A 54888-nucleotide genomic window follows, 5' to 3' on the forward strand; every position below is an offset into this window, starting at 1 on the left:
TCCTGAGGTGCCCGCGTCAGGGGGCCTCGAAGGAGGGCTCCAGAAGGCCCCGCGATCCCTGGAACCCTCCTTCGAGGCTGCTTCGCAGCACCTCAGGATGAGGGGGAGAAAGGGAAGGGAGGCCAGGGGCTGAGTCCCGCGGGGCGGGACGAGCAGTCATCCGCCCCTACCGCGTCGAATTCATCAGCAGGTCCGGAAGCCACAGGGCGATGCCCGGGACGAGGCACAGGATCAGGATCGCCACCGCCATCAGCAGCACGAAGGGCAGCGTCCCCCAGATGATGGCCGAGAGGGGGATGTCCGGGGCAATGTTCTTGATGACGAAGATGTTGAGCCCGACCGGCGGGTGGATCAGCCCCATTTCCATGGTGATCGTCATCACCACGCCGAACCAGACGAGGTCGAACCCGGCGGCCTTGAGGGGCGGCAGGATGATCGGCGCGGTCATCAGGATGATAGAGACCGGGGGCAGGAAGAAGCCCAGCACGATCACGAGGCCCAGGATCGTCACCAGCAGCAGCCAGGGCGAGAGCTGCATCGCCACGATCGCCGCCGCCGCCGACTGCGAAATGTGGAGGTAGCTCATCACGTAGGCGTAGAGGAGCGACATGCCGATGATCAGCATCAGCATGGTCGATTCCCGCAGGGTCGCGGTCAGGATCGGGTTCACGTCCCGGAACCGCCACACGCCGTAGATCGCCGCGATCAGCGCCAGCGCGAGAAGGCCGCCGAGGCCGGCGGTCTCGGAGGGCGTCGCGTAGCCGCCGTAGAGGGCGACCATCACGCCCGTCAGCAGCACGACGAAGGGCAGCACCCGGGGCAGCGTCGAGAAGCGCTGCGCCATGGTGTATTGGTCGTCGTGGAGGATCGGCGAGGCCGGCCCGCCCCGCTCCAGCACCGCCTTCGCGGTGGCGTATTCCGAGCGGAAGCGCACCATCGCCCACGCCGCGAACAGGCTGACGAGGAGCAGGCCCGGACCGATCCCGGCCAGGAACAGCCTGCCGAGGGATTGCTCGGCGGCGACGGCGTACAGGATCATGGTGATGGAGGGCGGCAGCAGGATGCCCAGCGTCCCGCCCGCGGCGATGATCCCCGCGGCGAAGCCCGGCGAGTAGCCGCGCTTGCGCATTTCCGGGATGCCCGCCGAACCGATGGCCGAGCAGGTCGCCGGGCTCGAGCCCGCCATCGCCGCGAACAGGGCGCAGGCGAAGACGTTGGCGATACCCAGGCCGCCGGGGATGCGGTGCATCCAGGCATGCATCGCCGAGTAGAGATCCTGCCCCGCCCGGGATCGGCCGATGGCGGCGCCCTTCAGGATGAAGAGCGGAATCGACAGCAAGGTGATGGAGGCCATCTCCTCGTAGACGTTCTGCGCCACCGTATCGAGGGAGGCGGCGGGCATGAACGCCACCATGAAGGCGAGCGCCACGAAGCCGAGGGCGAAGGCGATGGGGATGCCCGACAGCATCGCCCCCAGCGTCGCCCCCGCGTAGAGGAAGCCGATCGCCGCCGTGCTCATCGCTTCGCCCCTGCGCCGGCCGTCCGCCCCATCGGATCAGGCCCATCCGGTGTGATGTCCGGCGCCCGGCGCATGTCCCTGTTGAGGTCGGCGCCCAGGCCGACCTTCGGCTTGGCCCAGCCCGCCGCCCGGGGGCCATAGAGCAGGGCCTCGGCGATCTGCATGGCGAACTGCAGGCAGAGCAGGCTCATGCCCGCCGCCATCAGCGTGTAGGGAATCCAGAGGGGAGGCCCCCAGGTCGATTGCGAGACCTGCCCATCGGTCCAGGCCTCGTGGTCGAGGGACCAGCTTTTCCAGGCGAAGAACAGGCAGAAGGTGAGGCTGACGACATCCGCCAGCAGCAGCCGCACCCGGTTCACGGACGGCGGCAGCAGCCCGGTCAGGGCCTCGATGGCGACATGCCCACGCTTGGCTTGCACCGCCGCGGCCGAAAAGAAGGTGGCGCCGACGATGAGGAACACTGCCATCTCGTCCTGCCACTCGGTCGGCTCCTTCAACAGGTAGCGGACCACCACGCTGTGGCTGAGCACGAGGCAGGCTCCGACGAGGCTGAGCCCGCCGAGGCCGAGGATCACCCGGTTGAGCCGGGCCAGCGCCCGTTCGAGGACCCCGAGAGTCCCGGGGATGCGGGGCGCCGCCTCGGCATGGGCCTCCGGGGCGGCGGTGGCCGCATCGAAGCCGTGGCTCACGCCACCTGCTCCGCGAGCTTCAGAAGCTCCGCGCAGTTGGCGTTCTTGGCGCCGTAATCCTTCCAGGCCGTGGCGCGGGCGATGTCACGCCACTTGCCGAGTGTCTTTTCGTCGAGCTGATCGACCTTGGCGTTAGCCTTGGCGAACAACTCCTCGACGCGGGTGTCGTCGGCCTTGGCCCCGGCCTGCCCGAAGCTCTCCAACTCGGCGCCCGTGGCCATGATGGCGTCCTGCTGGTCCTTCGGCAGGCCGTCGAAGACGATCTTCGACATCATGATCGGCTCCAGCATGAACCAGTAGGAGTTCTGCCGGCCGGAAGTGAGCGCCTTGGAAAGCTCCTCCAGGCGGAAAGAGATCAGGCTGGTGGAGGAGGTGATCACCGCATCGCAGGCGCCGGTCTGCATGGCGGCGTAGGATTCGTTCGACGGGATGGAGAGGGTGGCCGCCCCGGCCTCCTTCATCATCATGTCCATCTCGCGGGAGCCGCCGCGGACCTTCATGCCCTTGGCATCCTCGGGCGCCACGAGGGCGCGCTCGCGGCTCGCGACGCCCCCCGCCTGCCAGACCCAGGACACGAGGATGATTCCCTTTGCGGCCAGGATCTCCGTGAGCTTGCGGCCGACGGGGGCGTTCTTCCAGGCGACCGCCTGCGGGTAGGAGGTCACCAGGGCCGGCATCAGCCCGATATTCATCTCCGGCACCTCGCCGCCGGCATAGGGTGCCGGGTAGAGGGACATGTCGAGGGCGCCCTTGCGCATGGCGCCGAACTGGGCATTCGTCTTCATCAGCGACGAACCGGGATAGACCTGGACGTCGAGGGCGCCCTTGGTCTTCTCGCCGACCTGCTTGGCGAACATCCGGCACATCCGGTCCCGGAAGTCGCCCTCGTCGATCGTTCCGCCCGGAAACTGGTGCGACAGCTTGATCGTCGTGGCGGCCTGGGCCGGCTGAAGGCCGAACCGCAAAAGGGCCGGCGCGGCAAGGGTAGCGGCGACGAAGTTGCGTCGTGTCGGCGTCATCTTACCTCCCGCGCCGCACAAATGGCGGCTTGTAGTGTTGCAGTGCGGTATTTCTTGCGACCGTTCTAGTATGCACAAAACGGTCTCTTGTATATTTTGTCAACGGCCCCGCATAATGCGCTGGCAAAGTCCCGGCGCCGATGAACCAGGACAGCGAAGACGGGGGTGGGGATGAGCCGCGCGCAGGATCTCCGGCAGACCATCGAGGACGAGATCGTCGAGGGACGGCTTGCCCTGGGTTCGCGGCTGGATGAGGTGCAGCTCGCTGCCCGGTTCGGCGTCTCCCGGACGCCGATCCGAGAGGCGCTGCTGCAACTGGCGGTGAGCGGCCTCGTGGAGACGAAGCCCCGGCGCGGCACCATCGTGAGCGCCCCCGAGCCCCATCATCTCATCGCCATGTTCGAGACCATGGCCGAGATCGAAGCCGCCTGCGGGCGGCTGGCGGCCCGGCGCCTGATGCCGGAGGACCGGGCGGCCCTGGAGGCGGCCCTGGATGCCTGCGCCGCAGCCTCTGACGACTGCGAGACCTATTACGCCGAGAACTACGTGTTCCACGGTGCCATCTACCGGGCGAGCCACAACCGCTTCCTGGCCGATCAGGCCCTGAGCCTCCATCGGCGCCTTGCACCCTATCGGCGGCTGCAGTTGCGGGTCCGGCAGAGGCTTCCGCAATCCCTCGCCGAGCACCGGGGGATTGTCGAAGCGATCATGGCGGGGGACGATGCGACGGCGGCGGAGCGCCTGCGCGGCCACATCCTCGTCCAGGGCGACCGCTTCGCCGACCTCGTGGCCGGGCTCAGGCCTCAGGACGCGGCGTGAGGGTGCTCGCGACAAGCGGGCGTTGAAGTCCGGCCGGAAAGGTCGTCTCCCTCAGCGTCATGGCGAGCAGAGCGAAGCAATCCGGGGACACGCCATGGTCGAACACGGCCCACTGCCCTGGATTGCTTCGCTGCGCTCGCAAGGACGGGGTGGAGTGGAGCGGAGGCCGCCTACGCCGCTCCCTGGTCCACGTAGTTGGCCGCGATGACCCGCTTCTTGTTGCGGATGTGCTCGCGCAGGAGGGCGCCGAGGGCGGCGCCGTCGCGGGCGCGCAGATGCACGATCATCTCCTCGTGCTCCGACATCGCCTTCTTCCACTGATCCTCGGTCTGGTGGGCGCGGTAGCGGGAGCGCTGCACCCGGCCCGACAGGCTCAGGTAGATGCCCGACAGGGTCGCGTTCCGGGCCGCGGCCATGATCGCCTCGTGGATCAGGCGGTTATGGGCGAAGTAGCCGACCTCGTCCCCCGCGTTGAACGCGGCGAGCATGGCGTCGTGATCCACTTGGATGGCGTCGATCTCGGCATCGGAGATGGTCCGGCAGGCGAGGTCTCCCGCGGTGGCTTCCAGGCCCGCGATCACCTCGATGACGTCCTCCAGCTCTTCCTCGGAGATGCTCGCGACGCGGGCACCCCGGTTGGGCAGGAGTTCGAGGAGACCTTCCGTTGCCAGGATCTTGATCGCCTCGCGCAACGGAGTCCGGGAAATGCCGAAACGCTCGGTCAACTCGCCTTCGTTGATCCGCTCCTTCGGCTCCATCTCGCCGGACCGGATCAGTTCACGCATGCGGTCGGCCACCTCGTCGTGGAGATAGCGGCGGCTGATGCCGAAGCCGGATTCAATTTTGTTCATGCGCACACACACACGCGTCCGGCCACAAGAGGCCGTCTCATTAGGTATTATGTGTAGGTGCACCTGAATTCAGTGTCGAGGTATCAAAGCCTGATCGACCACACGGATCACATGTTGCGCGTGCAAGCCCAATCCGTCGTGGATCTGATGCCGGCAACTTGTCCCGTCGGCGACGACGAGGTCGTCAGGTCCCGCCTGCCGCAGGGCCGGGAACAGGGACAGCTCCGCCATGGCGAAGGAGACGTCCACCGTCTCCGCACCGTAGCCGAAGGCCCCGGCCATGCCGCAGCAGCTCGACTCGATCGGGCGGACGTCGAGACCCGGCACGCTGCGCAGGACTGTCTCCACCGCCCCCATCACGCCGAAGGACTTCTGGTGGCAATGGCCGTGCAGGTGGGCCGTGCGGCCGCCCTGGTGGGCGAGGGGCAGGCTGATCCGGCCGGCGGCGAGGTCGCTCGCCAGCATATCCTCGATCAGCATCGATTGCTTGGCGAGGGTCGCGGCCTCTTCGCCCGGCAGGAGGGCCAGGAACTCGTCGCGGAAGGTCAGCAGGCAGGACGGTTCCAAGCCGACGACCCGCGCCCCGGCCCGGACGAAGGGCAGCAGCGTGTCGAGGGTGCGCCGGGCCTCCGCCCGGGCCCTGTCGGTCTGACCCGAGGCGAGCCATGTCCGGCCACAGCACAGGGGCCGGCGGCCCTTGGCCGGATACACCCGGTGGAGGCGGTAGCCGGCGGCGGCAAGCACCCGCTCGGCCGCCTCCAGGTTCTCCCGCTCGAAGGCCCGGTTGAACGTGTCGCCGAACAGGATCACGTCCCGGAAATCGCCGGTGACGTCCGACGGGTGGGCCGGCTCACCGGTCTCGGCCCAGGGCCTGCGCCAGCGGGGCAGGCTGCGCCGCGCCGACAGGCCCGCGATCCGCTCCGAGGCCGCCGCCAGGACCGGATGCCGGTCGCGCAGGTTGAGGAGGGGCGCAAGGCGCGCGGCGAGGCCGGCATAATGCGGCATCAGCCCGATCAGCCTGTCCTTGAGGGGCAGTCCGTGCCGGGCGTGATAGTGATGGAGGAACTCGACCTTCATCTTCGCCATGTCGACACCGGTCGGGCATTCCCGGCGGCAGGCCTTGCACGAGACGCAGAGATCCATCGTCCGCTTCATCTCGGGGGTGGTGAAGGCGTCGGCCCCGAGCTGGCCCGAGATGGCGAGCCGGAGGGAATTGGCCCGGCCGCGGGTGAGGTGCTGCTCCTCCTTCGTCACCCGGTAGGACGGGCACATGGCCCCGCCCGCGAGCTTCCGGCAGGTGCCGTTGTTGTTGCACATCTCCACGGCCGGGCCGAAGCCGCCCCAGTCGGCCCAGTCGAGGGCGGTCCTGGCCGGGGCGGTCACGGCGTAGTCCGGCTTGAAGCGGAACAGGCTGCGGTCGTCCATCTTCAGGGGGCGGACGATCTTGCCGGGGTTGAGGTGGTTGTAGGGGTCGAACCCGTCCTTCACCGCCTCGAAGGCCCGGGCCAGGGTCGCGCCGAAGAGCGGTTCGACGAATTCCGAGCGGGAGATGCCGTCACCGTGCTCGCCGGAATACGACCCCTTGTAGCGGCGGACGAGTTCGGAGGTCTCCTCGGCGATGGCGCGCATCCTGGCGACGTCGCCCCCGAGCTTCATGTCGAGGATCGGGCGCACGTGCAGGCAGCCCACCGACGCGTGGGCGTACCACGTGCCCCGCGTGCCGTGCTTCGAGAAGACGTCCGTGACCGCGTCGGTGTAGTCGGCGAGGTGTTCGAGGGGGACGGCGCAATCCTCGATGAACGAGACCGGCTTCGCATCGCCCTTCATCGACATCATGATGTTGAGGCAGGCTTCCCGCACCTCCCAGACCGATCTCTGCCGGGCGGGTTCGACCACCTCCACCACCGCGCCGGAAAAGCCATGATCGGCCATGCAGGCGTCGAGGCGCTTGAGGTCGCGCTTGAGGGCCGCGAGGTCGTCCCCGGCGAACTCGGCGAGGAGCAGGCAGTTCGGCGTCCCGCGGGTGATGTCGGCAAGGGTCGTGCGGAACAGGGGGATGTCGGCGCCGAGCACCAGGACGTTGTTATCGACCAGTTCCACCGCCACCGGATCGAGGGCGACGATGTGCCGGGTCGTCTCCATCGCCGCCCGGAACGACGGGAAGTGGCACACGCCCATCACCCGGTGGGCCGGCAGCCGCGAGAGCTTCAGCGTCACCGCCGTGGTGGCGGCCAGCGTCCCCTCCGAGCCGACCAGCAGATGGGCGAGGTTCGGCCGGTCCGTGACGAGGGCGTCGAGGTTGTAGCCGCCGACCCGGCGCTGGACCTTTGGATAGCGGGCCTCGATCTCGTCCCGGTGCCCGTGGGCCAGGGCCATCATCCGCGCCGCGATATCGTCCGCGCGCTTCGAGCCAGCAACGCCGGTGGCATCGTTGCCGGTCAGCGAGAAGGCGAAGGACTCGCCGTCGTGCAGCAGCGCGCGGATGGCCAGGACGTTGTCGCGCATGGTGCCGTAGCGGAGGGACCGGGCCCCGCAGGAATTGTTGCCGGCCATGCCGCCGATGGTGCAACGGGTCGCCGTCGAGGGCTCGACAGGGAAGAACCAGCCATCCGCCTTCACCCGGGCATTCAGGCGCTCCAGCACCACGCCCGGCTCGACCGTGACCGTGCCGGCCTCGGCATCGTAGTCGAGCACGTGGTTGAAGTGCCGCGAGCAATCCACCACCAGGCCTGAGCCGATCGGCTGGCCGTTCTGAGACGTCCCGCCCCCGCGCATGATGACCGGCACGCCATGCGCGGCGGCGACCTGAAGCGTCGCAGCGATGTCGTCGGCCGAGCGCGGCAGGACGACCCCGGCCGGGGTGATCTGGTAGATCGAGGCGTCGGTGGCATAGCGGCCACGGGTGAAGGCATCGAAGCGCGCCTCCCCCTGGAGCCGCTCGGCGAGGCGGCGGGCGAGGCCGGCATCGTTGCGCGATGCCGCCCGAGGCGTCTCAGCTGTGTCGGCGGTGCCTGCGGCCACGCGCGTCCTCCCGAACGAACTTTTGCGGGAGTGTATTCAAGATTCAGTCTGAGGGGAAAGATTCTCGCGCGGCATGGGGCAGCGGAGGCGGGACGGTCGACACGTCCCCGGGCGATACGACCGCGGGAACGCGCTGCCGGCGACAGCCTTTTCAAAGTCGTTCGAGAGCGGTGTCTGTCATCCTCGGATCACCTCCCCCACGGTCTTTGCGAGCGAAGCGAAGCAACCGAGGGATCCGCCACATCCTGAGAGGTCCGGCAGTCCTGGATTGCTTCGCTCCGCGCGCAAAGACGGAGAGGTTCTCGTCGATGGCGGAGAAACCTCGTTCCTCCGAAGGACCTTTGCAGCAGCCTGCTCACGATCCTCCCGCGTCGGCCTTGTGGCGACCGGAGACGCGATAGCTCGCGAGACGATCGGCACCATCAGTGCAGCGTGCCGCCGCCCTCCCCCTGCTCAGGTACCGGCACCGGCTCAGCGGTCAGCGCCTCAGTCAGGGGAAACTCGAGCACGAGATCCGCGGCATCGTCGGACACGAACAGCACGGCCTTCAGCAAGTCGGGATCGCTGTCGGCGCCCTGGAGCAGTTGCAGCGCCAAGACCTTGGCGGCCTCCCAGGCTTCATCCGCGTTCGCCAACTCGCGGCCATCGGGGTCCACGATGACGTCCTCGCCGATGTGGGTGTGAAAGAAGTAGCGCGGCATCAGCCCTCTGCCTTGTCGCCCTGGCCCTGCTCGACGCCGCCCTGAGCGCCCGTCTCGTCCTGCCCACCATCGGCGGTTCGGCCCTGCGGCGTCAGCCTTGGCCGGTCGATGCCCTCGGCATCGTCAAGAGTCTTGGGCGGGCTCGTGTTCGGCGTCTGGGCCATTGCGGTATCTCTCAGTTGTCGGTGAGCCGCCATTCGATGGGCGATGGGGTCACACGCGCGAAACGCCACCCGGGATAGGCGGTGGCGAGATGTCCCCCATAGCCCCCGGCGTCACGCTCCGTCCGCGACCTGTCAGCCGGGCTCAACCCTTCCGAGCCCGGCCTTCGGCAGCCTAGCGCCCGCTGCCTGCGGCACCCGGTGTCGAGCCGGAGCCTGCGTCCTTGGCGCCCGTGCTGTTCTGTGTGCCCGAACGACTCAGGCTGCCCGTTGACGGTCCGCTCCCAGAGGCCCCCGGCGACGAGCCCGAGCCGGCATCCTTGGCCCCGGTGCTGTTCATGGTGCCCGAGCGCGTCTCCCCGGAGCCCGTCGCGGTGGAGCCTTCAGCGGCGTAGGCGGCGGTGCCGAGGGCCAGCGTGGCGGCGATGGCGAGCGTGATGGTCTTCATGTCGTAACCTCCCTGTTAGAAGGCCAACCACCCGCAGGGTGCGACGTTCCGACCTCTCCGGGCGCAGCTCAATGCAGCACCCGAAACAGACCCTTCTCAGAGATAGGCACATGGTGCCGGCTGCCGATAGCGTCAGCGCTTCAGGCCGATCAAGGCCCTGAAGATGGATGGTGTCCCCGGCAGGGCTCGAACCTGCGACCCCAGGTTTCATACCACCTCGGCTTTCGCCGCCGCCCGGCCTGAGCCAGGGCGTTCGTGGTCTGGACTATCCCTTCACCCTGGGCCCTGCCTCGGCCGTTAGGTGCCGCCCGTCTAGTCTCTACACCTTCCCGCCTGGGCGGGCTTGGCTCGGGATCGGCAGGGCCGCCGATGCCGGGGCATCGTCGGCCGGGAGCTTTCCCCGACTTTGAGCGGATCCGCCGCGCGGTTTCCCATCGCGACGCCCAATTTGAACCTTTAGGAAACCTGTGCTCTGTCCAGCTGAGCTACGGAGACGACCGCGCGTCCTTAGCATCTCCGCCGGGCGCGGCCAACACCGCCGGGGACCAGGGAGGTTCGGTTCCGCGATGACGGTGCGGCGGCGACTGGCACTCTGTGCGCTCCTCGGCCTGCCCTGGCCCGCCGCCGGGGCGCCGGGCGCCGAGCCCGATTGCATCCCCGCCCCCACCCGCAGCGAAACCCTGGAGGGGATTGGCCCCCGCGGCGAGTTGCGATTCGTCTCGGGGGGCCGGGCCGTCCTCGATTCGCTGCAATGGCCGGAGGAGGACGAGGGGGCCCGCGCCCGCCTCGTCCTGCGGGTCGGGCAGGAAGTGGTCGTCGTGCCGCGGGGTTTGCCCGACCGCTGGGGCCGGGAGCGCGTCGACGCTTTGACGCCGGACGGGACTGACCTCGCCGGGGACCTCGTGGAGGCAGGCCTCGCCGCCGCCGATCCCGGCGAAGCGGACGCCCTGTGCCGCCCTTCCCTGCGCCTCGTGGAGGACACCGCCCGGCGCCGCCGCCTCGGCCTATGGCGCGACACACCGCCGGCCGCGGACGACGGCGCCGCGCTCCGCAGGCTCGCCGGACGCTACGCCGTGGTGGAAGGCCGCATCCGCCATGTCGGCGAGCGCAACGCCCGGACCTACCTGGATTTCGTCCCGCGGGGTGCCGACGGCCTAACCGTCACGGTAACGAAACGCACTTGGCGAAGGATGGCCGCCCGTGGTTTGAGTGCGGACTCGCTGCACGACAGGCGCGTGCGGGTCCGCGGATTCATCGAGATCCGGCGGGGGCCCGTCATCGCCGCCGCGACGCCAGAGGCGCTCGAGGTGCTGGACGAGGGGGCTCCGATGACGCACGACGCACGGGGCCCGGACGATTCGGGGGTGCGGCGCTGAGCGCGGTGGACGGGATGCGGGGGGGAGTGGGTATCCGGCGGGCGGCCAGTCTCGGCCTTGCCGCCCTGGCCCTGTCGGCCTGCGTGGCGGACCAGACTGGCTCCGTCGGCACGCCGAGGGCCGTGCGCGTGCCCGCGGAGGCGCCGCGGGTGACAGGCCGCGACCGGGCGACCGACGCCGATCATCTCAAGCTCGTCGCCTCCTTCGGGGGCGAGGCCAAGGCTCCCGCCGTCACCCGCCTCCTGAACGAGGTGACGGACCGCCTCGTGCGCGCGGGGGACCGGCCGGACCAGAGCTACGTGGTCACGCTGCTCGATTCGCCCGTTGTCAACGCCTTCGCCCTGCCCAACGGCCGCCTCTACGTCACCCGCGGCCTCGTCGCCCTGGCGAACGATACCTCCGAGGTGGCCGGGGTCCTGGCCCACGAGATCGCCCACGTCACCCTGAACCACGCCACCGCCCGCAGCGAGCTGGAGCTGCGCTCGGCCCTGGTGAGCAAGGTGGTGGCGGACGTGCTCAACGACCCCGATACCGGCGCTCAGCTGAAGAACCAGTCGCGCTTCGCCCTGGCGCGCTTCTCCCGAGAACAGGAACTGGAGGCGGATGCGGCCGGGGTGAAGACCCTCGCCGCGGCGGGGTACGACCCCTTTGCCGAAGCGCGCTTCCTCACGGCCCTGAACCGCACCATCCAGCTCAAGCAGGGCGGCGGCACGGCGAACGAGCCGGACATGCTCGCCACCCACCCGGGCACCGCCGAGCGCGTGGCGCTGGCCACCCGCGCCGCGCGCCGCATCGGCGCGCCGGGCATCGGCAGCGACGACCGCAGCCGTTTCCTCGCGGTGATCGACGGCCTCCCCTACGGCGACAGCCCCCGGGACGGCGTGGTGCGCAACGGCCGCTTTCTCCATTCCGGCCTCGGCATCGCCTTCACCGTGCCCGATGGCTTCAACCTGGAGAACACGCGTTCGGCGGTCCTGGGCACCACGGCGGACGGGAGCCGGCGCCTGCTGTTCGACCAGATCGAGGCGAAGGAGGGCCAGGGGCTCGACGCCATGCTGAAGGCCACCTGGAATGACAGCCTCGATCCCGCCGGGTCGGAGACGACCGAGGTCAACGGCCATCAGGCCGCCTTCGCCCTGTCCCGGGGCAAGGACTGGACGTTCCGCCTGGCCGCGCTTCGCCTCGATGGCGCGACCTACCGGATGATCATGGCGGCCAAGGGCAGCGCCGACCCGGAAGTCCCGTTCCGGCGGTGGGTCGCGAGCCTCGCGGAGGTACCCGCCGACGAGATGGCGTCCCTGCGCCCGACGCGGCTGCAGATCGTGCAGGCGACGGGTCCCGGTACCGAGGATCTCGCCCGGCGCATGGTCGTGCCCGACCGCGCCCTCGACCGCTTCCTCGTCCTCAACGGGCTGGAGCGCGGCGCCACCCTGGTGCCGGGCCGCAGCTATAAGATCGTGACCGAATAGGTGCCCACACGGGCGCCGGAACACGGAGACCGTGCCATGATCCGCTTCTACTACAACCTGTCACCGAACCCGATGAAGGTCGCCCTCTGCCTCGAGGAGCTGGGCCTGCCCTACGAGCCGGTGCCGGTGGATACCCGCAAGGGTGATCAGTTCGACGCCGCCTACGCCGCGGTCAACCCCAACGCCAAGGTGCCGGCCATCGTGGACGGCGGGACGACGGTGTTCGATTCGAACGCCATCCTCCTCTACCTCGCCGAGAAGGCCGGGCGCTTTCTGCCGGAGGGCGGCGATGCGGCCCGGGGCGAATTGCTGTCCTGGCTGATGTTCGTGGCGACGGGCATTGGCCCCTTCTCCGGCCAGTGCGTCCACTTCCGCCACTTCGCACCGAAGGATGCGGGGGCCTACGCCCTGGACCGCTACGTCTACGAGGCGCGCCGCCACTGGGACGTGCTGGAGAAGCACCTGGAAGGGCGGACCTTCACGGTGGGGGACACCTATTCCATCGTCGACATGGCCGTGTGGGGCTGGGCGCGGATGGTGCCCTTCGTCCTCGGCGAGGAGGCTTTCGCAGGCCTGCCCAACGTCAAGCGCCTGCTCGACACGGTCAACGAACGGCCCGCGGCCGGGCGTGCCGAGGCGCTGAAGGGCCGCCACGCCTTCAAGGCCGAGATGGACGAGGAGGCGAAGCGCAACATGTTCCGTTTCATCAAGCCGGCCGCCTGAAGCGACCCCACTCTCCACCTCATCCTGAGGCGCCCGCCTCGGCGGGCCTCGAAGACCTCATCCTGAGGTGCCCGCGTCAGCGGGCCTCGAAGGAGGGCTCCAGGGATCGGGGAGCTGTCTGGAGCCCTCCTTCGAGGCGGCTGACGCCGCACCTCAGGATGAGGGTCAGGCTTGGAGAACGAGGGGTAGACTTGGAGGGGGCGAGCCGAACCGACCCGTTTCAACACGGACCCAGGCCGCCCAAACGGCAGGGCACGTCGCCGTGTCCCGCCCGCGTGACTACTTGCCCTTGAGGCGCTCTCGCTCAGCCCTGAGTTCGCGTTCGGCGATCAGCCAGAACTCGATCTCGAGGCCCTCGGGCCGGTGATTGCGCTCCCACAATTCGTAGGCGCGCTCCCGGATCTGCTCGAAGGTGATGACGTCCCGCTCCTGGGGCGACTCACCCGTAGTGTATTCCGAACCCATCGCGACCTACCGAACCGGTGCCACGCGCAACCTCATCGTCGTTCCTCAGGATCCCGGCCGATGAAGGAAGGCCGCGACGCTGGTGACGCGGGTGCCGACCATGCTGACCGCCTTGCGCAGGCGCTCCTCGGTCACGTTGAAATGCTTCGCCCAGCCGAGCCGGCTGGTGCGCTCGACGATGTCGATATGGCTCTTGCCCTCGGTCCCCATGGCCATGATGCGTGTATCCGATCCGCCGTGGCGCCCGGCTGCGCCGGGGCTCTTGGCGGATCAACCGGAGGCCGCAGATTAGGTTTCACGTCCCCGTGGGGGAACCGGTTCTGCCGTCACTCCCGCCGGTCTTCGATCGCCTCGCAGACGAGGAGAGATCCCTCCGGCACGGGGGGCGCCTCCACCCCGCGCCACCGGCCGTAGGCCCAGGGCCGGTACCACGCCGCCCTGTCAGGCAACCGGGACGGGACGAGGTCGATGCCGTGGGTGCCGAGCGGGCCGCACCGGCAGATCCGGGCAAGCCCGATCCAGGCGCCGGGCCAGAGGCCGTGATTCGCGATGGCCTCGTCCGTGTAGGCGGAGCAGCTCGGCCAGTGCCGGCACTGGCGGCCGACGAGGGAGGACAGGCTGAGCTGGTAGGCGCGGATGGCGAGCCTTGCGGCCCGCCGGGGCAGGCTCACGCCGCAGCCCGGCGCTTGGCCTCGATCTGGTCGAGGGCATCGACGACCGCGTCGAAGGTCAGGAGGGTCGAGGCGTGGCGCGCCTTGAAGTCCCGTACGGGCTCCAGCACGGCGAAGTCGGCGAAGGCGCCGTCCGGCGGCGGCGCGCCGTCCTTCAGCATGGCCCGCATGGCCCCGCGCAGGCCGCGCAGGTCTTCGGCGGAGGTGCCGACCACGTGCCGGCCCATCAGGGACGAGGACGCCTGCCCGAGGGCACAGGCTTTGACATCCTGGGCGAAATCCGTCACCCGCCCGTCCTCGCCGAGGGTGAGATCGACGGTTACGGTCGAGCCGCAGAGGCGGGAATGGGCGGTGGCGCTCGCATCCGGCGCAGCGAGCCGGCCGAGTCGGGGGATGTCGGCAGCGAGTTCGAGGATGCGGCGGTTGTAGATGTCGTCGAGCATCGAAGCCTCGATTGAGCAACCATCATAGCGGTCAGGCCGTCCGTGCGGCCGGCGTCGGATTGCGCGATTGCCCGCAACGCACGATATAGGGAAGGTGCCGTCGCTTCGCGAGGAGGCGGCCGGTCGATCGCGGTCGCGCCCAAGGCCGGGATCGGGCTCATTCGCCCATTGTCATCCGGGGCACCGGCCCGCGCACCGTTTGCGGGCGCGGACCCCACACGAGAGCCCGAGCCTGTCCGACATGTACGCCAAGCCCGACAGTACCACGATGAAGACCCGTGTGGCGCGGGCCGGAGATGCCATGGATGCCGCACTCAAATCCCTGTCCTATCGCGTCGACGGCCACACATTGAACGGCATGCGCAACGATAATCTGCCATTCCGTGACGGCACCTCGGCCGTCGCCGAGATCGCCCCGGAGCCTACCTCCGCGACCCGCGTGCCCGATGGGCTGGCCACAGGCCGCCCCAGCCGGGAGGAGGCCGAGGCCGCCGTGCGCACCCTGCTGCGTTGGGCGGGGGACGACCCGACCCGGGAGGGCCTGATCGAAACCCCGGCCCGGGTGGCCAAGGCCTACGAGCAGCTCTTCGCCGGCTATCGCGTCGATGCGGATGCCCTGCTGGAGCGGGTGTTCGAGGAGGTCGAGGGCTACTCGGACATTGTCCTGGTCCGCGACATCCCCTTCCACTCCCATTGCGAGCACCACATGGTGCCGTTTATGGGTCTGGCGCATATCGCCTATTATCCGTCGAAGGGCGTCGTGGGCCTCTCGAAGCTCGCCCGTGTGGTCGATGCCTTCGCCAAGCGCCTCCAGACCCAGGAGACGATGACCGCCCAGATCGCCGACGTGATCGAGAGCATCCTCAAGCCCCGGGGCGTGGCCGTGATGCTGGAAGCCGAGCATCTGTGCATGGCCATGCGCGGCGTTCAGAAAGCCGGCGTCTCGACCATCACGAGTCAGTTCCGCGGCGTGTTCAAGGATGCGCCGGACGAGCAGGTCCGGTTCCTGACCCTCGTGCGCGGAGGAGCCAGATAGGCTCCCGCGACGTTTCCGGCCGCCATGTCCGATCCTGATCTGTCCTCGCGCCGGCCCAGCGGGCCGGCCATTGCCTTTGCCGAGCCCGGCACCCCTGCCGAGGTGGAGGAAGGCGCTGAGTTCATGCCCCGGTTCGACCGGGACGGGCTCATCACCTGCGTCGCCGTCGATGCGGGGGATGGGCGCGTGCTGATGCTCGCGCACATGAACGCGCAATCCCTGGCACGGACCATCGAGACCGGCGAGGCGTGGTACTGGTCGCGCTCCCGCAAGCAGCTGTGGCGCAAGGGGGCGACCAGCGGCCAGACCCAACGCGTCGTCGAGATGCGGGTCGATTGCGACCAGGACGCCCTGCTCATCACCGTGGAGGTCGGCGGCGATGGCGGCTGCTGCCACACCGGGCGGCGGGCCTGCTTCTATCGCGCCGTCACCCTCGACCGGGAGACCGGCCGGGTGCGGCTGCGGCCGGCTGGGGAATGAACCGGCTTCCGGAACGACGCGAGGTTTCCCTTCGCCCGGCCCCCTCGTCGCAGCGGGCCGAGGCCGCGCGGGGCCGCGCCGCGGAGGCGGTGCGCCGGGCCATGGTCCGGGGCGAACCCGATTTCCCACCCGGCACCGTCGAGCCCGTCCGCCCGGTCGGGGGCGGTCCGCGGCTCGGCCTCGCCCTCGGCGGCGGATCGGCCCGGGGCTGGGCGCATATCGGCGTGATCCGCGCCCTAGAAGAGGCGGGCTTCGCCCCCACGGTCGTGGCCGGCTGCTCCATCGGCGCCGTGGTCGGCGCCTGCTACGCCGCGGGGCGCCTCGACCGGCTCGAAGCCTTCGCCCGCTCCCTGACCCGCGGCCGGGTCGTGCGTCTCGTCGATCCGCGCCTGCCGGGCTCCGGTCTCATCGCCGGGAACCGGCTCCGGCGGCGTTTGATGACCGATCTCGGCGACGGACGAATCGAGAATCTGCGGATCGGGTTCGGCTGCGTCGCCACGGAATTCGGGACCGGCGCCGAAGTCGCCCTCACGGAGGGGCCCCTGGTCGAGGCTATCCGTGCCTCCTATGCCATCCCGGGCCTCTTCCCGCCCGTCGATGTGGCGGGACGGTTCCTGATGGACGGGACCTTGGTGAACCCCGTCCCCGTCGCCCTGGCCCGCTCCCTGGGGGCGGATGTGGTGGTCTGCGTCAACCTCAACGGCGACACGGGCGGCCCGGTCACCCGCGAGGTGACGGCGGCGCCGCGCCGGACTCTGCTCGATGCCATGCGCGGGCGTCTGCCCGGCCTCTCGCGCACGCCGCCTGAGGCGCCGCTGCCGGGCATCGCCCGCGTCGTGCTGGACGCGTTCAACATCACGCAGGATCGCATTTCCCGCTCCAGGCTGGAGCGCGAACCGCCGGACGTGGCCATCGGTCCTGACGTGGCGGGTTTCGGCCTGTTCGATTTTCATCGGGCCGCCGACGGGATCGCCCTCGGCTACCGCGCCGCCCGGTCGGCGATGCCACAGGTCCGCGCCGCCCTGGAGGGCGCAGCGGCCCGCGTGTGAGCGCTAGACGGCGGCGGGGAAGCGGCGGACGGCTGCCTCCGGGCGAAGCCGCCCATCCCTCCGGAAGCGTCGCGTCCGACCTAAGCCTGCCGCAAGAACTCAGGCGCAGAAACGACAAAGCCGCCCGAAGGCGGCTTGTGTCGTTTGGTCGTTCGGTTGGGAAAACTGGAGCGGGCGAAGGGATTCGAACCCTCGACCCCAACCTTGGCAAGGTTGTGCTCTACCCCTGAGCTACACCCGCTCACTACACCGTGGCCGCCCCGGAGAACCGTGCCGGCGGCCCCCGGCGGCGCTCTCTAAACACCATTCCGACGGAGGACGCAAGCCCGTTTTCCGGCTCACCAATGCGAAGCTTGCGAAAGGCCCTCGCGAAACTCCCGGAGGCGGGCCGCCGTGCCGCGGGTGGTCCCCTCCGGCAAGGCGTCGGCCGGGAAGAAGCCGCTCTCGGCGATCTCCCGGTCTGGCGCCTTCGGCCGCAGCAGCGTGAAGGCGGGGGCCGCGAAGAGGGCGACATGGTCGCGGGAGGCGCCCGCGACGTTGTGGAAGAGCCCCAGGAGGCGCAGCGGGCCGTCCGGGCGGATCTCCGCCTCCTCGCGGAACTCCCTCACCATCGCGTCGTGGGCGGTCTCGCCGCGCTCCACGCCCCCACCGGGCAGATGCCAGCCGGTGATGTAGGTGTGGCGGACGAGGCAGACCCGCCCCTCCCCGTCGAGGGCGATCCCGCGCACGCCGAGGGTCACGCCCCGGGTCGCCAGGGCGCCCAGGAGGAACATCCGCCGGAAAGCCGGCCGGTCGAGGATCATCGGGCCGGTCAGACGACGTCGAGGGCGATCTCGCCAAGACCCGCCACGGCCGCGACCATGCGCTGCCCGCGGGCCACGGGGCCGACGCCGGACGGTGTGCCGGTGAAGATGAGGTCGCCGGGCTGGAGGGCGAAGTAGCCGGAGAGGTAGGCGATCTGCTCGGCCACCGACCAGATCATGTCGGCAAGGTCGCCCTTCTGGCGCTCCGCGCCATCGACCGACAGGGTGATCGCCCCCTTGTCCGGATGCCCCACGAGGGAGACCGGATGGAGGGGGCCGATCGGGCCGGACGAATCGGCGCCCTTCCCCGTATCCCAGGGACGGGCCATCGTCTTGGCCTCCTCCTGAAGGTCCCGCCGGGTCATGTCGAGGCCGACGGCGTAGCCGTAGACCTGCTCAAGGGCGGCCTCGACCGGGATGTCGGTCCCGCCGCCGCTGAGGGCCACCACCATCTCCACCTCGAAATGATAGTTCGCGGTCTTCGGCGGATAGGGATGGGGCGTCGGCTCCGGGCCGACGACCTGCAGGGCATCGGCCGGCTTCATGAAGAAGAACGGCGGCTCCCGGTCCGGGTTCGCCCCCATCTCCCGGGCATGGGCGGCGTAGTTGCGCCCGACGCAATAGACCCGACGCACCGGGAAGAAATCCGGGCTGCCCACGATCGGCAGGGTGATCCGGGGCGGATTCTGGATGACGGACAGCATCGGGATCCTCGGTCTAGGGCGTCGTCTCCGGCAGGCGGGCTGCCGCGGGCCGGCCCTGTTGTAAGGCATCCTCCGCTTGCCGCCATCCGTCGGGCTTGCTGCGGAGGCCGCGCGGGGCAAAATTCATGCGATGTCCGATCCCGCTCCCGCCGACCTCCTGCGCTCGCTGCGCGACGCCCTGGGCGACCGCCATGTCCTGACCGATCCGGACCTCGTGGCCCCCTATCTCGTGGAGCAGCGCGGCCTCTACACGGGCAGGGCGCCCGCGATCCTGCGGCCGGGCTCGACACAGGAGGTGGCGTCAGTGGTCGCCCTCTGCGCCGCGGCCGGGATGCCGGTGGTGGCGCAGGGCGGGAATACCGGCCTGACGGGCGGCGGCGTCCCCGAGGGGGCGGTGGTCATCTCCCTGGAGCGGCTGGGGGCCGTGCGGGAGGTCGATCCCGTGGGCGCGACCATCACCGTCGGGGCCGGTGCGATCCTTGCGCAGGTGCAGGACGCGGCGGACCAAGCGGGAATGCTGTTTCCGTTGACCTATGCCTCCCGGGGATCCGCCCGGATCGGGGGCGGGATCGCCACCAATGCCGGGGGCCTCAACGTGCTGGCCTACGGTAACGCCCGCGACCTCGTGCTCGGGCTGGAAGTCGTGCTCCCGGACGGGCGCATCTGGGATGGGCTGAAGGCCCTCCGGAAAGACAATGCTGGCTACGACCTGAAGCAGCTCTTCATCGGCTCGGAGGGAACCCTCGGCATCGTGACGGCCGCCGTGCTGCGGTTGTTCCCGAAGCCGCGATCCTGGGGAGTGGCCTTCGTCGGCCTCCCCTCGGCGCGGGCTGCCCTCGACCTGTTCGTCCATCTCCGCGACAGGGCCGACCGGGACCTCACCGCCTTCGAATACATGCCCCCCTTCGCCCTCGACCTCGCCCTGAGGCACGGGAAGGGAGCCGTGCGCCCCCTGGCGGGGGAGCATGGGGCCTACGCCCTCGTGGAGCTGTCCTCCTGCCGTCCGGGATCGGATGCGCGCCTCGACCTGGAAACGGTCCTCGGGGAGGCCTTGGAGACGGGGCTGATCGAGGATGCGACGATCGCCGCGGGCGCAGGCCAGGCGGAGGCCCTGTGGGGACTGCGCGAGGCGGTGCCGGAGGCCCAGACCCGGGAGGGCGGATCGATCAAGCACGACGTCTCCGTGCCCCTCGCCAGCCTGCCGGACTTCCTCGAACGGGCGAACGCGGCCTGCCTCGCGGCGATGCCGGGCTTGCGCCCCTGCGGCTTCGGGCATTTCGGCGACGGCAACATCCACTTCAATCTCAGCCAGCCGCTGGGCATGGACCGGGCCGCGTTCCTCTCGCACTGGAGCCGCTTCAACCGGATCGTTCACGACATCGTGCACGAGTTCGGCGGCTCCATCGCGGCCGAGCACGGGGTGGGGCTCATCAAGCGCGACGAGCTGATTCGCTACACCTCCCCCGTTGCCTTGGACCTGATGCGGCGGATCAAGACGGCCCTGGATCCGCACGGGCTGTTGAATCCGGGGAAGGTGATCCGGCCGCCAGAGTGACCATCTCGACTTTTGTGCAGCGCGCCATAATTCGGCTCGCCTGGGGGCGGAAGAAGACCACGCGGCGGAAAGATCCGCCGCAGTCGAGCTTGGACATTAACTTACTGTTCAGGCTTCGATCCGACCTTCAGAGAGCGACGCGGCCGCCGTCGTCCCGATCAGGCCCGTCCCTTGCATCCCGCCGCGGGTGTCTCGCAGTTGCGAGACGATCCGTCGAGCGTCACCGATCCGGAGTCCCACCGCATGCCCTCCTCCCTGGCCCGCGTGCAGACAACCGAGGCGAGCCGCTACCTTCAGCAGCTCTGCCGCCACTGGAGCCACAAGTTTAACGTCGAGGCCACGGCCGACCACGGCACGGTGCCGTTCGGGGCGGACCGTGTCTGCACCCTCAACGCCGAACCCGACGCCCTCGTGATGCACATCGAGAGTGCGGATCCGGTGAACCTCACCCGCCTTGAGAACGTGGTGTCCGACCACCTCCTGCGCTTCGCCTTCCGCGAAGGTCTCGGCGACATCCGCTGGTCCCGCGCCGTCGCCTGACCGATCCGACCCCGCCGTCGCGAATCGGGGACGAAGCGCCTACCGGGCGGCCTCGTCCAGCGCCTCGATGACGAGGTTGCCGTTCGTGTAGACGCAGATCTCCGCGGCGATGCCCATCGCCTTGCGGACGATCTCTTCGGCCGCCATCGGACCGTCCTCCAGGGCACGGGCGGCGGCCAGGGCGTAGTTACCCCCCGAGCCGATGGCCATGACGCCGCTCTCCGGCTCCAGGACGTCGCCGGACCCCGACAGGAGGAGGCTGACGTCGCGGTCGGCCACCAGCATCATCGCTTCGAGGCGCCGGAGGTAGCGGTCTGTCCGCCAATCCTTCGTGAGTTCGACGCAGGCGCGGGTCAGCTGGCCGGGATACTGCTCCAGCTTGCCTTCCAGTCGTTCGAACAGGGTGAACGCATCCGCCGTCGCCCCCGCGAACCCTCCGATCACCGTCCCCTTGGCGAGGCGGCGGACCTTCCGGGCGTTGCCCTTCACGATGGTCTGGCCGAGGCTCACCTGCCCGTCGCCACCGATGACGACGCGGCCGCCCTTGCGGACCATCAGGATCGTGGTGGCGTGCATGCTGGGCGGCCCGCCCCGGTCGTCGTGGCTCACGTCTCGGCTCCGGTCATGTGATAGGGCGCAGATGGGGAGGATTTCCCGTCGCGTCCAGCGTTTCGGCCGCCTTCGGTCTTCGCTCCCAATCGCGATGACGGCGGAGGGCGTCAGGGGGCGTCACGCCGTTGCGAGGGCGGCGGCCCATTCCCCACGGACATGGGTGTCCGCCTCCGCGTTGCCGTAGCGGCGGTGCAGAGCGGCTAGGGCCTCCCCGTCCAGCAGCCGCCCACAGGCCCAGACCGCCATGCCGCGCACCAGCGGCGAGGCGTCCCGCAGACGGTCGACGGCGCTGGCCGCCAGGGTCGGCTCGCCGGAATTACCCACTGCGATCATCACGTTGCGCAAAAACCGGTCCCGCCCGGTGCGCTTCACGGGGGTGCCGGCGAACAGCCGGCGGAACCCGGCATCGTCGAGTTCGGCGAGGCTGCGCAGGTCCGGGGCGGCGAGGTCGTCCCGGGCGGCAAGCCGCGTCTCGGCCGCCTGCTGCGCGAACTTGTTCCAGGGGCAGACGGCGAGGCAGTCGTCGCAGCCGAAGATGCGGTTGCCCATGGCGACCCGGAACTCGGGCGGGATCGGACCCTGGTGCTCGATCGTCAGGTAGGAGATGCAGCGGCGGGCATCGAGGCGATAGGGGACCGGCAGGGCGTCCGTCGGGCAGATGTCTAAGCAGGCCCGGCATGAGCCGCACCGGTCCGTGCCGGGCGGGTCGGGCTCGAACTCGGCGCTGGTATAGATCGCCCCCAGCAGCAGCCAGTTGCCGGCCTCGCGGGAGATGAGCACCGTGTGCTTGCCCTGCCAGCCGAGGCCCGCGGCTTCCGCCAGCGCCTTCTCCATCACAGGCGCCGTATCGCAGAAGACCTTCACCCGGACATCGCCCCGGGCCGACAGGAAGCCCCCGAGTTCCTTCAGTTTGCCCTTCAAGACTTCGTGATAATCACGCCGTTGCGCGTAGGCCGCGATGGCGCCCCGATCGCGGCGGGTCAGGAGCGCGAGGGGATCATCCTCCGGCCGGTAGCTCATCGCGAGGACGAGGATGCTGCGCACCCCCGGCCAGAGGCCGGTCGGGCGGGCGCGCTGGTCCGACCGCTCCTCCATCCACGTCATGGTGCCGTGGGCCCCTTCCGCGAGCCAGCGCGCGAGGCGCTCGGGCAGGGCCGGAACCCGGTCGGGCCGGGTGATACGCAGGCCGCAGAAGCCGAGGTGCCGGGCCCGGTCCTCGACCAGCCGGCGCAGGTCTCCGCCGTGATAGATGCGGTGCCCGCTCAGAAATCGAGATCCGCGTAATGGGCCGCGGGCGGCATGCCGGCGACCCGGTCGGCCAGGAGGGTGCGGAAGGACGGACGGGACTTCACCCGCGCGTACCAGTTGCGGGCCATCTCATCCTCCTCCCACGGGACATCGCCGAGATAGTCGACGCAGGAGAGATGGGCGGCCGCCGCGAGATCGGCATAGGACAGGTCGTCACCGGCCAGCCAACGCCGGCGGGCGATGAGATAGCCTATGTATTTCAGGTGGTAACGCACATTGGTGCGGGCCGCGCGGATGGCGTTCATGTCCGGCGGGCCGCCCCCCTGGCTCGACGACATGAAGCGTTTGGCGATCTTCTCGGCGACGAGGTAGCCCGTCACCTCGCCCTCGAACTTCACCAGGAACCAGTCCATCAGCCGGCGCACCTCGACCCGCCCGGTGGGATCCTCGGGCAGGAGGCGCCGCCCGCTCAGGCCGAGGCCCCGGGTCTCGTCGAGGTACTCGGCGATGATGGCCGCACCGGGAATGACCGTGCCGGACTGCTCCAGCAGCACGGGCGTGGTCCCCGCCGGGTTGATCAGCAGGAACTCATCGCGCCGGTCCCAGCTGCGTTCCTCGACCAGAGTCGGCTCGAGACCCATCTCGGCCAGGACCAGCCGGACGAACCGGGAATTCGCGCAGAAGGGGAAGTGATAGAGGTTCGCCATCGAAGCCGCTGGAGGGACAGAACGGTCACCCGGCGCGGGGCTCCCTCACGCGCCGTCCGCCCTGTCGGGCAGGGCTTCGGTCCGAGCGTTATTGCCCGTTTCTTGCCGCCCCATTAACACGCGCCGCCCGATACGGTAACTGCCCGTCAACCTTGAGCGGCGATCGCTCCGGGCCGACGAACAGGGTGGGCGGCGCCGTCTGGCGTGCGCCGTAAGGCGCGAGGCCACGAATGGACCCGATCAGCATCGGCAAGGCGGTACTGCTCGGCCTGGTTGAAGGGGCGACGGAGTTCATTCCGGTCTCCTCCACGGGCCACCAGCTCCTCGTCGGACATTTCATCGGCTTCCATTCGCCGAACAACACCTTCGAGGTGCTGATCCAGCTCGGGGCGATCCTGGCGATCCTGGTGGTGTATTTCCGCCGCCTCGTCGGCATCGCCACGGCCCTGCCGCACAATCCCCAGGCCCGCCGCTTCGTGATCGGCATCCTCGTGGCCTTCCTCCCGGCGGCGGTGATCGGTGGAATCTTCTCGAAGATGATCAAAGCCTACCTGTTCAATCCCTGGATCGTCTGCGCGACCCTGGTGGCCGGTGGCCTCGTCCTGTTCGTGGTCGATGATTCGAACCTCAAGGTGAAGAAGACCGACGTCTACGATTTCAGCCTGCCGATGGACTTCAAGATCGGCATCTTCCAGTGCCTTGCGATGATTCCCGGCGTCTCGCGCTCGGGGGCGACGATCGTCGGGGCGATGCTGATGGGCGCCGACAAGCGCTCGGCCACCGAGTTCTCGTTTTACCTCGCGATGCCGACCATGGCGGGCGCCTTCGCCAAGGATCTGCTCGACAACTACAAGAACCTCACGGCCGACGATGCCGGGCTGATCGTGATCGGCTTCATCGTCTCCTTCATCTCGGCTTTGTTCGTCGTGCGCGTCCTCCTCGACTACGTGTCCCGGCACGGTTTCCGCCTGTTCGCGTGGTGGCGGATCATTGTCGGGGCGTTGGGCCTCGCCGGGCTCATCGTCTTCGGCTAGGGCGGGATCCGGACGTCCGGGGAATTGCATCGGGACGGGTGGCGTGCCACGCAGCGGGAGAACGACCGCGGGGGATAAACCGCGGCGGTATCACGATCTGCGACGCGCCCCGGCGGGCTGATCCCCCCGGCGCGGAGCGTCATGAGGGGGGCTCGGCCGAACCGATGGACAACAGACCGCTCGCCGAACTTTTCGAGCCGGCCGACCGCAAGCGTTGGCAGTCCCTGGTCGAGACGGCGCTGAAGGGTGCCGATTTCGAGAAGAAGCTCGTCTCCCGCACGGCGGACGGCCTGCGGATCGAGCCTCTCTACGAAGCGGCCGAGGCCACCGGGCAGCCGGTGCGGGCGCCGGGCCCGTGGCGGATCGCCCAGCGGGTCGATCACCCCGATCCCGCCGCCGCCGCGAAACAGGCCCTGACCGACCTGGAGGGCGGAGCGGACGCCCTGGTCCTGGCCTTCGCCGGGGCACCCGGCGCCCGGGGCTACGGCCTGACCGTGTCCGATGCGGCGGGCCTCGAAGCGGCCCTGTCCGGCATCATGCTCCCCCTCATCGGCCTGCGCCTCGACGCGGGCGGGCGGGGGCTCGAGGCGGCCACCTGGATCCGCGACCTCGCCGCCGCCCGGGGCGAGGACCTCTCCTCCTACGATCTCGATCTCGGCATCGATCCGGTGGGCGTGCTGGCGGCCAGCGGCAGCCTCGGCGCGGTCTGGCACGAGATCGCCCCCAGGCTCGCGGCCGCGGTGGCCGAACTGGACCGGGCCGGCTTCTCCGGCCGCGCGGTCCTCGCCGACGGGCGCCCGTACCATGAGGCCGGCGCCGGAGAGGCGGCCGAACTCGGGGCCGTACTCGCCACCGCCCTCGCCTACCTGCGCACCCTGGAGGCCGCCGGCATCGACCTCGACACGGCGCGCGACCGGATCGCGGTGCTCCTGGTCGCCGACGCGGACGAGTTCGTCACCCTGTCGAAGTTCCGCGCCATGCGGCGGCTCTGGGCACGGGTGGAGCAGGCCTGCGGCCTGGATCCGAAGCCCCTGCGCATCCATGCCGAGACGGCGTGGCGGATGATGACGAGGCGGGATCCCTACACGAACATCCTGCGCACCGGGATGGCCGCTGCGGCGGCGGGCATGGGCGGCGCCGACAGCGTCTGCGTGCTGCCCTACACCCAGGCGCTGGGCCTGCCGGACGCTTTCGCTAGGCGGGTCGGCCGCAATAGCCAGATCGTCCTGCTGGAGGAATCGCATCTCGGCCGGGTGAGCGACCCGGCCGCGGGTGCGGGGGGCCTGGAGGCCCTGACCAGTCAGATCGCCGAGGCCGGCTGGGATGCGTTCCAGGCCATCGAAGGCGAGGGCGGCATCGTCGCCTCCCTCAGCGTCGGCAAGATCCAGCGGCGGATCGAGGCGGTGCGGGAGGCCCGGGCGAAGGCCGTGGCGACCCGGCGGATGCCGCTCACCGGCGCCACCGAATTCCCCAACCTCGCCGAGAAGCCCGTGGCGGTGCTGGACATTCCCCCCATTCCACCCGCCCGGCCGGCGAATTTCGGCACCGCCGCGGCGGTGGCGTGCGATCCCCTGCCCTCCCAGCGCCTCGCCGAGCCGTTCGAGATCCTGCGCGACGTCTCCGATGCGGCGAATGCCAAGGCCGGGCGGCGGCCCTCCGTGTTCCTTGCCAATCTCGGCCCCCTCTCGGCCTTCAATGCCCGGGCGACGTTCGCCGCCAACGCCTTCGCCGCGGGTGGCATCGAGGCGATCACGAATGACGGGTTCGCCGACACGGACGCGCTGGTGGCCGCGTTCAAGGCCTCCGGCGCGCCCCTCGTATGCCTGTGTTCCTCGGACCCGATCTATGCCGAGCGCGCGGTCGAGGCGGCGACGGCCCTGGCTGCGGCGGGTGCCGGGACAGTCTACCTCGCCGGGCGCCCCGCCGATCTCGCGGAACCGCTGAAGGCCGCAGGCGTCCACGGGTTCCTGTACGCGGGATGCGACCTTCTGGCACTGCTCGATGACGCCATCCGGCGCGGTATTCGCTCATCTCCCCGATGAGCTCATCCGGCAGGTCTGATGTTCCGTTCCACCGCTCGTGCCCTTCGGCTTTCGGCTTGCGTCTGCCTCTGTGCGGGGACAGCCGGAGCCGCCGGTCGGGTTTCCGTACCCGAGCGCTTCGACGGAACCTGGAGCGTGGAAATCCTCACGGAATCCGGCACCTGCGACCGGGCCTACCGCTATCCGGTGCGCATCGAGAAGGGGCAGGCCCGCTTCATCGGCACCGCCTTCACGGTGAACGGGCATGTCGCCCGCAACGGATCGATCCGCGGCTCGATCTCCAACGGCTTCGGGACGGCGAACGTCGTCGGCCGGCTCGGCGCGAACGGGTTCGGCCAAGGCACATGGGTCGCGTCGGGCTCCCTGGAATGCCGGGGGCGCTGGAACGCCGAGCGCCGGGGCTGACCGGACGGCGCGGTCCTTGCGATTCGATGTCACGGCGGCACCGCGCCCCGGCCCTGTTCCCGACGCAATCCGAGGGAATTCTGACGACCGGTTCGGACCCCCGACGAGGCAACCCCGCATGAAGTCACCGATCCTCGCCTCCCTTGCCGTGCTCACCCTCGTGTCGGCCGCCGAGGCCCGGCCGCACCGGACGGTGGCGCCCGCGCCCGATCCGGCCGCGGCCGAGAAGGTGATCGCCCCCCTGCGGCAGGCCGCAACCGATTGCTTCGCGGACACGGTCATGTCCAACCCGAAGGCGGTCCGAGAGGCCCGCGCCGGCCATTGGTTCGAGGCGGCGAGCGTCACCGGTTTCCTCTGCCGGCCCGAGGTGGCGGCGATGATCCAGGCGCACGACCGGCTGTTCGGTCCCAAGACCGGCGAACGCTACTTCAAGGGCGCCTACGCCCACCACCTCGACAAGCAGCTTGCCGAGCGCCTTCAGCCGATGCTGGAGCGCAAGGCGGTGGCGAGCGCCGAGCCGCCGGCCGAGAAGGCCACGGCCGATGAGGCCTCCCCGGCCGAATAGCGATCGCGAGCCCTTACCGCCGCGATGATTCGGCGTCGGGGCTCTCCCGTCGCGCGGGACCACCCGCTCTCTCAGGCTCAGCCGGCCATGCCATCGCTTCGGCCGCGGTAGGATAGCGCCTCGGCCAGATGCAGGCGCCGCACCTGCGCCTCGCCGTCGAGATCGGCGAGGGTGCGGGCCACCCGCAGGATCCGGTGGAAACTCCGCGCCGAGAGCCGCATCGTCTCCGCCGCCTGCCGGATGAGAGCCGTCCCCTCCGGGTCGGGGCTGGCGACCGCCTCAATGACCTTGGCGGGGCAGGTCGCGTTGGTCGTGGCCGCGGGCAGGCCATGCTCCCCGTAGCGGATCGTCTGGAGCGCGCGGGCGGCGGCGACCCGGGCGGCGGCCGCTGCCGACCCCTCCGAAGGCGGCGGCAAGACCAAGTCTGCGGCCGAGACCGCCGGCACCTCGATGCGCAGATCGATCCGGTCCAGCAGCGGGCCCGAGAGCCGGGCCTGATACTGCGCCATGCAGCGTTCGTTCGGCCCCCGGCGGCAGGCATAGCCCGGATCCAGACCCTGGCCGCAGCGACACGGGTTCATCGCCGCCACCAATTGGAACCGGGCCGGGTAGGTGACCCGGTGGTTGGCCCGGGCGATCATCACCGTGCCCGTCTCCATGGGCTGGCGCAGGGAATCGAGCACCTGCGGGCTGAACTCCGGCAACTCGTCAAGGAACAGCACGCCGCCATGGGCCAGGGAGACCTCCCCCGGACGGGCGCCGAGGCCGCCCCCGACGAGGGCCGCCATGGAGGCGGAATGGTGCGGCTGCCGGAACGGCCGCCGGTTCGAGAGGGCGCCCCCCTTCAGCCCGCCCGCCACCGACTGCACCATCGCGATATCGAGCAGTTCCCTCGGGGCGAGGGGCGGCAGGATGGAGGGCAGGCGCGCGGCGAGCATCGACTTCCCCGCCCCCGGAGGCCCGTTGAACAGCATGTTGTGGCCACCGGCCGCCGCGATCTCCAGGACACGCTTGGCCCCCTCCTGCCCCTTGATGTCGGCGAGGTCCGGGAGGAGGTCGTCCGCCGCGGCGAGGGCGGGAGACGGCCGGGCCATCACCTGGCTGCCCTTGAAATGGTTGGCGAGCTGGATCAGCGAACGGGGCGCCAGCACGTCGAGGTCGCCCCCCGCCCAGGCCGCCTCCGGCCCGGTCGCGGCAGGGCAGACCGGCCCAAGCCCCCGTTCCGCCGCCGCGAGGGCCGCCGGCAACACGCCGTTGACCCGGGTCAGCGTGCCGTCGAGAGCGAGCTCCCCCAGCACGCAGTAGCCGGCCAGGGCGTCGGCGGGGATCGCGCCGATGGCGGCCATCACCCCCAGGGCGATGGGCAGGTCGTAATGCGATCCCTCCTTGGGCAGGTCGGCCGGGGCGAGGTTCACCGTGATCCGCTTGGCCGGCAGGGCGAGACCGGACGCGATTAAGGCGCCCCGGACCCGCTCGCGCGATTCCGCGACGGCCTTGTCCGGCAGGCCGACCACCGTGAAGGTCACGGAGCCGGGGAGGATCTGCACCTGGACATCGACGGCGCGCGCCTCGATTCCCTCGAAGGCGACGGTGGCGACGCGGGTGACCATTCTCGGCCGGACTCCGGAGTGAGCGTGACCGCGGCGCGGTGTCGCACCTGTGCGGGAAAACGCGTGCTCGCTCAAGCGGGTCGATGCGGTGGCATCGGGACAACGGCCGACCGTTCGCGGGCTAATGTGTGGGAGCCGCGGAGAGAACCGGGCGCCCCGCGCCACCCACACGGCCAAGTTGCTGCCATGTTGCCGGGATAGGTTCGGGTTTCGAACCGCACCGAATTCGTTTACAATGAGTTACGAATTCAGTTGGCTATTACCGGTTGAGGGGAACCGATCCTTCCCCGGTGAGCATGCACTCTTTAACGATCGAAACCGCTCGCCGAACCAGACGGTTACCGTGTCGACGTCTCATCCTGCTCAGCCTGTCCGTCCCTTCGCCAGCCGGTGGCTTCGCCGCGTCGCCCTCGCCGCGGGACTGCTCGTGATTCCGACGGCGGTGCTCGCCTATGCGGATCTCCTGCCCGACTCCCTCGACCTTCTCGGCATCGACATGAGCGATACGCCGGATCTGCCCCATGTGGCGCGGCAGATCGCCATCGGTGCCCCCCTGCGCATCGTGGCCTTCGGCTCGTCCTCGACGGAGGGGATTGGCGCGTCGAGCCCGGCCAATGCCTATCCGGCGCGGCTCCAGGCCGATCTGCGCACCAAGCTGCGCGGCATCGATGTGACGGTGATCAACCGGGGCATCGGCGGCGAGCACGTGGACGACATGCTGGCCCGCCTCGACCGGGACGTGATCGGGGCCGAGCCGCAACTCGTCATCTGGCAGACGGGCAGCAACGATCCCCTGCGGGGCGTGTCGCTGGAGCATTTCCACACGGCGACCCTCGACGCGGTGCGTCGCATCCGCGATGCCGGGATCGATGTGGTGCTGATGGAGCCGCAATGGTGCCCGAAGCTGGAGGCGACGCCGGGCGCCAATCGGTTCCGCGACGCCGTCCGCGAGATCGGCAAGGAACTCGACGTGCCGGTGATCCGCCGGGCCGACCTGATGCACGGCTGGATCCAACAGGGGAAGCTGACCGCCAAGCAGCTCTTCGCCTCGGACGGCCTGCACATGGCCGACCGGGGTTATGCCCTCCTCGCGTCGGCGGCAGCCGAATCGATCCTGCGGGATGCGGGGCCGGTGCAGGTCACGCAGCCGGTGGCTGAATAGTCGCCGCCCCCGCTTGACGGGCGGGCCGCCCTCCCGGACATCCGGGGCATGAACCTCTTCGTCTTCGGTCTCGGCTTCACGGGCCGCCGCTTCGCCGAAACGGCGCGCGGCCGTTTCGGCGCCGTCCGCGCTACGGTCACCGAGGCCGCGGGCGCCGAGCACATCGCGGCGCAGACGGGCTTCACCATGCGGGCCTTCGGGCCGAATGCGGACGATCCCCACATCGCCGACGACCTCGCCGACAGCGATGCCCTCCTCGTCTCCGTGCCCCCCGATGCCGGGGGAGACCCGGTCCTCCCCCATTACGGCGAGGCCATCGTCGCCAGCCGGATCGGGTGGATCGGCTACCTCTCGACCATCGGCGTCTACGGGGACCAGGGCGGTGCCTGGATCGACGAGACCACGCCTCCCGCCGCCCGCAGCGAGCGGACCAGGGCCCGCCTTGCCGCGGAGGCGTCATGGCTCGCCCTCGGTGAGAAGACGGGCAAGGCCGTCCAGATCTTCCGCCTCGCGGGGATTTATGGGCCGGGCCGCAATCCCATCGTCAAGGTGCGGGAAGGGCGCTCGCAGCGGATCGTGAAGGCGGGGCAGGTCTTCAACCGCATCCATGTCGATGACATCGCCACGACGCTCCTCGCCTCCCTCGACCGGCCGCGGCCGGGGGCGATCTACAACGTGGCCGACGACGAACCGACCCCACCCCAGGTGGTGATCGAGCACGCCGCCCGTCTCGCCGGATTGCCGCCGCCGCCGGAGGTGGATTTCGAGACCGCCGACCTCTCGCCCATGGCCCGCAGCTTCTACGGGGAGAACAAACGGGTGCGGAACGCGCTCATCCGCGACGAACTCGGGGTGAGGCTCGCCTACCCGACCTATCGTGAAGGGCTAGCCGCGCTCGCCGGGGAGTGAGGCGCCTCGATCAGGCTTCCAGATGCCGGGGTCGCCGGAGGCGGCGCAGCAGGCCGCCCTGCGGGCCCACGAGCATCGAGACGATGTACAGGGCCCCGGCCGCGAGGACGATGGCCGGTCCGCTCGGCAGGTCCAGCCGGTAGGACAGGGAGAGGCCGGCGAAGCTCGCCAGCGCGGCGATGACCACGGCGACGGCCATCGTGCTCCCCAGTTCCCGAGTCCAGAACCGGGCGGCCACCGCGGGCAGGAGCATCAGCCCCACCGCCAGCAGCGTCCCGAGGGCCTGGAAGCCGCCGACGAGGTTCACCACCACGAGGCCGAGGAAGGCGAAATGCACCGGTCCGCCGGCCCGGCCGACGCTGCGCAGGAACAGCGGATCGACGCATTCGATCACCAGCGGCCGGTAGATCAGCGCCAGGACCACGAGGGTCGTCGTGCAGATCCCCCCGAGCAGGATCAGCGCCGGATCGTCCAGGGCGAGGACCGAACCGAACAGGAAGTGCATCAGATCGACCTGCGACCCCCGCAGGGAGACGAGCAGCACCCCGGCCGCCAGGGAGATGAGGTAGAAGGCGGCGAGGCTCGCATCCTCCCGCAGCATGGTGGTGCGGGTGACGGCCCCCGCCAGGAGCGCCACGGCGAGCCCGGCCACGAGCCCGCCCAGGGTCATCGCCGGCAACGACAGGCCCGCCACGAGGAACCCCGCCGCCGCGCCGGGGAGGATGGCGTGGCTCATGGCGTCACTCATGAGGCTCATGCGCCGGAGCATGAGGAACACGCCCACCGGCGGGGCCGAGACCGATAGGGCGAGGCAGCCGGCGAGGGCCCGGCGCATGAAGCCGAACTCGACGAAGGGTGCGAGAAGGTCGATCACGCGGCATCCTCCCGGTCGCCGGGACGGGAATGGTCATGGTCGTGGGAATGGTCTCGCGCGTGGTCGTGCGCAGCGGCGTCCGCCCGCGGGGGGGCGTGCCGGGCCCCGTCGCACACGGGCGCTTCCTCGTCCCAGGCCTCCGAGAGGCGGCGGGCGCGGGCGAGGTTCTCCGCCGTCAGGACGCGCAACGTCGGCCCCCAGGCCACCGGCTCCCGGGCGAGCAGCAGCGTCGCAGGGAAGTGGGACCGGATCTGCCCGAAATCGTGCAGGGCCGCCACCACCGTCCGGCCCTCGCCGTGCCATGCATGCACGAGGGCGAGGAGATCCTCGGTGGTCCGGGCGTCGATGCCGGTGAAGGGTTCGTCGAGGAGGATCGTCCGGCAATCCTGCAGGATCAGCCGGGCGAACAGGGCCCGGCGGAACTGTCCGCCCGAAAGCGTCCCGATGGGCCGCGCCTCGAATCCGGAAAGCCCGACCACCGCCAGGGCGTCGAGCACGGCGGAGCGGGTGCGGCGCAGGGCGCGGAACGGGCCGAGGCGGCGCCACAGCCCCATGGACGCGAGGTCCATGACACTCACCGGAAAGCTCCGGTCGATCGCGTCGATCTGGGGCAGGTAGGCGATCTCGCCGGGCCGCTCGATCCGGCCGTCGAGGACCGGGATCTCGCCGGTCAGGCCCTTGAGCAGGGTCGATTTGCCCGCCCCGTTCGGCCCGGCTAGCGCCAGGAGTTCGCCGGCCGGGATCGTCCCGTTGAGATGGTGGACGGCCGGATGCCGGTCATAACCCAGGGTCAGGCCGTGCAGGCGGATCGGCCCCGGTGCCGCGATGGCGCTCACAGGGCGAGGGCCCAGAGGATCGCCAGCCAGACGAGGCCCGCCATGCCGCCCGCCATGAGAAGGCGCGCGGCGAGCCCGCTGCGGTAGAGCGTCGGGCGGGGCGGGGCGGAGGGGCGGCGGGGCACGGGCGAGGCTTCACAGGCGGGGCTTCGCTCGGCGCAAGCGAAGCGGGGGAGTGCGACGGGTTCCAGGCACAAACGGATCGCGCGACCCGCCCGGCGGCGGGGCAGCGGCATCCCGGCGCCGTGACGGCCCCTGGTGCGGCCCCGGCGGAGAGTGATACACTGTAACAAAGGCGCCGCACAACCGGCGCACGCCCGCCGGCCCGTGCCGGCCGGTCATGCGGGAGCCGCCATTTTGCCAACCGCCGGACATCACCACGATCACGCGCATGAGCACGCGGACGGCCACGGCCATGCCCGCGGGGCGGAGCCGGCGGCCGTCGTCGCCCGGGCCGAGGCCCTGTGCCGGGAGCGCGGGGCACAGTTCACCGCCCTCCGGCGGGAGGTGCTCGACGCGGTGGTGGCCAGCGGGAAGCCGCCGGGGGCCTACGACATCGCGGAACGGCTCAGCCGCCCGGGCCGGCGGGTGGCGCCGGTCTCGGTCTACCGGGCCCTGGACTTCCTCATGGAACTCGGCCTCGTCCACCGCATCGCCAGCCGCAACGCGTTCGTGCCCTGCGCCCATGCCCACGGGGCGAGCGAGAACGTGGTGTTCCTGATCTGCCGGACGTGCGGCGCCATCGACGAAACCACCTCGCCCGAGATGGAGAGCGGCCTCGGCAAGACCCTTGCGCGTGCCGGCTTCACCCCCGCCCACAGCATCCTGGAGGTCGAGGGCGATTGCGGCGCCTGCCGCGGCAAGGCCCTGGCCGGAGCGCCGAACGGTCCGTGAGGGGCACCAAGCTGCCGCAGCTCCGCCCAGGAACCCCGTCCCGTCTCCCCGCTTGAACCCTGAGCGAGGAGGCGCCCGTGTCGAAGAGGCTGTTCGTTCTGTCCGTGGCGGTCCTGTCGGCCGCGCCCGCCCTGGCCCAGGGGCGCCCCTCCACCACGGCGATGAGCTGCGCCCAGGCCTCCCGGCTGGTGGCGTCCCAGGGGGCGATCGTGCTGGGCACGGGGGGCCCGACCTATGACCGCTTCGTCCGGGACCGGTCGTTCTGCGAGCCCACCGAGATCGCCCGCCGGGCCTTCCGGCCGACCCGCGACAACGGCGCCTGCCTCGTCGGCTACACCTGCTACGAGCCGAGCCCGGACGACTGGCCGGGCAGCGACTTCTGAGGCGCGCCGCGCTTCTCCAGGGAGACGATGATGCGCCGGTCGCCCGCACGGCGGGTGAAGCCCGTGGCGTCGAGATGCTCCAGGAGCGGAATCGAGAATTTTCGCGAGATCCCCAAAGCGGCCCCGGCCTCCCGCGCCAGGAAGCCTGATTCGCCATCCGAGGCCCCGGGGAAGGCATCGAGGAGGCGTTCCTTGGCGGCGGCCACCGCCTCCCGATGGAACAGCACCGCCCGGCGCTGGACCCTGTCCACCGCGCGGATGATCGTGCCGGAGCCCACGAGGTAGTTCAGCGCGTCCCGGCGGCGGATGTCCCGCCCGATGGCCTCTGCCTCGTCGGGGGGGTTGAGCCCGGCCCTGCGGAAGGATTGCTCGAGCCGGCGGACCGTCTCGGTCTCGTTGCGGGCGGGATCGAAATCCGCCCGCCGCCACAGGGTCCCCGCCTGGGATACCTCTCCCGTGGCCGCCAAGTCGCGCAACACGGCGGCGGTCACGGGTTCCGGCAGGGCCAGGAACCGGGCCACCTGATCGAGGGACGCGCCGTGGTCCATCGGACGCTCGCGGTGGAGCTGGGACAGGGTGCCCATCGTCCCGGCGCGGAGGGCCGAGAAGGCCGGCGCCCCGACGAACCGTTCTGCGATCTCCCGGGCCCCAGCGGCGGTGAGCAGACGGCGGACCCGCTCCGGCGTCGTGCCCGCGAGGCGGGACAGTTCGGCCAGCGGTGCCCCGATTGCTCCGGCCTGTCCCAGGCGCACGGCCAGGGCCTCCGCCGGCCGCCCGGCGGCGATGGCGGCGAGGTCTGCCGTCACCCGCTGGTCGTTGCGGCGGCGGCGGCGGCTCGCCGGATCGAGGATGCGGCCGCCGGCCACCGTGGTGGCAGGGGAATCAAGGCGCAGGACGAACGGCTCCCGCGCCGGGACGGCCACGTCCTCGGACAGGTGGAGCTGAGCCTGGGCCATGCTGCCCGGTTCGAGGGCCTGCCGGTCGAGGAGGCGCAGCCGCGCCGCCACCTCGGTGGTGCCGAACAGCAGGCGGCAGGCGAGGCCGTTGGGCAGGGCCGATTCGGCGCTCGAAGCGGCGGTGATCGCCACATCGAGCCAGCGGGTCGGCACCAGCAGATCCGGCAGGCTGAGGGCTTGGCCCCGGGCGATCTCGTCGAGGCCGACGCCGCGCAGGGCCACCGCCGTCCGCCGGCCCGGCTCCGCGGCGTCGACGGGACGCCCGTGGATCTGCAGCCCACGCACGACGGCGTGGCGGCCGCCGGGGACGATCTCGACGGAATCGCCCACGGCGAGGCGGCCCCGACGGAGGGTTCCCGTCACGACGGTGCCGAAGCCCGCGCGGGTGAAGACCCGGTCCACGGGGAGATAGGGGAAGCCGTCGTCGGTCCCCGGCCCCGCTTCGTCGAGCAGACCGAGGAGAGCCGACGACAGCGCCGGAATGCCGATGCCCGACAGGGTCGAGGTGGCGATGACTGGCCCGGCCTCCAGCCCCGCCCTCGCTGCCGCGGCGGCGATCTCTTCCGACCGGGTCCGGATCGTCTCCGGCGAGGCGAGGTCCGCCTTGGTGAGGGCCAGCACGCCCCGGCGCACGCCGATCAGCCGTGCGATCTCCAGATGCTCGATCGTCTGGGGCTTGATGCCTTCGTTGGCATCCACCGCCAGCAGCACCGCCCGCATCCCCGTGGCGCCCGAGATCATGGCACGGACGAAGCGCTCGTGGCCCGGCAGGTCCACGAGGTCGATCTCTCCGGAATCTCCGGACAACAGGGCGAAGCCCGGTACGATGGATACGCCGCGGGCCTGCTCTTCCTTGAGCCGGTCCGTCTCGACGCCCGTGAGCGCGCGCGTAAGAGCGGTCTTGCCATGATCGACATGGCCGATGACGCCGACGAGAAGTGTCTTCAACGCAGTCACGGAGGTTGCTCGACTGACGGAACGCTCGTTCAACCGACGTGAATGTGACCCGCTCCCTCGCCCGGGCAACAGCCACGGAAGGCGGTCGGCGGAGGCGGTACTAGGCCGCACGATTGAATTGCAAGCGATTTAATGTCGCAAAATATTTTGGCGTTAAAATGGCAGCGTTTCAAGCACCATCGGACGCGAGCGATAACATCGGATCGCTTCCGCGCGTCAAGCGTAGGATAGGCGGCTGGGCGGACGCCGAACTCAGGACGTGATAGATCGGCCACGCCGCCAGTCTGGCGAGGGAGCAGGACGCGAGGATGATGGGCGAGGAGATCGAAGGAACGGCGGAACCGCGGGAAATCGAATTGAAACTCGACTGCGCGGGGCCCGACTTCACGGTATTGAGCACGCATCCCCTGCTGCGGGATGTCGCGGCGGTGCCGTCGCAGCTTCTCCTGAGCCGTTATTACGACACGCCGGACCACGCCCTGCGGAAGGCTGGGCTCACCTTGCGCATCCGCGAAGAGGGGGAGCGGCGGATCCAGACGGTGAAGGCCGGTTCGGGCCAGGTCGGCCTGTTCGACCGGGCGGAATGGGAGACGGACATCGCCGGCGACCAGCCCGATCCCGCGGCCTGGGCCGGGACCGCGGCGGAGCCGGTGCTGGCCGAGGCCGGCGCCGAGGTGCAGCCCCTGTTCTCCACCCTGATCATGCGCCGGGTGCATCCGCTGGATTACGGCGAGTCCCGCATCCTCGTCACCCTCGACGAGGGACGTGTGGAGAGCGCCGACAGGGATAGCTCCCTGTGCGAACTCGAACTGGAACTCGCCCACGGACAGGTGGGTGACCTGTTCGCCTTCGCCCAGTCGCTCACGGAAACCCTGCCGCTGCGCCTCGGCGTGCTGACGAAGAGCGCCCGGGGCTTCGCCCTCCTCGACGGACAGGGGCCGACGCCCGCCAAGGCCGAGTCGGTGGCCCTGTCGCCCGACGACGATGCCGGCACGGTCTTCCGGGCCGTCGCCCGGAGCTGCCTGCACCACCTGCGCATCAACGAGACCGCCTTCCTGGAAGGCCCCCGGGACCCGAGCGCCCTGCACCAGATGCGGGTCGCCCTGCGGCGGCTGAGATCGGCCCTCTCCCTGTTCTCGCCGCTGTTCGAGGACGATCCCCGGGCGGCCGCCCTGGCCGACGAGATCAAGCGGGTGACGGAGCCGTTCGGGACGGCACGCAACCTGGATGTCTTTCTCCACGACACCCTCCCCGCCCTCGCCGAGCACAATAATGGCGATCCCAGCCTCGATCGGATCGAGGAGAGGGCCCAGGCGGCCCGCGAACAGGCTTACGGGGCGGTGCAGGATATCCTGAACAGTCCGCAATGGCGCGGACTGATCCTCGACATCGCCGGGTGGATCGAGGCCGGCCCCTGGAGCGGGCAGGATGCCGCCCGGCAGGATGGCCGCCACTTCGCCGCCGGGATCCTCGACAAGGCCCGCCGCCGGGTGAAGAAGCGCGGACGCGGCCTGCGCCACCTCGATGCGCACACCCGCCACCGGGTGCGGATCTCCGCTAAGAAGCTGCGCTACGGCGCGGAGTTCCTGGCCGGGCTCTTCCCCAAACCCAAGGCCCAGGAACGGCAGGAGGCCTTCGGCGACGCCCTGTCGGATCTGCAGGATTACCTCGGCGCCCTGAACGACATCGAGACCGCCCGACACCTTCCCTTTGCCAACGAAGAAAATGGTTCCGAACCGGCCGAAGCGCCGTCCATGCCGGAGGTGGACGAGAAGCGCGTCCACGATCTCCTCGACAAGGCGGCCGATGCGCGGGCCGAGCTCTTGGACGTCAAGCCGTTCTGGCGCTGAGCGCCGGGGCCGTGAACGGCACCGGAACGGGCACGGCCTGGGGCTTGCCGCATTCCGTTCCGGTGCTCACGCGAAGGGATGGACCCGACCCCAAGGGGTGGGCCCATCCCCTCGGCCGCGCGAGGGGGGATACGCGGTCGGTTCTCGTATCGCATGGCAGTGTTGCCCGACCGTGTCTGGTCACCGGGGAAAACGCATTCGTCGGCGAATCTTCCACCTTCGGCCGCCCTTTGGGCGCCCCCGGCTGGCATCGGGGTTGCTGGACGGGCCGGCCGGAAGTCCGGTGGCCGCGGAGCTTCCCACGGAAGGCGGCGGCCCGCAAAAGGATTGGTCATGAGTGAGAGCAACCCCAGCAGCACCCACAACCTCCGCAGCGATGGGTCGCGCCTTTGGGCAACGATCCACGAGACGGCGCGATTCGGGGGTACGCCCAAGGGCGGCATCAACCGCCTCACCCTCTCCCCGGAGGATGGCAGGGTGCGGGACTGGTTCCGCGAGGCCTGCGAGGCGGCGGGTCTGACGGTCAGCGTGGATGCGCTCGGCACACAATACGCCCTCCGGCCCGGCCGGGACATGAGCCTGCCGCCTGTGGCCTTCGGCTCCCACCTCGATACCCAGCCGACGGGGGGCAAGTTCGACGGGGTGCTCGGCGTTCTCGCCGGCCTCGAGGTGATGCGCACACTGGCCGACGCCGGGATCGAGACTCAGGCGCCCCTGCTGCTGGTGAACTGGACCAACGAGGAGGGCTCGCGCTTCGCCCCCGCCATGATGGCCTCGGCGGCCTATGCGGGCGAGTTCACCACGGACGAGATCCTGGCCAAGCGCGACGGGGCGGGCGTCACCGTGGCCGAGGCCCTCGACGCCATCGGGTACCGGGGCGGCGAGGCGGTCGGAGAGCGGACCATCGGCGCCTTCGTGGAACTGCACATCGAGCAGGGCCCGATCCTGGAGGCCGAGGGCAAGACCATCGGCGTGGTCGAAGGCGGCCAGGGCATCGCGTGGTTCGACGGGACGGTGGAGGGCTTCGAAAGCCATGCCGGCACCACCCCGATGCCCCGGCGCAGGGACGCGCTCCTCGGCCTGTCGGAATTCGCCCTGGCGGCGGAGCGCATCGCCCTCGCCCATGGGCCGAGCGCCGTGGCGACCATCGGCGAGGCCGGCATCCTCGCACCCTCGCGGAACGTGGTGCCGGGGCGGATCGCCTTCAGCCTCGATATGCGCGACCCGCGCTCGGGCACCCTGGACGCCATGGAGGCGGAGCTGCGGCAGGCGGCAGCCGAGATCGGCGAGCGGCGGCACCTGTCGCTTGTGCTGGAGCGGATCTGGCGCAAGGAGCCGGTGCCCTTCGACCCACGGATCGTCTCCGCCGTGGAGGAGGCCGCCGAGGGCCTCGGGCTCCCCAGGCGCCGGATCATCTCCGGGGCCGGACATGACGCCTGCAACCTCGCTGGCCGGGTCCCGGCCGCGATGATCTTCGTGCCGTGCAAGGACGGGGTGAGCCACAACGAATCCGAATCCGCCACGCAGGCCGACTGCGCCGCCGGGGCCGACGTACTGCTCCAGACCGTGTTGCGGCTGGCCGACACGCGTTTGACCGCCGCGTGAGGCGCCACCGGTCCCTCCCCGGCAGGAGGGGGAGGGGCCGGAGCGGGAGACATCGCGGGCCGGCTATTCGTGCGACCCGGCTGTGCGGCGGCGAAAAATCCCGTAAGGGACGCTCCCATGACCGCACGCGCCTATCGCGACGCCAGGGGCCGGCCGCTCATCGCGGTGACGGGCATCGGCCTCGTTTCCTCCCTCGGCCAAGGCCAGGCCGACACCTGGGCCGCCCTCACTCGGGGCCGCTCCGGCATCCGTGAGATTGCCCGCTTCCCCACCGAAGGGCTGCGCACGCGCATCGCCGGCACCGTCGACTTCCTCGACACCGATCCCCTCGTCGCCCCGCTCCTGTCGGAGCGCTTCGCGGCGGTGGCCGCCGAGGAAGCTCTGGATCAGGCGGCCCTCGGCCCCAAGGGGGATTTCCCCGGCCCCTTGTTCATCGCCGTCCCCCCCGTGGAGATGGAATGGCCCCAGCGCCGGGCCCTCGCCGAGGCGGCGGGCGACGACGGCCCGGTGGACTATGCCGGCCTGCTGCGGGCGGCGGGGACCGGCCGGTTCGATGCGTGGCACGACCTGTTCCTCTTCGGCACCGTCGCCGACCGCATCGCGGAGCGGTTCGGCACCCGCGGCTCGCCGATCTCGCTTTCCACCGCCTGCTCCTCCGGTGCGACGGCGATCCAGCTTGGAGTCGAAGCGATCCGCCGGGGCGAGGCGTCGGCCGCCCTGTGCATTGGAACGGACGGCTCGGTGAACCCGGAATCGCTGATCCGCTTCTCGCTGCTCTCCGCGCTTTCGACGCGCAACGATCCGCCGGAGGAAGCCTCCCGCCCCTTCTCCAAGGACCGGGACGGGTTCGTGATGGGCGAGGGCGCCGCCGCCCTGGTGCTGGAGGATGCCGCCGCTGCCGTGGCGCGGGGGGCGGCGATCCTCGGCTACGTGCTCGGCTGCGGCGAGAAGGGCGACGGCTTCCACCGCACCCGCTCCAGCCCGGACGGGGCGCCGATCCTCGCGGCGATCCGGGCGAGCCTCGACGATGCCGGCCTCGCGCCGGAGGCCATCGACACGGTGAACGCCCACGGCACCTCGACGCCGGAGAACGACCGGATGGAGGCCACGGGTATCGCCGCCGTGTTCGGCGAGCGGGCCGCGACCCTGCCCGTCACCTCGAACAAGTCGATGCTCGGCCACACGCTGACCGCCGCCGGGGCGATCGAGGCGGTCGCCTCGCTGCTGTCGATCCGCCACGGGCGGATCCCGCCGACCATCAACTACCGCACCCCCGATCCGGCGCTCGGCCTCGACATCGTGGGTGAGGCCCGGGACGTGCCGGTGCGGACGGTGCTGTCGAACTCCTTCGGATTCGGCGGCCAGAACACCTGCCTGGTGCTCGGGGCCGAGCCGGCATGAGCGGAGCGGATCTTTCCCACGCCACCGGCGGAGAGGGCGCCAAGCGGATCCTCGTTACCGGGGGCGGGACCGGCCTCGGCGCCGCGATCGTGCGCGGACTGGTGCAGGCCGGCCATGCCGTCGATTTCACCTATCGCGCCTCCGGCGAGGCGGCCACGGCCCTGGCGGCCGAGCTGAACGAGGCCCATCCGGGCCTCGGCATCCGAACCTACGCCCTCGACCTCGCCGACGGGGCGGCCCTCGACGCCTTCTGCGAGAACGCCGAGGGGGTGGAGTATCATGGCCTCGTCCACAATGCCGGCCAGTCGAGCGACGGCCTCGCCGCCATGTTCGACCAGGACCGGGCCGAGGCGGCGATGCAGGTGAACTTCTATTCCCTCACCCGCCTCGCCAAGGCTTTGGTGCGGGGGATGACCCGCGCCCGCTCGGGGCGGATCGTCGCCATCGGCTCCGTGGCGGCCCTGCGCGGCAATGCCGGCAACGCCGCCTACGCCGCCACCAAGGGCGCGCTGATCGCCTATTGCCGGACGCTGGCCGTCGAGACCGCCAAGCGCGGGGTGACGGTGAACGTCATCGCGCCGGGCTTCATCGACACGGCGATGCTCGCCCCCTACGCGGCCCATCGCGCAGGGATGGAGCGCCAGATCCCCGCCGGCCGTTTCGCCCGGCCCGAGGAGGTTGCGGCATTGACCGCCTTCCTCATGGGCGAGGGCGCGGCCTACATCACCGGGGCGGTGCTGCCGGTGGATGGCGGGCTGACGGCGATGATGGGCGTCCACCGCACCTGAACCCCTTGCGATGTTGCCGATGCGCCGCCCCTTCGCCGCCGCCCTGTTGCTCGCGACCCTGTCCGTCGGCACGGCCCATGCCGAGCCGCAGGCCTACCGGGTCACCGGCCTTCCCCCCGGCGAGGCCCTGAGTCTGCGCGCCGAGCCGGATGCCGCGGCCGAGGTCGTCGGCGAGATCCGCAACCGCGCCCTGATCTTCGGCTGCACCAACGACACCCCGAGCCGCACCACATGGTGCCGCGCCCGGGTCGGCCGCACGATCGGCTGGGCGCGGCGGCGGTATCTCTCGCCGGAATGAACTCAGGTGGCGGCCGGGCGGAGCTGTGATACCCGTCGCAGACCCGGAGCCCGTGGCGGCGTCATGGCGCGTGAAACGCTGTCACCGTCTTTGCGAGCAATGCGAAGCAATGACGCCGGAATCGTCGCCGACCCGTCGCCGGCGGTCCGAACCACGTTTGCGAAAGTGCCCATGCGAGCCCTGCAACTCTTCGGTGACCGTGACCTGCGCCTGACCGAGATCGAGCCGCCGCCGCCCCCCGGCCCCGGCGAGGTGCGCCTTCGCATCCGCGCCGTGGGGCTCAACTTCATCGACGTGTGGGGCTTCCGCGGCATGGCCTTCGCCAAGAGGAAGCTGCCCCTCGCCGTCGGCGCCGAGGCGGCGGGCGAGGTGGAATCCGTCGGCGAGGGCGTCACGGGCCTCACCCCCGGCATGCGGGTCGTGCCCTACGGCGCCCTCACCTGCGGGCATTGCCGCGCCTGCCAGCAGGGGCGCGACAACCTCTGTGAGGAGGTCGGCGGCGTGATGGGCTTCCACATCGACGGGTTCGCCCGGGAACTCGTGACTATGCCCGCCCGCCTTGTGGTCCCGGTGCCGGACGGCGTCGAGGACGCGGACGCCGCCTGCGCCGGCATCGCCTTCGGCACGGTGCAGCACATGCTGTTCGACAACGCCAAGCTCGAACCGGGCGAGAGCGTCCTCGTCCATGCCGGCGGCTCGGGGATCGGCACGGCGGCGATCCGCATGGCCAAGGCCATCGGTTGCACGGTCTTCGCCACGGTCGGCGACGACGAGAAGGGGGCCAAGGCCGCCGAACTCGGCGCCGACCACATTATCAACTACCGCACCGAGCGGTTCGAGGGTGAGGTGCGCCGCCTGACCAAGCGCAAGGGCGTGGACGTGGTGTTCGAGCATGTCGGCGCGGACACGTGGAACGGCTCGCTCCTGTGCCTGAAGCGCGGCGGCCGCCTCGTCACCTGCGGCTCGACCTCCGGCCCCACCGCGACGATGAACCTGATGCAGCTGTTTCAGCAGCAATACCGCATCACCGGCTCGTTCGGCTGCAGCCTCGCCAACATCCGCCAGTCCCTCGACAAGATGAAGGACGGCATCCGCCCGGTGGTCGATACGGTCTACCCGATGGCCGATTTCGCGCAGGGTTTGGAGCGGCTCGAATCGCGCAAGGTGTTCGGCAAGATCATCGTGGCGCTGTAGGGCGCTGGCCCCTTTCCGGCGCCCCGTTCGCACCGCAGCGGGAAACATGGTCTAAGGGCGCCCCCGCCCCTGGAAGCCAACCCCTTTGCTGCGCCTCGCCCTGATCCTGAAGCGATCCTTCCCGAAGCTCGCCGGCTACGCCAGCATCCCGCTGATCCGCCTGATCTTCGCCCTCGCACGCCTCCTCGGCCCGGAGCGGGCGGCGGCCTTCGGCGGCGGGCTCCTGCGCCGGATCGGCCCCCTGCTTCCGGCCCATCGCACGGCGTTGAACAACATCCGGGCCGCCTTCCCCGGCATGGATGAGGCACGGGTGCGGGCCATCGCCCTCTCGGCCTGGGACAATCTCGGCCGGACGGGGGCCGAATACGCCCACCTCGACACCCTCCTCGACTACGACCCGGCGGCCACCGGGCCCCTCCGCAGCGAGGTGGAGGGCATCGAGCATTTCTTCGCCCTGCGGGACGACGGGCAGCCAGGACTTATCTTCTCGTCCCATCTCGCCAACTGGGAGCTGCCTGCGATCTGCGCGGCGAAGTTCGGGCTGGAGGCGACCGCGGTGTTCCGCCCACCGAACAACCCGGCCGCCGCGAGGCTGGTGCAGGAGGTCCGCCGCAGCACGATGGGCGGTCTCGCCGCGTCGGGTCCAGGCTCGGCCTTCGCGATGCAGGGCGTGGTGGAACGCGGCGGCCATCTCGGGCAGCTCGTCGATCAGCACTTCACCCGGGGTGTGGTCGTGACCTTCTTCGGCCGCCCGTGCCTCGTGAACCCGCTGCTGGGCAAGCTTGCACGCCACCACGACTGCCCGGTCCACGGCGTGCGGGTGATCCGGTTGCCCGGCGAGCGTTTCCGGCTGGAACTGACCCCGCCGCTGGACCTACCGCGGGATGCGCAGGGCACCGTCGACGTGGTGGGTGCCATGCAGGCGATGACCGATGTCATCGAGGGCTGGGTCCGGGAGAATCCGGGTCAGTGGCTGTGGATGCATCGCCGCTGGCGCCCGGACATGCTTCCGAAGGCCGCGTCGCGGAACACGCCATCTCAAGGCAACGTGACTTCCCCGGCGGAGCCGACCGCGTTGTGATCCCCCAGCCATGAGGCAGACCCGACTCCCACCCCGGATCGTCGCGCTGCGCGCCCTGCCCTGCGCGTGGATGGCCGCTGCCGGCCTAGCCCCGGTCGCGGTCCGGGCCGAGCCGGTCTCGGCGGTGGTCGAGATGTTCACCAGCCAGGGCTGCACGGCCTGCCCGGCCGCAGAGCCGGTGATGCGCGACCTCGCCCACAAGCCGGGGATCGTCGCCCTGACCCTGCCGGTGACCTACTGGGATTATCTCGGCTGGCACGACACGCTGGGCCTGCGCGCCCACAACGAGCGGCAACGGGCCTATGCCAGGGCCCGGGGCGCCCGTCAGGTCATGACCCCGCAGGCCATCGTCGATGGTACGGCGGCCGCCATCGGCTCCAACCGCCCGGCCGTCGAGCGGCTCCTTCGCGAGGCGGGCCAGACGACCCCTCTGCCGGTACCCGTGCGGGCGGAAGTCCAGGGAAACCGGATCGTGGTCGAGGTGGGGGCTTCGGAGCCGGCTGTGCCGGTACCGGCGAAAGCCGGCAAGCTCGACGGCAAGGACGAAGTGTGGCTCGTCCCCCTCCTCAAGCGCCGCGAGACCGAGGTGGAGGGCGGCGAGAACGACGGGCGGGTCGCCACCTACGTGAACGTGGTCCGCGGGCTTGAACGCCTCGGCACCTGGACCGGGCAGGCCGCCCGGTTCGAGGTGCCGCTCTCCGCCGCCGCGGTGGCTCAGGCCGACAGCTGGGTCGTGCTGGTGCAGCATGCCCGGGAGGGCCGCCCCGGACGCATCCTCGGTGCGGCGAAGGGGCCGGGCCTCTAAGTGTCTGATCCCGCGGTGTGGTGGGACGGTTGATCGCCATGCGGCGAGTGAAGCGCTTGTGGGCCGTCTTCCAGTTGCCGTAGCACTTATGCGGATAGTGCCCGTGCGTCCCTGAACGCAGCACCCGCAGCACACCGTTGACGGAGGCGAGCTTGCCGGCCACCGAGCCACCCGAATCCCCAAGGCTTGTCGGTTAGCAGATGCGCCATGCGCTGCTATCGCTCCGGGCTGAGTTCGTACCGCTTTGTCAACGCCATCCTCAGGCTCCCGGACGATCCGTTCCGGAGCCTGAGGATCACGGCTCGCTAACCAGTAAAATTCAAAACGTCGATCAGGCTTTAGTGGGCCACCGGCAGTCTTAGGGCACCCGGCATAAGCCGACCCGGCTCATGGGCGGGTTCACAGGGAATCGCCGTGGCGAAATCCGAGATGAACTGCGCGGTCTCCCGTGTCTTGGCGGGAGCCCGCGGGTCATGGGCGACCCGCCCGGCCTCCGCATGCAGGCGCTCGTTGCAGGAACAGGCCGGCAGGGCGGCCTGATCCTCCGGCCAGCACATGTCGTGGTGCTTGCACGCGAGGTCGAGGGCATCGATCGGGGCGTAGGCGGGGCCGCGGTTTCCCGGCCCGCAGTAATTGCCGTAGATCAGGAAGCCCGGACCGCGCGGGGTCTGGATGACCTCCTGGGCGTGGGTGCCCGGCACGGCCGCCAGCAGGAGCGCCCCCGCGATGACGGCGGCGGAAAGACAAGTTCGGATAGGGGATCGAAGGTTCGTCACGACGTGTCACTCCGGTTTCGCCCACTCCCCCCTGGAGTTAGACCAAGCCGAATCGCCGACAATGACATTGGGCCGGCTAATCTAATATTCCGCATTCTTCGTCAGACTACAACAGGCCGACGAAGATCCGTTTTAAAATATTTGCCGGCCATTATTAGGGCATAATGGCCGATAAGCCGGCGAATGGTAGCATTCCGGTCGTGTCCGGAATCGCGCTTGTCCCCCACAGGTCAGCAGGGTCGGAACAGGCCCTAAAGGGCCAGAACCAGGAGGCCGGTGACGGCGACGGCCAGGATCAGGCACAGGGCGAGGTCGAGGATCGCCTCGCCCCCGCCGGGATCCGGCGTCTGGACGCCGGAGGAACGCCGGAGCGAGGTCGGGCCATTCCCGTCGCCGCGCTGTTTCATCGGGGTCGGAACCGTGAGGGAATTCATGCCTTCGGATCCCGGCGGGTGCCGTCTCGAGACGCCATCCCGGCCGGATTGACCGGGATGGCGTCCGTTTGAACCGCAACTCCGCTTGAGGGGGGAGGCAAAGCCGCGGCCTGCATCGACCCCGGGACGTCACCGCGATGGACCAGATCCACGGTAGCGAGCCCAAGGACGGGCAGGGAGAAGGCGGCCAGGAGCCATGCGAGGCGCCCGAGCCGCGGCAGGGGATTGTCCTGTCCAGACCGCGACGTCGGGCGGCGCGGCAGGACCAGCGGGGGAGCGGGCAAGGCGACAAGGATGTGCTTGGTACCGGCCATTGCTGTGTTCCCGCTCCGAGACTGTGTGGGAAATTTGACCACGCCGACGATTTACGTGTGCAAAAATCCCACGTCAATCGGAATTGCTGCGCTTGGCGTGTCTGCGCGCACATTGTGGGATTGTCTCCCACGGGAGCTGGGCGGTAAGGACGGTGCATGTCCGACAGCCGTGATACGCAGCCGGAGGGGGGAGGGCTTCATGCGCCGTTGGCGCGCCTGCTGCGCCCTCTCGTGCGCCTCCTCGTGGCCCGTGGGATCACCTTTCCCGCGCTCACCGATCTGCTGCGGGAACTCTACGTGAACGTCGCCGAGTACGACTATGTCCTGCCGGGCAAGGAGCAGACGGACAGCCGGGTTTCCCTCCTGACCGGGATCCACCGGAAGGAAGTCCGCCGGCTCCGGGGTGCCGGGGCCCCGGTCAGCGCCGTGCCGGCCACGGTGTCGCGCACCGGCCGGATCGTCGCGCGCTGGCTCGCGGATCCCGCCTTCACGGACGAGGCGGGCCAGCCCCTTCCCCTCCCGCGGAACGCCGAACCGGGCCAGCCTTCCTTCGAGAACCTCGTCTCCGGCGTCACCCGGGATGTCCGCCCGCGGGCGGTGCTCGACGAATGGCTCGACCGGGGGCTCGCCTTCGCCGACGGGCAGGACCGGATCGTGCTGGCCGAAGCCGCCTATCTTCCCCGTGCGGATGGCGATGCGGAGGCGCAGCTCTACTATTTCGGCCGCAACCTGCACGACCATATCGCCACCGCCGCCGAGAACATCCTCGGTCCCTCGCCGCGCTTCCTCGAACGGGCGGTGCATTACGACGGCCTGTCGGAGGAGCTTGCCGTCAAGCTCGAGGCGCGGGCGCGGGACCTCGCGATGGAAGCCCTCACCCAGGCCAACCGGGAGGCCCATGCCGCCTGCCGTACCGACCCGGGCGGATCGCATCGGTGGAACTTCGGGCTCTACGTCTACAGGGAAGAGGTGGGCCAAGCGGCGGGGACCGCAGGGCCGCCGGACGTGGGCTGAGGAGCCGCGCCGTGGTCCCTCCCCCGAACCGTCGGCTCGTCCTGCAACTCCTGGCCGGCGCGGCCGGCCTGCTACCTCCGGGCCTCCGCGCCCAGGATGCGCCCCGCGACCAGGGCATCGGCGGAACGGGCGCCCGTCCAGGGCCGGCCCCGGCCGAGCCTCCGGGCGCGCCGCCCGGCGGTCCCACCCTCGGCGGGGACCGGGGCATCGGCGGCACGGGGGTGATCGGCACCATCCGCCGGTTCGGCTCGATCATCGTCAACGACCTGCGCATCGCCTACCCCAAGGACGTGGCGGTCCAGATCGACGGCGAGCCCGCCACCGCCGCCGCCCTGAAGATCGGGCAGGTGGTGCATGTGGTGGCCCGCCCCGGCGAGGGCGGGCTCTCGACGCAGCGCATCGACGTGACGAGCGAGGTGGTGGGCCCGGTGGAGTTCGTGTCACCCGGCCGGCTCGTGGTGCTCGGGCAGCGGGTGGTGACGGAGGGGATCGCGGGCGAGTGGACGCAGGGTGCCCGGGTGGCGGTGAGCGGCCTGCGCCGGCCGGATGGGGTGATCGTCGCGAGCCTCGTGGAGCCCCGCGACACCGGGCCGGATCGCGTCGCAGGGCCGGTCCGCCGGGAGAAGGGCGGGCTCGCCATCGGCGGCCTGCAACTCCAGGGGGCCGACGCCCTCGTGCCCGGCAAGCGCGCCCTCGTTACCGGCAAGGCCGAGGCGGGCACGCTGCGCGTGACCCTGGCCGCGCTGAACGGCACACCCTTCCCGCCGGGCCTCAGTCACGTGTCCATCGAGGCCTATATTGGCCGCGCCGGGCCGGGCCTCGCCCTGGGCTCCGGCCTCGCCGTCTCGGGGCGGCCCAACACAACGGTGCCGCGCCAGGGCAGCGTGCGGGCGGTGGTGACGGCGCGCGTCGCCCCGGATGGCGGCCTGACGGTGGAGCGCCTGCGCGCCGATGGGCGCCTCGCGCCGCAGCCGCAGGAACCGCAGGCACCCCGCTTCGAGCGCGAGCGCGACCGCCTCGACATGCGCGTCCTGCCCGAGGACGGGCCGGGAAGGTTCGGGCCGGATGGCGGCGGGCGCCTCGGTGGCTTCGAGCCCCGCGGGCACTCCATCGACACCCGCCCCGGCGCGGGGGACATCCCCGGCCTCGGCGGCCCCGGACGCACCGACGGCTTCGGCCGACCGGGCGGAATGCCAGGCGGCGGTCCCCCCGGCGGGGCGCCCCCCGGTGGGTTCGGCGGCCCGGGCGGCGGCTTCGGCGGGCCCGGTGGGCCGGGAGGGCCCGGCCCGCGCCGTTGACCCATCGTCACTGCGGGCGGAGCGAAGCAATCCCGTTTGCGCGACCTTCGGAGCGGTCCCGCTGTCCTGGGTCGCTTCGCTTCGCGCGCGATGACAGTCGGGTCTACGGAACCCCCTCGCGGGTGAGAAGGTCGCGCTTGCGGTCCACGCCCCAGCGATAGCCGGACAGGGTGCCGTCCGAGCGCACCACCCGATGGCAGGGGATCGCCACCGCAAGGGCATTGGCACCGCAGGCGAGCGCCACCGCCCTCGACGCCCCGGGGGCGCCGATGGCCCGGGCGACTTCCGCATAGGTCGCGGTGGTGCCGGGGGGGATCGCCCTCAGGGCCTCCCAGACGCGCTGCTGGAAGGCGGTGCCGCCGATATCGAGGGGAAGGGCATGCGCCCGACCCGGTTCTTCCACGATCCCGATGGCTCGTGCCATCCAGGCCTCGAAGGTGGGATCGCCGCCGATGAGATCCGCCGCGGGAAAACGGTCCTGCAGGTCCCGCACCAGGGCATCGGGATCATCCCCCAGCAGGATCGCGCAGACGCCCCGCTCCGTGGCCGCCACCAGGATCGCCCCGAGGCTGCACGCGCCGACGCCGAAGCGGATCGTCTCGCCGGCACCGCCCCGGCGGTAGCGCGAAGGCGTCATGCCGAGGCGTTCGCCCGCCTCGGCATAGAACCGGCTGGAGGCGCCGTAGCCGGCCTCGTAGATCGCCCCCGTCACCGAGCCGGCACCGGGCAGGGCCGTCGCCATCCGCTCCGCCCGCCGGGCGCGGGCATAGGTGGCCGGCGTCACCCCCATGACGTCGCGAAAAACCCGGTGGAAGTGGAAGGCGCTCATCCCCGCCGCCGCCGCGAGGTCGGCCAGGGGCGGGGGTGTCTCGGCCCCGTCGATGAGCCGGCAGGCCCGGGCCACTACCTCCTCGCGACGCACGGCGGGGGATGGACCGTCCGGCCGGCAGCGCAGGCAGGGGCGGAAGCCCGCCGCCTCCGCCGCCTCGCAGGTCGGGTGAAAGGACACGTTCTCCCGCCGGGGCGTCCGCGCGGTGCAGCCTGGCCGGCAATACACCCCCGTGGTGCGCACCGCGTAGACGAACCGCCCGCCGGCCCCCGGATCACGGGCGAGCACGGCCGCCCAGCAGGCATCGTCGGAAGGGGCCGGGAGGGTGGAGGGCATGAGACGGACTCCTCAGGGCACGGCCTGTGCCCCATCCCGGGATCCTGCGCCGGCCGAACCCGGCCGACATCCCGCGCCTTGCTCCGCAATTCCCGTCAGCCGCCGCTGGCAATGAACAGCGGGGGGTCAGGACGGGTTTACGCCTCCAGCTTGGCCATCAGCGCCGGGGAGAGGGCGAAGTTGACATAGACGTTCTGCACGTCGTCCTGATCCTCGATCACCTCCACGAGGCGGATCAGCTTCTCGCCGGTCTCGTCGTCCACATCGATCGTGTTCTGCGCCTTCCAGATGAGCCCTGTCCGGGTCGGGTCGCCGAACTTGGCCTCGAGGGCCTTGGTGACCTCGCCGTAGGAATCCTGGGCGCAGATGATCTCGTGGCCTTCCTCGCTGGAGGACACGTCGTCGGCCCCCGCCTCGATCGCGGCTTCCAGCATCGTGTCCGCGTCGGCGACGCCGACGGGGTAGGCGATCACGCCGACCCGGTCGAACATGAAGGCCACCGCGCCGGTCTCGGCGAGGCTGCCGCCGGACTTGGTGAAGGCCGAACGCACGTCGGAGGCGGTGCGGTTGCGGTTGTCGGTCTGCGCCTCGACGATGAGCGCGGCGCCGCCGGGGCCGTAGCCCTCGTAGCGGATGTCCTCGTAGTTCTCCCCGTCCGCGCCCGTCGCCTTCTTGATGGCGCGCTCGATGTTGTCCTTGGGCATGTTCTCGGCGCGGGCGGCGAGAATGGCGGCACGCAGGCGCGGGTTCATCGCCGGATCCGGCGTGCCGAGCTTGGCCGCCACGGTGATCTCCCGGGCGAGCTTGCCGAAGATCTTGGAGCGGACCGCATCGACGCGGCCCTTGCGGTGCATGATGTTCTTGAACTGGGAATGACCGGCCATGTGCCTTCGGACTTGCAAGTGTGCGGCGCCCGGGAGCCTGGGCCCCCGGACGTCGCTGACGGAACTGCAGTTTTTATAGGCCGCCGGGCTCGGGCGAGGCAACGCGCACATTCCTCTGGCACGCGTGGGAAAGAACGTTCTCACCGGGCGTTGGGAGCCCTGATAGCTTTCCCTGGAGTTGAAATGCCTGCGCCCATGTCGAGACGGCGGACCGTGGTAGTGACCGGCGCAAGCGCCGGAGTGGGCCGCGCGGTGGCGCAGGAATTCGCCCGTCACGGCTGGAATGTCGGCCTCGTCGCCCGCGGCGAGGTCGGCCTCGCGGCGACGATCCGCGATGTCGAGCACCTCGGCGGCCGCGCCATCGCCTTCGCCGCCGACGTAGCGGACCCCGATGCCCTGCAGGAGGTCGCCGACGCTGTCGCAAGGGAGTGCGGCGGCATCGACGTCTGGGTCAACAACGCGATGGTGACGGTCTACGCCCCGGTGCAGGAGACCAGCCCCGACGAGTTCCGGCGGGTAACGGACGTGACCTATCTCGGCCAGGTCCACGGCACCCTGGCGGCCCTGCGGCACATGGTGCCCGCCGACCGGGGCACGATCGTCCATATCGGCTCGGCACTCGCCTACCGGTCGATCCCCCTTCAGGCGACCTATTGCGCGGCCAAGGCGGCGGTGCGCGGCTTCGTCGATTCGCTTCGCTCGGAACTGCTGCACGACGGCAGCCGCGTGCGCCTGACGATGGTGCAGCTTCCCGCCGTCAATACCCCCCAGTTCGACTGGGCGCGTTCACGGCTCCCGCGCAAGCTGGAACCGGTGCCGCCGATCTTCCAGCCCGAGGCCATCGCCCGGCACGTCTACAAGGCCGCCCGGGAGGCGCCCCGCGAACTCTGGATCGGAAGTTCGGCCTGGAAGGCGATCATCGGCAACATGCTCATCCCCGGCTGGATCGACGGCTACCTCGCCCGCCACGGCTATCGCGGAGAAATGACCAGCGTGCAGGCCTCGAAGAACCGCCCCGACAACCTCTACGACCCCGTCGATACCGATCCCGGCGCCCACGGCCGGTTCGACAGGCGTTCGCGCTCCCACGTCACCGCAGCCGATCCCAAGTGGCTGAAGTTCGGCATCGCCGCCGCGCTCGGCGTCGCGGCGGGCACGATGCTCTTCGCCACCGAAGCCCATGGCCGGGACGAGGAGAAGAAGCGCCTCCGCCGCTGAGGGCCGCCGACTCAACCGTTATCGCGAGCGCAGTGAAGCAATCCAGGGCCGCGTTACGTCCTCCGACGTCCCGCAGCCCTGGGTACCCTCGCTTCGCTTGAGATGACGGTGTCAGCTACAGGATGAACCGGCTCAGATCCGCGTTGGCGGCGAGGTTTTCCACCCGTTCGCGGACATAGGCGGCGTCGATCGTCACCGTCTCGCCGGAGCGGTCCGTCGCGGTGAAGGAGATCTCGTCCAGGACCCGTTCCAGCACGGTCTGCAGGCGGCGGGCGCCGATATTCTCCACGGAGCCGTTCACCTCCACGGCGACCTTCGCCAGGGCGTCGATGGAATCGTCAGTGAACACCAGCGTCACCCCCTCCGTCTCCATCAGGGCGAGGGTCTGCTTGATCAGGCTCGCTTCCGTGGCCGTGAGGATCTGCTTGAAGTCCTCGACGGTCAGAGGCTGCAGCTCCACCCGGATGGGCAGGCGGCCCTGCAATTCGGGCAGGAGATCGGACGGCTTCGAGACATGGAAGGCGCCGCTGGCGATGAACAGCACGTGGTCGGTCTTCACCGGCCCGTGCTTGGTCGCCACCGTCGTACCCTCGATCAGGGGGAGCAAATCCCGCTGCACGCCTTCACGGGAGACATCGCCCCCCGTGCGACCCTCGCGGGCACAGATCTTGTCGATCTCGTCGAGGAAGACGATGCCGTTGTCCTCGACCTCCCGGATCGCCTCCCGGTTCAGGGCCTCGTCGTCCACGAGCTTGTCCGATTCCTCGGCGAGCAGGGGCGCATAGGCGTCGCGCACGGTGATGCGCCGCGGCTTGCCCCGCTGTCCCGAAAGGGCCTTGCCGAGCATGTCGCCGATGTTGATGGCCCCCATCGAGGCGCCTGGAACGCCAGGGATCTCGAACATCGGCAGGCCGGCCGGTGCCCCGGCGGAGAGTTCGATTTCGACCTCCTTGTCGTCCAGCTCGCTGTTGCGCAGCTTCTTGCGGAAGCTGTCGCGGGTGGCCTGGCTGGCGGTGGAGCCGACGAGCGCATCGAGGATGCGGTTCTCGGCGGCCGCCTCGGCCTTGGCCTTCACCGCCTCGCGCTTGGCCTGCCGGGTGAGGCCGATGGACACCTCCACGAGGTCGCGGACGATCTGCTCGACGTCGCGGCCGACATAGCCGACCTCGGTGAACTTCGTGGCCTCGACCTTCAGGAACGGGGCGTTGGCGAGCTTGGCGAGACGCCGGGCGATCTCGGTCTTGCCGCAGCCCGTGGGCCCGATCATCAGGATGTTCTTGGGCGCCACCTCCTCGCGGAGGGGCCCGGTGAGCTGCTGACGACGCCACCGGTTGCGCAGGGCGATGGCCACCGCGCGCTTGGCCTCGTTTTGCCCGACGATGAAACGATCGAGTTCGGACACGATCTCGCGCGGAGAGAACGTCGTCACCGCCTGTCTCTTTCCTGAACCCCGGCCCCTGTGCCGGCCAGTCCGGAATGGGGTTCCGGCGGGCGCGGCGCAAGGGGGGCCGGGGATGTCGCCCCCGTCAGTGGTGCTGCAGGGAAGCCGCACCCGGCCTGTGGTGGGTGCCGAAACGCTCCACGAGCGTCGCGCTCGCCGCGTTCAGGCCCAGCACCTCGACGCTCCGGCCCCGCTCCCTGGCCTTCAGCACCACCCGGTCGAGGGCGCCAACCGCCGAGATGTCCCAGAAATGGGCGTCGCCGACATCGATGACGATGCGCTCCACCGGCTCCAGCAGGTCGATCGCCTCGGAGAAGGTGGCCGCGGAGGCGAAGAAGACCTGCCCCGACACCGCGTAGATCCGGGTCCGGCCGTCCGGCGACAGGGCCGAATCGATCCGGCTCAGCCGGGCGACCTTGCCGGCGAAGAAGACCCCCGACAGGAGCACGCCCACCAGGACCCCGATGGCGAGGTTGTGGGTCGCCACCACCACCGCCACCGTCGCGAGCATCACCACGGAGGAGGGCAGGGGGTTCGTCCGAAGCCGCCCGAGGGAGCGCCAGGAGAAGGTGTTGATCGACACCATGATCATCACCGCCGTGAGGGCCGCCACGGGCACCACCGCCAGCAGGCCCTGCAGGGCGACGAGGAGGATCAGGAGGAAGGCACCGGCCACGAAGGTGGAGAGCCGCCGCCGGGCGCCCGAGGACACGTTGATGACCGACTGGCCGATCATGGCGCAGCCGCCCATGCCTCCGAACACCGCCGAGGCGATGTTGGCGAGGCCCTGGCCGAAGCATTCACGGTTCTTGTCGCTGCCCGTGTCGGTCATGTCGTCCACGATCTGCGCGGTGAGCAGGCTCTCGAGCAGGCCGACGGCGGCGAGGCCGGCGGAGTAGGGCAGGAGGATCCGCAGGGTCTCGAGGGTGAAGGGGACCTGCGGCAGAGCGAAGCTCGGCAGCGTCGAGGGCAGGGCCCCGAGATGGGCCACCGTGCGCACGTCGAGATGGAGCCACGCCGTCAACGCGGTCAGCACCGCGATCGCCACGAGGGGCGCGGGGACCGCCCCCGTCAGGCGGGGGAAGCCGTAGATGATGGCGAGCCCCAGCGCGATCAGGCCGTAGGTGGCGGGGGTCACCCCGGTGAGCTCCGGCATCTGTGCCAGGAAGATCAGGATGGCCAGGGCGTTGACGAAGCCCGTCATGACCGATTGCGACACGAACCGCATCAGGCGTCCGAGCTTCAGGAAGCCCGCCGCGATCTGGAACAGACCCATCAGGATCGTGGCGGCGAACAGGTACGACAGGCCGTGGTCGCGGACGAGGTCGGTCATCAGCACGGCGGTGGCGGCGGTGGCGGCCGAGATCATCGCCGGGCGTCCGCCCGTGAAGGCGATGACACAGGCGATCACCACGGAGCCGTAGAGCCCGACCTTCGGGTCCACGCCCGCAATGACCGAGAAGCCGATCGCTTCCGGGATGAGGGCCAGGGCGACGACGATGCCCGAGAGGACCTCGATGCGGAGCGCGCGCAGGCGGGCGCCGGACCTCGCCGCGTGGGCGGTGGGAGAGAGTGATGTCATTAGA

The 54888-nt window shown here is 70.4% G+C and carries 56 protein-coding genes and 1 tRNA gene; 28 read left to right on the plus strand and 29 right to left on the minus strand.

Annotated features, from left to right (window positions below):
- Nucleotides 1-166: 166 nt before the first annotated feature.
- The 3 genes from MFF22_RS20150 to dctP are packed head-to-tail and all read right to left on the minus strand — an operon-like array spanning nt 167 to nt 3227.
- On the minus strand, nt 167-1519 hold the full coding sequence (locus tag MFF22_RS20150) for a TRAP transporter large permease (protein WP_238251747.1): 1353 nt from the start codon (nt 1517-1519) through the stop codon (nt 167-169).
- The gene (locus MFF22_RS20155) at nt 1516-2208 is read right to left on the minus strand and encodes a TRAP transporter small permease (RefSeq protein WP_238251749.1); all 693 of its coding nucleotides are present in this window, start codon (nt 2206-2208) and stop codon (nt 1516-1518) included. The genes MFF22_RS20150 and MFF22_RS20155 overlap by 4 nt, the downstream gene beginning before the upstream one ends.
- The gene (gene dctP / locus MFF22_RS20160) at nt 2205-3227 is read right to left on the minus strand and encodes a TRAP transporter substrate-binding protein DctP (RefSeq protein WP_238251765.1); all 1023 of its coding nucleotides are present in this window, start codon (nt 3225-3227) and stop codon (nt 2205-2207) included. The genes MFF22_RS20155 and dctP overlap by 4 nt, the downstream gene beginning before the upstream one ends.
- Nucleotides 3228-3398: 171 nt before the next feature.
- Between dctP and MFF22_RS20165 the strand changes: the two genes are divergently transcribed.
- Complete coding sequence (locus tag MFF22_RS20165) at nt 3399-4046, plus strand: GntR family transcriptional regulator (protein WP_238251767.1); 648 nt, start codon at nt 3399-3401, stop codon at nt 4044-4046.
- Between the two features lie 170 nt (nt 4047-4216).
- Here MFF22_RS20165 and MFF22_RS20170 read toward each other — a convergent pair whose 3' ends face one another.
- The 5 genes from MFF22_RS20170 to MFF22_RS20190 form a co-directional block, all read right to left on the minus strand.
- The gene (locus tag MFF22_RS20170) at nt 4217-4897 is read right to left on the minus strand and encodes a GntR family transcriptional regulator (protein WP_238251770.1); all 681 of its coding nucleotides are present in this window, start codon (nt 4895-4897) and stop codon (nt 4217-4219) included.
- 69 nt (nt 4898-4966) lie between these two features.
- Nucleotides 4967-7918: an FAD-binding and (Fe-S)-binding domain-containing protein gene (locus MFF22_RS20175; RefSeq protein ID WP_238251772.1), complete on the minus strand. Its 2952-nt coding sequence runs from the start codon at nt 7916-7918 to the stop codon at nt 4967-4969.
- A gap of 422 nt (nt 7919-8340) precedes the next feature.
- On the minus strand, nt 8341-8619 hold the full coding sequence (locus MFF22_RS20180; RefSeq protein ID WP_238251773.1) for a DUF6894 family protein: 279 nt from the start codon (nt 8617-8619) through the stop codon (nt 8341-8343).
- Nucleotides 8619-8783: a hypothetical protein gene (locus MFF22_RS20185; protein WP_238251775.1), complete on the minus strand. Its 165-nt coding sequence runs from the start codon at nt 8781-8783 to the stop codon at nt 8619-8621. The genes MFF22_RS20180 and MFF22_RS20185 overlap by 1 nt, the downstream gene beginning before the upstream one ends.
- Before the next feature lie 172 nt (nt 8784-8955).
- On the minus strand, nt 8956-9228 hold the full coding sequence (locus MFF22_RS20190) for a hypothetical protein (RefSeq protein ID WP_238251777.1): 273 nt from the start codon (nt 9226-9228) through the stop codon (nt 8956-8958).
- Nucleotides 9229-9794: 566 nt separating this feature from the next.
- Between MFF22_RS20190 and MFF22_RS20195 the strand changes: the two genes are divergently transcribed.
- From MFF22_RS20195 to MFF22_RS20205, 3 genes are read left to right on the plus strand one after another with little or no spacing between them, the layout of a single operon-like run.
- Nucleotides 9795-10604: a thermonuclease family protein gene (locus MFF22_RS20195; RefSeq protein ID WP_238251787.1), complete on the plus strand. Its 810-nt coding sequence runs from the start codon at nt 9795-9797 to the stop codon at nt 10602-10604.
- A gap of 14 nt (nt 10605-10618) precedes the next feature.
- On the plus strand, nt 10619-12073 hold the full coding sequence (locus MFF22_RS20200; RefSeq protein ID WP_238251798.1) for a M48 family metalloprotease: 1455 nt from the start codon (nt 10619-10621) through the stop codon (nt 12071-12073).
- Between the two features lie 36 nt (nt 12074-12109).
- Nucleotides 12110-12796: a glutathione S-transferase family protein gene (locus MFF22_RS20205; RefSeq protein WP_238251801.1), complete on the plus strand. Its 687-nt coding sequence runs from the start codon at nt 12110-12112 to the stop codon at nt 12794-12796.
- Between the two features lie 279 nt (nt 12797-13075).
- On the opposite strand, the gene MFF22_RS20210 is transcribed toward MFF22_RS20205, so the two are convergent.
- The 4 genes from MFF22_RS20210 to MFF22_RS20225 all read right to left on the minus strand — a co-directional run bounded on the left by MFF22_RS20210 (nt 13076) and on the right by MFF22_RS20225 (nt 14375).
- Nucleotides 13076-13261: a DUF2934 domain-containing protein gene (locus MFF22_RS20210; RefSeq protein WP_238251803.1), complete on the minus strand. Its 186-nt coding sequence runs from the start codon at nt 13259-13261 to the stop codon at nt 13076-13078.
- Between the two features lie 45 nt (nt 13262-13306).
- On the minus strand, nt 13307-13477 hold the full coding sequence (locus tag MFF22_RS20215; RefSeq protein ID WP_238251821.1) for a DUF3606 domain-containing protein: 171 nt from the start codon (nt 13475-13477) through the stop codon (nt 13307-13309).
- Nucleotides 13478-13587: 110 nt separating this feature from the next.
- Nucleotides 13588-13926 (minus strand): membrane protein insertion efficiency factor YidD, encoded by a 339-nt coding sequence (gene yidD, locus MFF22_RS20220; RefSeq protein ID WP_238252295.1) that lies wholly within the window; start codon nt 13924-13926, stop codon nt 13588-13590.
- 2 nt (nt 13927-13928) lie between these two features.
- A complete protein-coding gene (locus MFF22_RS20225) occupies nt 13929-14375 on the minus strand; it encodes an iron-sulfur cluster assembly scaffold protein (protein WP_238251823.1) in 447 nt (148 codons plus the stop codon).
- Nucleotides 14376-14676: 301 nt separating this feature from the next.
- Here MFF22_RS20225 and folE point away from each other — a divergent pair, with 301 nt between their 5' ends.
- The 3 genes from folE to MFF22_RS20240 all read left to right on the plus strand — a co-directional run bounded on the left by folE (nt 14677) and on the right by MFF22_RS20240 (nt 16940).
- Nucleotides 14677-15411 carry a GTP cyclohydrolase I FolE gene (gene folE / locus MFF22_RS20230; protein WP_503128768.1) on the plus strand — a complete coding sequence of 245 codons (735 nt, stop codon included), beginning with the start codon at nt 14677-14679 and terminating at the stop codon, nt 15409-15411.
- 24 nt (nt 15412-15435) lie between these two features.
- Nucleotides 15436-15891 (plus strand): phosphoribosyl-AMP cyclohydrolase, encoded by a 456-nt coding sequence (hisI, locus tag MFF22_RS20235; protein WP_238251835.1) that lies wholly within the window; start codon nt 15436-15438, stop codon nt 15889-15891.
- 101 nt (nt 15892-15992) lie between these two features.
- The gene (locus MFF22_RS20240; protein ID WP_238252296.1) at nt 15993-16940 is read left to right on the plus strand and encodes a patatin-like phospholipase family protein; all 948 of its coding nucleotides are present in this window, start codon (nt 15993-15995) and stop codon (nt 16938-16940) included.
- A 166-nt stretch (nt 16941-17106) separates the two neighbouring features.
- On the opposite strand, the gene MFF22_RS20245 is transcribed toward MFF22_RS20240, so the two are convergent.
- From MFF22_RS20245 to MFF22_RS20255, 3 genes are all read right to left on the minus strand, one after another.
- Nucleotides 17107-17181: transfer RNA gene (locus tag MFF22_RS20245), tRNA-Gly, on the minus strand.
- 97 nt (nt 17182-17278) lie between these two features.
- Nucleotides 17279-17743 (minus strand): NUDIX domain-containing protein, encoded by a 465-nt coding sequence (locus tag MFF22_RS20250; RefSeq protein WP_238251837.1) that lies wholly within the window; start codon nt 17741-17743, stop codon nt 17279-17281.
- Between the two features lie 8 nt (nt 17744-17751).
- A complete protein-coding gene (locus MFF22_RS20255) occupies nt 17752-18447 on the minus strand; it encodes a fumarylacetoacetate hydrolase family protein (RefSeq protein ID WP_238251846.1) in 696 nt (231 codons plus the stop codon).
- Nucleotides 18448-18577: 130 nt separating this feature from the next.
- Here MFF22_RS20255 and MFF22_RS20260 point away from each other — a divergent pair, with 130 nt between their 5' ends.
- A complete protein-coding gene (locus MFF22_RS20260) occupies nt 18578-20002 on the plus strand; it encodes an FAD-binding oxidoreductase (RefSeq protein WP_238251854.1) in 1425 nt (474 codons plus the stop codon).
- Nucleotides 20003-20245: 243 nt separating this feature from the next.
- Entirely contained in the window at nt 20246-20542 is a 297-nt protein-coding gene (locus MFF22_RS20265) for a DUF2218 domain-containing protein (protein WP_238251856.1), read from the plus strand.
- A gap of 39 nt (nt 20543-20581) precedes the next feature.
- On the opposite strand, the gene hslV is transcribed toward MFF22_RS20265, so the two are convergent.
- The 3 genes from hslV to MFF22_RS20280 form a co-directional block, all read right to left on the minus strand.
- Nucleotides 20582-21118, minus strand: a complete 537-nt coding sequence (gene hslV / locus MFF22_RS20270; RefSeq protein WP_238252298.1) for an ATP-dependent protease subunit HslV — start codon at nt 21116-21118, stop codon at nt 20582-20584.
- Nucleotides 21119-21271: 153 nt separating this feature from the next.
- Nucleotides 21272-22387, minus strand: a complete 1116-nt coding sequence (queG, locus tag MFF22_RS20275; RefSeq protein WP_283206200.1) for a tRNA epoxyqueuosine(34) reductase QueG — start codon at nt 22385-22387, stop codon at nt 21272-21274.
- Nucleotides 22388-22416: 29 nt separating this feature from the next.
- Nucleotides 22417-23109 (minus strand): glutathione S-transferase family protein, encoded by a 693-nt coding sequence (locus MFF22_RS20280; protein WP_238251866.1) that lies wholly within the window; start codon nt 23107-23109, stop codon nt 22417-22419.
- Between the two features lie 230 nt (nt 23110-23339).
- On the opposite strand from MFF22_RS20280, the gene MFF22_RS20285 reads away from it, so the two are divergent.
- The 4 genes from MFF22_RS20285 (at nt 23340) to MFF22_RS20300 (ending at nt 27155) form a co-directional block, all read left to right on the plus strand.
- Nucleotides 23340-24143 (plus strand): undecaprenyl-diphosphate phosphatase, encoded by an 804-nt coding sequence (locus MFF22_RS20285; protein ID WP_238251867.1) that lies wholly within the window; start codon nt 23340-23342, stop codon nt 24141-24143.
- 164 nt (nt 24144-24307) lie between these two features.
- Nucleotides 24308-26185 carry a methylmalonyl-CoA mutase subunit beta gene (locus tag MFF22_RS20290; protein WP_238251869.1) on the plus strand — a complete coding sequence of 626 codons (1878 nt, stop codon included), beginning with the start codon at nt 24308-24310 and terminating at the stop codon, nt 26183-26185.
- Between the two features lie 18 nt (nt 26186-26203).
- Nucleotides 26204-26590 carry a hypothetical protein gene (locus MFF22_RS20295; RefSeq protein WP_238251878.1) on the plus strand — a complete coding sequence of 129 codons (387 nt, stop codon included), beginning with the start codon at nt 26204-26206 and terminating at the stop codon, nt 26588-26590.
- A gap of 118 nt (nt 26591-26708) precedes the next feature.
- Nucleotides 26709-27155, plus strand: coding sequence for a hypothetical protein (locus MFF22_RS20300; RefSeq protein ID WP_238251880.1), 447 nt, complete (start codon nt 26709-26711; stop codon nt 27153-27155).
- Between the two features lie 77 nt (nt 27156-27232).
- Here the strand turns inward: MFF22_RS20300 and MFF22_RS20305 are convergent, their stop codons facing one another.
- Complete coding sequence (locus MFF22_RS20305) at nt 27233-28765, minus strand: YifB family Mg chelatase-like AAA ATPase (RefSeq protein ID WP_238251892.1); 1533 nt, start codon at nt 28763-28765, stop codon at nt 27233-27235.
- A gap of 343 nt (nt 28766-29108) precedes the next feature.
- On the opposite strand from MFF22_RS20305, the gene MFF22_RS20310 reads away from it, so the two are divergent.
- Both MFF22_RS20310 and MFF22_RS20315 read left to right on the plus strand, forming a co-directional pair.
- Nucleotides 29109-29927 carry an SGNH/GDSL hydrolase family protein gene (locus MFF22_RS20310; protein WP_370877486.1) on the plus strand — a complete coding sequence of 273 codons (819 nt, stop codon included), beginning with the start codon at nt 29109-29111 and terminating at the stop codon, nt 29925-29927.
- A 48-nt stretch (nt 29928-29975) separates the two neighbouring features.
- Nucleotides 29976-30836 (plus strand): SDR family oxidoreductase, encoded by an 861-nt coding sequence (locus MFF22_RS20315; RefSeq protein WP_238251894.1) that lies wholly within the window; start codon nt 29976-29978, stop codon nt 30834-30836.
- 10 nt (nt 30837-30846) lie between these two features.
- Here MFF22_RS20315 and MFF22_RS20320 read toward each other — a convergent pair whose 3' ends face one another.
- Genes MFF22_RS20320 through MFF22_RS24720 form a run of 3 tightly spaced genes read right to left on the minus strand, consistent with a single transcriptional unit; the run spans nt 30847 to nt 32671 of the window.
- A complete protein-coding gene (locus tag MFF22_RS20320) occupies nt 30847-31671 on the minus strand; it encodes a metal ABC transporter permease (protein ID WP_238252311.1) in 825 nt (274 codons plus the stop codon).
- A gap of 35 nt (nt 31672-31706) precedes the next feature.
- The gene (locus MFF22_RS20325; protein ID WP_238251896.1) at nt 31707-32546 is read right to left on the minus strand and encodes a metal ABC transporter ATP-binding protein; all 840 of its coding nucleotides are present in this window, start codon (nt 32544-32546) and stop codon (nt 31707-31709) included.
- The gene (locus tag MFF22_RS24720) at nt 32543-32671 is read right to left on the minus strand and encodes a hypothetical protein (protein ID WP_283206199.1); all 129 of its coding nucleotides are present in this window, start codon (nt 32669-32671) and stop codon (nt 32543-32545) included. Before MFF22_RS24720 ends, MFF22_RS20325 begins: the two co-directional genes overlap by 4 nt.
- 232 nt (nt 32672-32903) lie before the next feature.
- Here MFF22_RS24720 and MFF22_RS20330 point away from each other — a divergent pair, with 232 nt between their 5' ends.
- Together MFF22_RS20330 and MFF22_RS20335 are read left to right on the plus strand one after the other, a co-directional pair.
- Nucleotides 32904-33440 (plus strand): Fur family transcriptional regulator, encoded by a 537-nt coding sequence (locus tag MFF22_RS20330; RefSeq protein WP_238251898.1) that lies wholly within the window; start codon nt 32904-32906, stop codon nt 33438-33440.
- Between the two features lie 77 nt (nt 33441-33517).
- Nucleotides 33518-33823 carry a hypothetical protein gene (locus MFF22_RS20335; protein WP_238251900.1) on the plus strand — a complete coding sequence of 102 codons (306 nt, stop codon included), beginning with the start codon at nt 33518-33520 and terminating at the stop codon, nt 33821-33823.
- On the opposite strand, the gene selB is transcribed toward MFF22_RS20335, so the two are convergent.
- Complete coding sequence (gene selB / locus MFF22_RS20340) at nt 33781-35736, minus strand: selenocysteine-specific translation elongation factor (RefSeq protein ID WP_238251902.1); 1956 nt, start codon at nt 35734-35736, stop codon at nt 33781-33783. The genes MFF22_RS20335 and selB overlap by 43 nt on opposite strands.
- A gap of 308 nt (nt 35737-36044) precedes the next feature.
- Between selB and MFF22_RS20345 the strand changes: the two genes are divergently transcribed.
- From MFF22_RS20345 to MFF22_RS20380, 8 genes are all read left to right on the plus strand, one after another.
- Nucleotides 36045-37586 (plus strand): CYTH and CHAD domain-containing protein, encoded by a 1542-nt coding sequence (locus MFF22_RS20345; RefSeq protein ID WP_238251910.1) that lies wholly within the window; start codon nt 36045-36047, stop codon nt 37584-37586.
- 333 nt (nt 37587-37919) lie between these two features.
- On the plus strand, nt 37920-39191 hold the full coding sequence (locus tag MFF22_RS20350; protein WP_238251912.1) for a Zn-dependent hydrolase: 1272 nt from the start codon (nt 37920-37922) through the stop codon (nt 39189-39191).
- Between the two features lie 117 nt (nt 39192-39308).
- The gene (locus tag MFF22_RS20355) at nt 39309-40592 is read left to right on the plus strand and encodes a beta-ketoacyl-ACP synthase (RefSeq protein ID WP_238251913.1); all 1284 of its coding nucleotides are present in this window, start codon (nt 39309-39311) and stop codon (nt 40590-40592) included.
- Nucleotides 40589-41380, plus strand: a complete 792-nt coding sequence (locus tag MFF22_RS20360; RefSeq protein ID WP_238251915.1) for an SDR family oxidoreductase — start codon at nt 40589-40591, stop codon at nt 41378-41380. Before MFF22_RS20355 ends, MFF22_RS20360 begins: the two co-directional genes overlap by 4 nt.
- Nucleotides 41381-41399: 19 nt before the next feature.
- Nucleotides 41400-41678 carry an SH3 domain-containing protein gene (locus tag MFF22_RS20365; RefSeq protein WP_238251925.1) on the plus strand — a complete coding sequence of 93 codons (279 nt, stop codon included), beginning with the start codon at nt 41400-41402 and terminating at the stop codon, nt 41676-41678.
- 171 nt (nt 41679-41849) lie between these two features.
- A complete protein-coding gene (locus tag MFF22_RS20370; RefSeq protein ID WP_238251927.1) occupies nt 41850-42872 on the plus strand; it encodes a zinc-binding dehydrogenase in 1023 nt (340 codons plus the stop codon).
- Between the two features lie 85 nt (nt 42873-42957).
- Nucleotides 42958-43953 (plus strand): lipid A biosynthesis lauroyl acyltransferase, encoded by a 996-nt coding sequence (locus tag MFF22_RS20375; RefSeq protein WP_238251930.1) that lies wholly within the window; start codon nt 42958-42960, stop codon nt 43951-43953.
- Nucleotides 43954-43963: 10 nt separating this feature from the next.
- Nucleotides 43964-44758 carry a DUF1223 domain-containing protein gene (locus MFF22_RS20380; protein ID WP_238251939.1) on the plus strand — a complete coding sequence of 265 codons (795 nt, stop codon included), beginning with the start codon at nt 43964-43966 and terminating at the stop codon, nt 44756-44758.
- A 338-nt stretch (nt 44759-45096) separates the two neighbouring features.
- Here MFF22_RS20380 and MFF22_RS20385 read toward each other — a convergent pair whose 3' ends face one another.
- Together MFF22_RS20385 and MFF22_RS20390 are read right to left on the minus strand one after the other, a co-directional pair.
- A complete protein-coding gene (locus tag MFF22_RS20385; RefSeq protein WP_238251941.1) occupies nt 45097-45534 on the minus strand; it encodes a phospholipase A2 family protein in 438 nt (145 codons plus the stop codon).
- Nucleotides 45535-45785: 251 nt separating this feature from the next.
- Nucleotides 45786-45968 carry a hypothetical protein gene (locus MFF22_RS20390; protein ID WP_238251943.1) on the minus strand — a complete coding sequence of 61 codons (183 nt, stop codon included), beginning with the start codon at nt 45966-45968 and terminating at the stop codon, nt 45786-45788.
- Between the two features lie 470 nt (nt 45969-46438).
- On the opposite strand from MFF22_RS20390, the gene MFF22_RS20395 reads away from it, so the two are divergent.
- Together MFF22_RS20395 and MFF22_RS20400 are read left to right on the plus strand one after the other, a co-directional pair.
- On the plus strand, nt 46439-47296 hold the full coding sequence (locus MFF22_RS20395; protein WP_238251945.1) for a DUF6502 family protein: 858 nt from the start codon (nt 46439-46441) through the stop codon (nt 47294-47296).
- Nucleotides 47297-47307: 11 nt separating this feature from the next.
- A complete protein-coding gene (locus MFF22_RS20400; RefSeq protein WP_238251954.1) occupies nt 47308-48594 on the plus strand; it encodes a DUF5666 domain-containing protein in 1287 nt (428 codons plus the stop codon).
- Between the two features lie 103 nt (nt 48595-48697).
- On the opposite strand, the gene ada is transcribed toward MFF22_RS20400, so the two are convergent.
- Together ada and MFF22_RS20410 are read right to left on the minus strand one after the other, a co-directional pair.
- Nucleotides 48698-49759 carry a bifunctional DNA-binding transcriptional regulator/O6-methylguanine-DNA methyltransferase Ada gene (gene ada / locus MFF22_RS20405; protein ID WP_238251956.1) on the minus strand — a complete coding sequence of 354 codons (1062 nt, stop codon included), beginning with the start codon at nt 49757-49759 and terminating at the stop codon, nt 48698-48700.
- Between the two features lie 137 nt (nt 49760-49896).
- Nucleotides 49897-50643, minus strand: coding sequence for a YebC/PmpR family DNA-binding transcriptional regulator (locus MFF22_RS20410; RefSeq protein ID WP_238251959.1), 747 nt, complete (start codon nt 50641-50643; stop codon nt 49897-49899).
- Between the two features lie 195 nt (nt 50644-50838).
- On the opposite strand from MFF22_RS20410, the gene MFF22_RS20415 reads away from it, so the two are divergent.
- Nucleotides 50839-51861 carry an SDR family oxidoreductase gene (locus MFF22_RS20415; protein ID WP_238251961.1) on the plus strand — a complete coding sequence of 341 codons (1023 nt, stop codon included), beginning with the start codon at nt 50839-50841 and terminating at the stop codon, nt 51859-51861.
- 115 nt (nt 51862-51976) lie between these two features.
- Here MFF22_RS20415 and hslU read toward each other — a convergent pair whose 3' ends face one another.
- Nucleotides 51977-53290 (minus strand): ATP-dependent protease ATPase subunit HslU, encoded by a 1314-nt coding sequence (gene hslU / locus MFF22_RS20420; protein WP_238251962.1) that lies wholly within the window; start codon nt 53288-53290, stop codon nt 51977-51979.
- Nucleotides 53291-53387: 97 nt separating this feature from the next.
- Nucleotides 53388-54884: a SulP family inorganic anion transporter gene (locus tag MFF22_RS20425; protein ID WP_238251964.1), complete on the minus strand. Its 1497-nt coding sequence runs from the start codon at nt 54882-54884 to the stop codon at nt 53388-53390.
- Nucleotides 54885-54888: the final 4 nt, after the last annotated feature.

The organism is Methylobacterium persicinum, from assembly GCF_022179525.1.
Lineage (GTDB): Bacteria > Pseudomonadota > Alphaproteobacteria > Rhizobiales > Beijerinckiaceae > Methylobacterium > Methylobacterium persicinum.

Coding starts and splice junctions, on each gene's coding strand:
- MFF22_RS20150 (WP_238251747.1), bottom strand. CDS start 1,519: ATGAGCACGGCGGCGATCGGCTTCCTCTACGCGGGGGCGACGCTGGGG.
- dctP (WP_238251765.1), bottom strand. CDS start 3,227: ATGACGCCGACACGACGCAACTTCGTCGCCGCTACCCTTGCCGCGCCG.
- MFF22_RS20165 (WP_238251767.1), top strand. CDS start 3,399: ATGAGCCGCGCGCAGGATCTCCGGCAGACCATCGAGGACGAGATCGTC.
- MFF22_RS20170 (WP_238251770.1), bottom strand. CDS start 4,897: ATGAACAAAATTGAATCCGGCTTCGGCATCAGCCGCCGCTATCTCCAC.
- MFF22_RS20180 (WP_238251773.1), bottom strand. CDS start 8,619: ATGCCGCGCTACTTCTTTCACACCCACATCGGCGAGGACGTCATCGTG.
- MFF22_RS20185 (WP_238251775.1), bottom strand. CDS start 8,783: ATGGCCCAGACGCCGAACACGAGCCCGCCCAAGACTCTTGACGATGCC.
- MFF22_RS20190 (WP_238251777.1), bottom strand. CDS start 9,228: ATGAAGACCATCACGCTCGCCATCGCCGCCACGCTGGCCCTCGGCACC.
- MFF22_RS20195 (WP_238251787.1), top strand. CDS start 9,795: ATGACGGTGCGGCGGCGACTGGCACTCTGTGCGCTCCTCGGCCTGCCC.
- MFF22_RS20200 (WP_238251798.1), top strand. CDS start 10,619: ATGCGGGGGGGAGTGGGTATCCGGCGGGCGGCCAGTCTCGGCCTTGCC.
- MFF22_RS20205 (WP_238251801.1), top strand. CDS start 12,110: ATGATCCGCTTCTACTACAACCTGTCACCGAACCCGATGAAGGTCGCC.
- MFF22_RS20210 (WP_238251803.1), bottom strand. CDS start 13,261: ATGGGTTCGGAATACACTACGGGTGAGTCGCCCCAGGAGCGGGACGTC.
- MFF22_RS20215 (WP_238251821.1), bottom strand. CDS start 13,477: ATGGCCATGGGGACCGAGGGCAAGAGCCATATCGACATCGTCGAGCGC.
- MFF22_RS20225 (WP_238251823.1), bottom strand. CDS start 14,375: ATGCTCGACGACATCTACAACCGCCGCATCCTCGAACTCGCTGCCGAC.
- folE (WP_503128768.1), top strand. CDS start 14,677: ATGGATGCCGCACTCAAATCCCTGTCCTATCGCGTCGACGGCCACACA.
- hisI (WP_238251835.1), top strand. CDS start 15,436: ATGTCCGATCCTGATCTGTCCTCGCGCCGGCCCAGCGGGCCGGCCATT.
- MFF22_RS20240 (WP_238252296.1), top strand. CDS start 15,993: ATGGTCCGGGGCGAACCCGATTTCCCACCCGGCACCGTCGAGCCCGTC.
- MFF22_RS20250 (WP_238251837.1), bottom strand. CDS start 17,743: ATGATCCTCGACCGGCCGGCTTTCCGGCGGATGTTCCTCCTGGGCGCC.
- MFF22_RS20255 (WP_238251846.1), bottom strand. CDS start 18,447: ATGCTGTCCGTCATCCAGAATCCGCCCCGGATCACCCTGCCGATCGTG.
- MFF22_RS20260 (WP_238251854.1), top strand. CDS start 18,578: ATGTCCGATCCCGCTCCCGCCGACCTCCTGCGCTCGCTGCGCGACGCC.
- MFF22_RS20265 (WP_238251856.1), top strand. CDS start 20,246: ATGCCCTCCTCCCTGGCCCGCGTGCAGACAACCGAGGCGAGCCGCTAC.
- hslV (WP_238252298.1), bottom strand. CDS start 21,118: ATGCACGCCACCACGATCCTGATGGTCCGCAAGGGCGGCCGCGTCGTC.
- MFF22_RS20280 (WP_238251866.1), bottom strand. CDS start 23,109: ATGGCGAACCTCTATCACTTCCCCTTCTGCGCGAATTCCCGGTTCGTC.
- MFF22_RS20285 (WP_238251867.1), top strand. CDS start 23,340: ATGGACCCGATCAGCATCGGCAAGGCGGTACTGCTCGGCCTGGTTGAA.
- MFF22_RS20290 (WP_238251869.1), top strand. CDS start 24,308: ATGGACAACAGACCGCTCGCCGAACTTTTCGAGCCGGCCGACCGCAAG.
- MFF22_RS20295 (WP_238251878.1), top strand. CDS start 26,204: ATGTTCCGTTCCACCGCTCGTGCCCTTCGGCTTTCGGCTTGCGTCTGC.
- MFF22_RS20300 (WP_238251880.1), top strand. CDS start 26,709: ATGAAGTCACCGATCCTCGCCTCCCTTGCCGTGCTCACCCTCGTGTCG.
- MFF22_RS20305 (WP_238251892.1), bottom strand. CDS start 28,765: ATGGTCACCCGCGTCGCCACCGTCGCCTTCGAGGGAATCGAGGCGCGC.
- MFF22_RS20315 (WP_238251894.1), top strand. CDS start 29,976: ATGAACCTCTTCGTCTTCGGTCTCGGCTTCACGGGCCGCCGCTTCGCC.
- MFF22_RS20320 (WP_238252311.1), bottom strand. CDS start 31,671: ATGCGCCGGGCCCTCGCCGGCTGCCTCGCCCTATCGGTCTCGGCCCCG.
- MFF22_RS20345 (WP_238251910.1), top strand. CDS start 36,045: ATGATGGGCGAGGAGATCGAAGGAACGGCGGAACCGCGGGAAATCGAA.
- MFF22_RS20350 (WP_238251912.1), top strand. CDS start 37,920: ATGAGTGAGAGCAACCCCAGCAGCACCCACAACCTCCGCAGCGATGGG.
- MFF22_RS20355 (WP_238251913.1), top strand. CDS start 39,309: ATGACCGCACGCGCCTATCGCGACGCCAGGGGCCGGCCGCTCATCGCG.
- MFF22_RS20360 (WP_238251915.1), top strand. CDS start 40,589: ATGAGCGGAGCGGATCTTTCCCACGCCACCGGCGGAGAGGGCGCCAAG.
- MFF22_RS20365 (WP_238251925.1), top strand. CDS start 41,400: ATGCGCCGCCCCTTCGCCGCCGCCCTGTTGCTCGCGACCCTGTCCGTC.
- MFF22_RS20370 (WP_238251927.1), top strand. CDS start 41,850: ATGCGAGCCCTGCAACTCTTCGGTGACCGTGACCTGCGCCTGACCGAG.
- MFF22_RS20380 (WP_238251939.1), top strand. CDS start 43,964: ATGAGGCAGACCCGACTCCCACCCCGGATCGTCGCGCTGCGCGCCCTG.
- MFF22_RS20390 (WP_238251943.1), bottom strand. CDS start 45,968: ATGAATTCCCTCACGGTTCCGACCCCGATGAAACAGCGCGGCGACGGG.
- MFF22_RS20395 (WP_238251945.1), top strand. CDS start 46,439: ATGTCCGACAGCCGTGATACGCAGCCGGAGGGGGGAGGGCTTCATGCG.
- ada (WP_238251956.1), bottom strand. CDS start 49,759: ATGCCCTCCACCCTCCCGGCCCCTTCCGACGATGCCTGCTGGGCGGCC.
- MFF22_RS20410 (WP_238251959.1), bottom strand. CDS start 50,643: ATGGCCGGTCATTCCCAGTTCAAGAACATCATGCACCGCAAGGGCCGC.
- MFF22_RS20415 (WP_238251961.1), top strand. CDS start 50,839: ATGTCGAGACGGCGGACCGTGGTAGTGACCGGCGCAAGCGCCGGAGTG.
- MFF22_RS20425 (WP_238251964.1), bottom strand. CDS start 54,884: ATGACATCACTCTCTCCCACCGCCCACGCGGCGAGGTCCGGCGCCCGC.